The organism is Stenotrophomonas sp. CASM114 (assembly GCF_049384325.1).
In the GTDB taxonomy this organism is placed as follows: Bacteria; Pseudomonadota; Gammaproteobacteria; order Xanthomonadales; family Xanthomonadaceae; genus Stenotrophomonas; species Stenotrophomonas muris.
In genome coordinates this window covers 54,601-112,271 of the sequence record NZ_JBMRGJ010000010.1, presented here as the reverse complement: position 1 = coordinate 112,271, position 57,671 = coordinate 54,601, and the positions used below count along the sequence as shown (strand labels likewise).

Genomic DNA, 57,671 nt, shown 5'->3' with positions numbered 1-57,671 from the left:
CCGGCCAGATCGCCCAGCATGACAAGAGCGCCTACATCCAGCACCTGCTGAGCTACGTTGACACCAGCAAGCTCAAGCCACTGCAGATCGTTGTCAACGCCGGCAACGGCGGCGCCGGTGCCATCGTCGACCTGCTGGCATCGCACCTGCCGTTCGAGTTCATCCGCATCTGCCACGAACCGGACGGCAGCTTCCCCAACGGCATCCCCAATCCACTGTTGCCGGAAAACCGCGCCGCCACCGCCGACGCCGTGCGCGAACATGGCGCGGACTTCGGCATTGCGTGGGATGGCGATTTCGACCGCTGTTTCTTCTTCGACCACAACGGCCGCTTCATCGAGGGCTACTACCTGGTCGGCCTGCTGGCCAAGGCAATCCTCGCCCACCATCCGGGTGGCAAGGTCGTGCATGACCCCCGCCTGGTCTGGAACACCGTGGAGATGGTCGAACAGGCCGGTGGCGTGCCAGTGCTGTGCAAGAGTGGCCACGCCTTCATCAAGGAAAAGATGCGCGCGGAGGATGCCGTGTACGGCGGCGAGATGAGCGCCCACCACTACTTCCGCGAGTTCGCGTATGCCGACTCGGGCATGATTCCGTGGCTGCTGATCGCCCAGCTGGTCTCCGAAAGCGGCCGCTCGCTGGCCGACTGGGTTGAAGACCGCATGGCCGCCTACCCTTGCAGCGGTGAGATCAACTTCAAGGTTGCCGATGCCAAGGCTGCGGTCACACGCGTGATGGAACACTTCGCCGCGCAGTCGCCCGCGCTGGACTACACCGATGGCGTCAGCGCCGATTTCGGCGACTGGCGCTTCAACCTGCGCAGCTCCAACACTGAACCGCTGCTGCGCCTGAATGTGGAATCGCGGGGAGACGCTGCATTGATGCAGGCGCGTACCGACGAGATTTCCTCCCTGCTGCAGAAATAATCAAAGGAAGGCCATGAGCACTATCCAGCCTGTCATCCTGTCCGGTGGCTCCGGTACCCGTCTGTGGCCGCTTTCGCGCGAAGCCTATCCCAAGCAGTTCCTTCCGCTGGCCAGCGAACAGACGATGCTGCAGGCCACCTGGCAGCGGGTGGCGCCGATTGCCGCGCGCGGCCCGTTGGTGATTGCCAACGAGGAACACCGCTTTGTTGCCGCCGAGCAGCTGCAGCAGGTTGGCGCCGAGCCAGCCGCGATCATCCTTGAGCCGGTCGGCCGCAACACGGCACCGGCGATCGCGGTGGCCGCGCTGGAAGCCACCCGCGACGGCGGCGACGCGCTGCTGCTGGTGCTGCCCTCCGATCATGTGATCAACAACGAGACTGCATTCCGCAGCGCCGTCCAGGCCGCCGCCGCTGCTGCCGAAGCCGGAAAGCTGGTGACCTTCGGCATCGTGCCGACCGGCCCGGAAACCGGCTACGGCTATATCAAGGCCGCCGATGGCCAGGGCCTGCGCGCGGTCGAGCGCTTCGTCGAGAAGCCCGACCTGGGCACCGCCACCCGCTACGTCAGCAGCGGCCAGTACTACTGGAACAGCGGCATGTTCCTGTTCAAGGCCTCGCGCTACCTGCAGGAGCTGGAACGCTTCCAGCCCGCCATGCTCGCCGGCAGCCGCCAGGCCTGGCAGCAGGCGCGTCGCGATGCCGATTTCACCCGCCTGGACAAGGAGGCCTTCACCGCCGTTCCGTCCGATTCGATCGACTATGCGGTGATGGAGAAGACCGCCGATGCCGTGGTGATTCCACTGGATGCCGGCTGGAACGATGTCGGCTCGTGGACCGCGCTGCGCGATGTCTCGCAGCAGGACGGCGATGGCAACGCCCACCAGGGCGACGTGATCGCCATCGACTGCCGCAACACCTATGCCTACGCACAGCGCCTGGTGGCGCTGGTGGGGCTGGATGACGTGGTGGTGGTGGAAACCGACGACGCGGTGCTGGTCGGCAAGGCGGACCGCATGCAGGAGGTCAAGACCGTAGTGGCGCAGCTGAAGGCCGAAGGCCGCAGCGAGGCCACCTGGCACCGCAAGGTCTATCGCCCGTGGGGTGCCTACGATTCGATCGACAACGGCGAGCGCTTCCAGGTCAAGCGGATCACGGTCAAGCCCGGCGGCACGCTGAGCCTGCAGATGCATCACCATCGCGCCGAACACTGGATCGTGGTCAGCGGCACCGCTGAAGTGACCCGTGGTGACGAGGTGATCCTGCTCAGCGAGAACCAGAGCACCTATATTCCGCTGGGCGTGACCCACCGCCTGCGCAACCCGGGCAAGCTGCCGCTGGAACTGATCGAAGTGCAGTCCGGCAGCTACCTGGGCGAGGATGACATCGTGCGGTTCGAGGATACCTACGGGCGCAGCTGAGGTTTGCCCGGGGTCGGATCCCGTTGCTGCGCAACGGGCTCTGACCCGTTCCTGATCGGCCCGGCAGCGCTGCGTCGCCGGGCTTGGCCCGGCGCTACGGCCGTCAGGCCAGCTCCGCCATCACCCGCTTCAGGCCATCCTGCCAGCTCGGCAGCACGACGCCGAAATCCTGCTGCAGCTTGCGGTTGTCCAGCACCGACCAGGCCGGGCGCCTGGCCGGGGTCGGATACTCGGAACTGGGAATCGCCTCGACCGTCGGCACCTTGGCCAACACGCCGCTGGCCAACGCCTCGGCAAATATGGCCCCGGCAAAGCCATGCCAGCTGGTCTGGCCGCTGGCGGTCAGGTGCCAAGTACCCGACAACTGCCCAGGATGCTGCAGTGCCTGCGCGGTGACATCGGCGATCAACGCGGCCGGCGTCGGTGTACCGATCTGGTCGGCCACCACCCGCAACGCATCGCGCTCGGCGCCCACGCGCAGCATGGTGCGCAGGAAGTTCGCGCCGTGCGAGGCATACACCCACGCCGTGCGAAAGATCAGATGGCGGCCACCGGCCGCACGCACCGCGTCCTCGCCATCGCGCTTGCTCGTGCCATACACGCCGAGCGGTGCGGTCGGCTGGTCCTCGCGGTAGGGCGCGCTGCCCTGGCCGTCGAACACGTAGTCGGTGGAGTAATGCACGAACGGCACGCCATGCGCCGCACACCAGCGCGCGATCACGCCTGGTGCCTGCGCGTTGGCGGCGAAGGCCGCATCGACGTCCTGTTCGGCGTGATCAACAGCGGTGTAAGCCGCCGCATTGACCACTACCAATGGCTGCACGCGGTCCAGCAATGCCGGCAGGCTGTCGGGCTGGCCGAAATCGGCCGTTTCACAGGTACTTCCGTCGGGCAGTTGGCCGCTGCGCGCGGTTGCAATCACCTTCCCCAGCGGCGCCAGCGCGCGCAGCAACTCCTGGCCCACCTGCCCGTTGCCACCGAACACCAGCACGGTCATGGCACGTAGACCGGCAGGCGATCTTCAGCAATGTCCTTGAGGAACGGTGCGTTCTCGTCCTTGGCCGACAGGGTCGGTGCGCTGACCGGCCAGTCCACGGCGATGTCGGCGTCATTCCAGCGTACGCCGGCATCGAAGTCCTTGAGGTAGACCTCGGTGCACAGGTAACTGAACACCGCACGCTCGGACAGTACGGCGAAACCGTGCGCGAAGCCCTCTGGAATCCAGAACTGCTTCTTGTTCTCCGCGCTCAGTACCACCGCTTCCCACTGGCCGAAGGTCGGCGAACCGCGGCGGATATCCACGGCCACGTCGTAGACCTCGCCTTCCAGCACGCTGACCAGCTTGCCCTGCGGCCGCGGCCACTGGTAATGCAGGCCGCGCAGCACGCCCTGTGCGGACGTCGACACGTTGCTCTGCACGAAACGGTCCGGCAGGCCCAGCGCGGCGAAGCGCTCGGCATTCCAGGTTTCGAAGAAATAACCGCGGGCATCGCCGAACACCGCCGGCTCGATCACCACGCAGCCGGGCAACCGGGTTTCAATCACTTTCATGGAACGACTCCACGCACGGCGAGCTTATGCAGGTATTCACCGTAGCTGTTCTTGATCAACGGCGCGGCCAGCGCTTCCAATTGTCCAGCGTTGATCCAGCCCTTGCCGAACGCGATTTCCTCGGGACAGCAGACCTGCAGGCCCTGACGGGTCTGGATCGTCTCGATGAAGTTGGATGCTTCCAGCAGCGACTGGTGGGTACCGGTATCCAGCCACGCATAGCCACGGCCGAGCGCCTCCAGGTGCAGGTCGCCTTCGGCCAGGTACCGCTTGTTGAGATCGGTGATCTCCAGTTCGCCACGCGGTGACGGCTTCAATTCGGCCGCGTAATCGCAGGCCTTGCCGTCATAGAAGTACAGGCCGGTCACCGCATAGTTGGAGCGCGGCTTTTCCGGCTTCTCCACCAGATCGATCACCTTGCCGCCCTGGTCGAACTCGGCCACGCCATACCGTTCCGGGTCATTGACCCAATACCCGAACACGGTCGAGCCGTGCACGCGCTCGTCAGCACGCTTGAGCACCTCGCGCAGGCCGTGGCCGTGGAAGATGTTGTCGCCCAGCACCAGGCAGCTCGGCTTGCCAGCCACGAAGTCGCGGCCGATCAGGTAGGCCTGGGCCAGGCCATCCGGACTCGGCTGCACCGCGTACTGGATGTCCATTCCCCACTGCGAACCGTCGCCCAGCAGCTGCTGGAACAGCGCCTGCTCGTGCGGGGTGTTGATGATCAGCACTTCGCGGATGCCCGCCAGCATCAGTACGCTGAGCGGGTAGTAGATCATCGGCTTGTCGTACACCGGCAGCAGCTGCTTGCTGACACCCTTGGTGATTGGATATAGGCGGGTGCCGGAGCCACCGGCGAGGATGATGCCCTTGCGCTGGGTCATGGTGTCTCCTGGGTTCAGTCCGTGGTGCCGATGCGCTGCAGGCGGTAGCTGCCGTCGAGCACGCCGTTGACCCAGTCCTGGTTGTCCAAGTACCAGTCGACGGTGAAGGTGATGCCCTGCTCGAAGGTGTAGGCCGGTTCCCAGCCCAGCTCGTTCTTCAGCTTGGAAGCATCGATCGCATAGCGGCGGTCATGGCCAGGACGGTCGGTGACATAGGTGATCTGGCTGCTGCGCGGCTTGCCGTCCTCGCGCGGACGGCGCTGGTCCAGCAGTGCGCAGATCGCCTGCACCACTTCGATGTTCTGCTTTTCCGAGTTGCCGCCGACGTTGTAGGTCTCGCCGACCTGGCCCTTGGCCAGCACGGTGCGGATCGCTTCGCAGTGGTCGGACACGAACAGCCAGTCGCGCACCTGCTTGCCATCGCCGTACACCGGCAGCGGTTCGCCAGCCAGCGCCTTGGCGATCACCAGCGGGATCAGCTTCTCGGGGAAGTGATACGGGCCGTAGTTGTTGGAGCAGTTGGTGGTCAGCACCGGCAGCCCGTAGGTGTGGTGGAACGCACGCACCAGGTGGTCCGAAGCGGCCTTCGACGCCGAGTACGGCGAATTCGGGGCGTACGGGGTGGTTTCGCTGAACCTGCCGGTCTCGCCCAGGGTGCCATACACCTCATCGGTGGACACATGCAGGAAGCGGAAGGCCGCCCCTTGTCCGGCCGGCAGCGCCTTCCAGTAGTCGCGTACCGCTTCAAGCAAACCCAGGGTGCCCACCACATTGGTCTGGATGAAGGCGCCTGGGCCGTCGATGGAGCGGTCCACGTGGCTTTCGGCGGCGAAGTTCAGCACTGCATCGGGCTGGTGCTCGGTCAGCAGGCGGGCGACCAGCGCGCTGTCGCCGATATCGCCCTGCACGAACACATGCCGCGGGTTGCCGTCCAGGCTGGCCAGGGTCTTCAGGTTGCCGGCGTAGGTCAGTGCGTCGAGATTGACGACCTTGATGCCACGGGCGACCGCTTCGAGAACGAAGTTACCGCCAATGAATCCGGCACCGCCGGTGACAAGCCATGTGGGCACTACCTGTTCTCCTGATTGGTACGGGTTGGGACGTGTCTGCAGCGAAGGGTTCGGAGGACCACGGGATATCAAGCGTTGATCCGGCTGGGCAAGCGTAGCCTGCCCGCGGCGGCAATGATGAACAGCGCCCCTGGGACCAGTGGCAGGAGGTAGCGTCCCTGCCCCTCGAACAGCAGGATCGACACCATTCCCAGGCCAAGTGTGGCCACGGCAAGCCAATGAACGGGCTGCCAGCGGCGCAGGTGGAGGCAGATGCGCAGCAGCGCAACCATCGTCCAGGCCGTCAACGCAATGTTGAGTGCCAGCGTCAACCTACCCAGCCACACCGGAGCACCGCCTCTCTCCAGGAACGGCCAATGCAGGAGGCTGCCGACATCGAACGATCCGCGCACGCGCAGCAGCGCCAACTCCAGGAAGCGGCCGGGGTGTTCGGAAATCCAACGGCGGCCAATTGCTGAGCCAATCACGTCGGCCGCAGGCGTCCAGTGGCGGAGCTTCCAGTCCTCGCTTTCTCCGCTGAAGAACCCTTGGGGAAATCCAGCATCGGCGAACCGGGCCTTGTCGTCAGCCTGGAGGGGGACATCCTTCAAGGGCATCCACCCGCCATGCGTATTGGCATCGTTGTTGTTGACCATCAGCACATACCCGCTGTTTGCACTGACGGGCACAAACTGGCCGAAAAGAACTGCGTTGCGCAGGGTCCACGGCCCCAGTACCAGCAGAAAACCCAGCACCACCATGCTGATCCGCCGCCAGGTGGCGATGCGCATCCCATCACGCAGGAGCAACGCCAGTGCCACGGCTCCCGGCAACGGCAGCATCTGTGGCCGGTTCAACGCGGTAAGTGCCAGCACGGCTCCCAGCAGCAGCCATCGGCCCGGAAAACGCACGACCGCCACAAGCATGCCGAACACGGCAAGGAACAGTGACAGCGATTCGGTACCCAGTACATTGCTGTAGGCGACCAGCGCCGGATGGAATGCCAGCACTGCCAGAGAGGCAACCTGCCAGGCCGGGCGCAGCTGGAGGCGCACCCCCAGACCGACCCACGAAACCAGCGTGCCGGCCCAGAGCAGGACATTGAGAATCTTGCCCGCGCCCACGTTCACGCCGGTGAGCATGAACCAGGCGCCGAGCACTCCGGGGTACAACGGAGGCTGGGACACATAGGGAATGCCTGAAATCCGGAAGCCGCCACCGCTGGCAACGCTGCTGGCAACCTCCAGATAGCGGCCGAAATCGGCAACGGGCTGCAAGGGGATCCATTGCACGAACAGCAGGCGCATGGCCACACCAGCAACGGCAATCGCCAGCAGCAGGCGGTATGGAGGGGGCGAGGTCAATGAAGGCATGTGGCGGGGCAGCGGAACCGGCCGCTAGAGTAGCCATTCAGGCGACGTGGATACAGGACGCCGTTTCACCATACGCATTCGCATGGTCGACAAAGGCCAGTTAGAATCGGGGTCCCACCCCCGAACCGGTTGCTGTGCGAGGACCGGACGTTCTCTCCGTTATTGAAGGACCCCGTACCAGATGAAAATCCTCGTCGCGTACAAGCGCGTGGTGGACTACAACGTCCGCATTCAGGTCAAGCCGGACGGTTCCGGCGTGGTCACCGACGGCGTCAAGCTGTCCCCCAACCCCTTCGATGAAATCGCCCTGGAAGAGGCCCTGCGCCTGCGCGACAAGGGCATCGCCAGCGAAGTCGTGGTCGCCACCATCGCCCCGGCCGATGCCCAGGCGCACCTGCGCAACGGCCTGGCCATGGGCGCCAACCGCGCCGTCCATGTGGTCACCGACCAGGCCATCCAGCCGCTGACCGCCGCGCGCACCCTGCTCAAGCTGATCGAGAAGGAACAGCCGGATCTGGTGATCCTGGGCAAGCAGGCGATCGACGACGACGCCAACCAGACCGGCCAGATGCTGGCCACGCTGTGGGGCCGCCCGCAGGCGACCTTCGCCAGCAAGCTTGAGATCGCCAACGGCAAGGCCACGGTGACCCGCGAAGTCGACGCCGGCCTGGAAACGCTGGAAGTCGATCTGCCGGCCGTGGTCACCACCGACCTGCGCCTGAACGAGCCGCGCTTCATCAAGCTGCCGGACATCATGAAGGCCAAGGCCAAGCCGCTGGAGACCCTGCAGCTGGCCGACCTCGGCGTTGAAGCCGCCGACACCTTCAAGACCACCCAGTACGCCGCGCCGTCCAAGCGCAGCAAGGGTGTGATGGTCAAGGACGCGGCCGAACTGGTTGCCGCACTCAAGCAGAAGGGGTTGCTGTAATGAGCAGGATTCTCGTCATCGCCGAGCACCACGACGGCAAGCTCAACGCCGCTACCGCCAAGACCGTCAGCGCTGCCGCCGCCATCAGCGGTGCCAGCATCGACGTGCTGGTGCTGGCCGCCGATCCGGCTGCCGTGGCTGCGGAGGCCGCGAAGATCGCTGGCGTCGCCAAGGTCCTGACCGTGGCCAACGCTGCCAACGCGCAGGCCATCGCCCAGGTGCTGGCACCGCAGATCGCGCAGCTGGCCAAGGGTTACACCCACGTGTTCGGCCCGTCGACCACCTTCGGCAAGGACCTGATGCCGTGCGTGGCCGCCCTGCTGGGCGTCAACCAGGTTTCCGACCTGATGAGCGTTGAAGGCAGCCACACCTTCAAGCGCCCGATCTACGCCGGCAACGCGATCATCACCGTGGAAGCCCCGGCCGACCAGATCGTGGTCGCCACCGTGCGTGCCGCCTCGTGGCCGGAAGCCGCCCAGGGCGGCAGCGCGACCATCGAGGCGGCCAGCGTCGATGCTGCCCTGCCGACCCACACCCGCTTCGTCGGCCTCGCCGCTGGTGCCAGCGACCGCCCGGACCTGCAGAGCGCCAAGCGCGTGGTCTCCGGTGGCCGTGGTGTCGGTTCGGAAGAGAACTTCAAGGTCATCTTCCAGCTGGCCGACAAGCTCGGTGCCGCCGTCGGTGCCTCGCGCGCTGCGGTTGATGCCGGCTACGTGCCCAGCGACCTGCAGGTCGGCCAGACCGGCAAGATCATCGCCCCGGAACTTTACGTGGCCGTCGGCATCAGTGGCGCCATCCAGCACCTGACCGGCATCAAGGATGCCGGCACGATCGTCGCGATCAACAAGGATCCGGACTCGCCGATCTTCGAGATTGCCGATATCGGTCTGGTGGGCGATCTGTTTGTGATCCTGCCGGAGCTGGAAAAGGCGCTGTAGTCGAAACCTGCGTAGCAACTCGCAGGGTGGGCAGACATTGCCCACCCTGCCACTCGTCAAAACATGTCGGCATATTGCAACACGCCTTTTGCGCTGTCTTGATTCTGTAGCATTTCCCCTCCCATCGCTCCAACCGGAGGGAGAGAATGCAGATGGCGATGAAATGCCTGTTTTTTGCGGCATGGATCGGAATGCTCGCGTTGCTTGCGCGACATTGCACACATGGACAGCGATGGAAGCTGCTGGTCACTGCGCTCTGCGGAGCACTGCTGGCGATCTGGCTTTTCATTGATGCACTCAGTGGCAACGGCATCGATTACGCCGTGATCTATCATCTGCGCTCAGGCATGCGCGGCGCAGGCGCCGCTGATTTCAGCTTGCCCATCGGCCTGCTTTCGGCAGCACTGGTGGCATGCCTGGCCCTCGCTTTCATGCCCCGCCTGCATTCGGCACGGAGGTGGGCACCCGCCGGTCCCCTGTTCGCGGCTTCTCTGCTGGCGACGCTGGTTTTCAATCCGATCGTCTACGACGTCGCGACACTGGTACGCCAGGATCGGCAGGCACGTCTTGCACCGGCACAAGGGGACCAGTACGTACGTCCCGACGCCCCGCTCGGGAATCACCGCAACGTGGTGATTCTCTACGCCGAAAGCTTCGAGCGCACCTATCTCGATGAGTCGCGATTCCCTGGCCTTGCGCCAGAGTTGAACAAGCTGCGCAGCGAGGCCGTGGATTTCCGGCACGTGGACTCGCGCGAAGGCGGCACGTGGACGATCGCCGGCATGGTCAGTTCCCTGTGCGGCGTCCCCCTTTCCCTCAGCCAGGACGCCAATGGCTATGCAAGCATCGGCCGCTTCCTGCCTGGCGCGTACTGCCTGACCGATCACCTGCGCGAGCGCGGATACGACGTCGAGTTCATCGGTGGCGCCGCTTCTGATTTCGCTGGAAAGGGACAGTTCCTCGCCAGCCACGGCTTCGGCACGGTACGCGATCGCTCCTATTTCAAGAGCCTGAAGCTGGGCGACAACCGTTTCTCGCCATGGGGCGTCCACGATGATGTCCTGTTGGATGCGCTCTGGGACCGCTTCGCTGCGCTCTCGCAGCAGACCACGCCTTTCGCCCTCGTCGGCCTGACTCTGGATACACATCATCCAAGCGGACACATCCCCCATGCCTGCCTCGATGTCGCCTATGAGGGGCTTGGCCAGCGCAGGCCGATGCTCGACGCAATCCATTGCTCGGACCGACTGGTTGCTGATTTCGTACGCCGCATCCGCGCCAGTCCCTACGCTCGCAATACAATCATTGTTGTTGCATCGGACCATCTGGCCCTGCCCAACGACATTGCCGACCTGTTGCGAGATGCTGATCGCAGCAACCTTCTTCTCATGTTCGGCAGCGACCTGCGCGCGAGGCAGGTTGATCGACCCGCGACCACCCTCGATACCGGCGCCTCACTGCTTGATGCCCTGCAAGGGGGAGTGGCACTCGGCTTTGGCCGCTCACAGCTTTCCGTGAAGGGCGCAGGTACTTCATTGAGTGTCCGACCCGGTCGGGAACCAGATGCCAGCGAGGACCACCTGCCAGGTTTCATGGCCTATTCCAGCACGCTATGGGAGCTGGGCCGGATCGACGATCACCTGCAGTTAGTGGATGGCGTCATCCAGTTGGGTAAGCAGACGCTGACTCCGCCCTTGGCCATCGCTGCCGATGACCGCGGCCGAATTGCCCAGCTTGGCACGAACGGCATCCGCTCTGGCCACCTTCTGGCCGGCGGTGATTCCCAGCAGGTCCTCTACATTGATCGTTGCTTTGCGTTCGACGAACGACAGCCCGCCGATGAGTGGTGCCTGTGGGGGAGCGCTGACGGAACGGCTCGCGTGGTGTCACAACAATCGCTCAAGGCCGGCGCGTTGGTGCCGGAACTGCTGCAGGCTGCACGCGAAGCGCCCCCGGCATCCCAGCTGCGCAACGATTTCATCATCCGCACCCACTTCGATGCGAGCCATACGATCGTCGGTGAAGCGATGGATGGAAAGCTGTTCTCGCAGGGTGCGGAAGGGACCTTGGCCTATGGCGCCTACCAGGATCTGTGCGCAGGCAACTACACCCTCAGCCTGCAGGGCGTGGCCCACCCCGCCAACGGTGCCTGGGCCGACGTCGTTGCCAGTTACGGGGCACAGACCTACGACCGCCATGCGCTGCTGGACACGGCCGATGGACGTGACGGGACGATGCTGGAAGCCAGGTATGTATTCCCTGAAGACCTGCCCCTGGCTGAAGTCCGTGTCGGCGTATCGCCAGACGCTGCGGTGCGACTGGATGGCTATACCCTGCTGCCTGCCTACGAGGCACTGCCTGTGGGATCGTCGGTGGATTTCAGCGCCGATGCCAGCAATCGTTTCATTTCCTGTGGCTGGCACGGTCCCTCTCCCCAAGGGCGCAGCGTTCGTGGCGCGGCCGCCTCGCTACGACTGCGCCTGCCATCCGAGCCCGCCCGGCTGCAGGCAGTCCTTTCACTGTCGGCGCAGTCACCTCGCGAGCTCACGGTGCTGGCCAACGACGCCCCGCTCGGCTTGCTTCAGATCGAAGCAGGGACGCGTGAATACCCCATCGACCTGGCAGGCCTGTCCAGCGCCGCCGGCGGGCAGCTCACCTTGACGCTGGTGCCTGGACAAACGACCTGCGCTACGGAGGACTGCGAGCTGATTACCCTGCACCGTCTGCACTTGGCCCCGGCTGCGACGGCTCAACCGGCTGCTCCAGCCTGTCCCGGGATGCGCTGCCTTCACGCCCCCGCGCTGGTACCTGAATCTGTCGCAATGTAACTCCCCCTCGTATACTCCCCGCACTATTGGATGAGGGGAACTGCGGCATATGTCGCATCACAATGATGTACCGGCTGGATCCGGTGAGTTGACGCCGGGAGCAGCCCTGTGCGTCGATCTGGACGGGACGCTGCTGCGTAGCGACCTGCTGTACGAATCACTGCTGGCCCTGCTGGCGCGCAACCCGCTGTTTGCTTTGCTGGTACCGTTCTGGCTGCTGCGCGGCAAGGCCTATGTTAAGCGCCAGCTCGCTTCCCGGGTGGCCTTGCAGGTTGAAACCCTGCCATACGATGAGCGTGTCGTGGCCATGCTGCGCGCGACACCGCAGCGTCCGCGTGTCCTGTGCACCGCCTCGGACCGGCTGTTGGTCCAGCCGATCGCCGATCATCTCGGCGTTTTTGACGAGGTCATCGCCAGCGATGGGGCCCGCAATCTGGCCGGGCACGCCAAGGCTGAAGCCCTCGTCGAGCGCTATGGGGAACGGGGGTTCGACTATCTTGGCAACCACCGCGTTGACCTGCCGGTCTGGAAGCACGCCGCAGGTGCTGTCGTCGTCAACGCCACCGGATCGCTGGCAAACCAGGCCCGCGCGCAAACCCGGTTGATCGACCACCTGCCTGGACAGCCCGGAGGGCTCCGCACCTGGATCAAGGCCCTGCGGCTGTACCAGTGGCTGAAGAACCTTCTGGTACTGGTTCCACTGCTTACCGCGCACCGTCTGTTCGAACCAGAAGCCGTAGTAAACGCGGCGCTCGCCTTCCTTGCCTTCGGCCTGTGCGCATCCGGCGTTTACCTGCTGAACGACCTGCTGGATCTGGCGCCAGACCGGCAGCATCCACGGAAGCGTAAGCGACCATTCGCGGCCGGGACCTTGCCCCTGTTTCATGGCCTGGTCGCCACCCCCTTGTTGACACTGGCCGGTTTCGCTCTGGCGCTGTGGACAAGTCCTGCGTTTGCACTGGTCCTGCTGATCTACTTCATCACGACCCTGGCCTATTCGTTCACGCTCAAGCGCATCGTGATGATCGATGTCGTGGTGTTGGCGGCGCTTTACACCGTGCGGATCATCGGCGGCGCTTTTGCAATCGATTCGCCACGGTCATTCTGGCTGCTCGCGTTCTCGATGTTCATTTTCCTCAGCCTTGCCCTTCTCAAGCGCTATACCGAACTAACCGCGGCTGCAACGCAGGGAAAGCAGAAAGCCTCCGGTCGCGGATACTCCGTGGCCGATCTGCCGCTGGTGCAGTCATTCGGGACAGCTGCGGGCTACATCGGCGTTCTGGTCTTCGCCCTCTACATCAACAGCCCTGACAGCCTCAGACTGTACGCCACGCCCCAAGTGCTCTGGCTGCTCTGTCCTGTGCTGCTGTACTGGATCAGCCGTGCCTGGTTTGTCGCCCACCGGGGCGACATGCATGATGACCCCATCGTGTTCGCAGCGCGCGACCGCGTCAGCCAGGGCGTCGGCCTCGCCGGGCTGATCATCGTAATGGCGGCGACACGCCACTGGTAATGCCTCCTCATCATTCCAAAGTTGATCGCATGTATCTCAAATTCATCCCACTCATTCTGTTCTCCGTAGCCCTCAATGCGAGTGCGCAGCTTTTCCTTCGCAAAGGCATGCCGAATGTTTCGCTGGTGACCAACCAGGGCGTGCTTGAGCTCGCACAGGGCGCCATCCGCGTTGTCCTCAATCCGTGGGTCTTCAGCGGACTGTCGTGCTATGCGATCAGCATCGTGCTTTGGATGTACGTCCTCTCCAAGGTCCAGGTGAGTTTCGCTTATCCCTTCCTGAGCGTGGGATACGTGATTGTCGTTGGTGCTGCATATCTGTTCTTCCGTGAACCGGTCAGCGTAATGAAGCTCGCTGGAATCGCGCTGATCTGTGCTGGCGTCGTTCTCGTCGCGCGTGGGGGCTGAGCCGTGACCAAGCATATTGTCATTGGTGGCTCAGGCTTCACCGGATCGCATCTCGTCCGGACCCTCCTTGCACAGGGCCAGCAGGTTCAGACCGTTGACCTGCTGCCTCTGCCTGCAGAATTCTCCGGCAGGGTCGTCCATCACCAGCTGGATATTCTGGATACTGCGGCGCTGTCGCGCGTGCCATTGGATGAAGGTGATGTCGTCCACCATCTTGCGGCAAGGCAATTCCATAACGCCGTGCCGGCAAAAGAGCAGGACGCCTGGTTCGCCGAGGTCAACGTTACCGGTACAGCCAATGTACTGAAGTGGATGCGTAAACTGCGCCAGCCACGCTTGATCTATACCAGCACGGACATGGTGTACGGGCTGCCGGAATCGCTGCCTGTACCTCCAACGCACCGACGCAACCCGTTGGGGCCGTATGGACGCAGCAAAGCGGCGTCGGAACAACTGTGCGAACAAGCACGAACCGAGGGCTACCTGATTACCGTCCTGCGTCCACGCATGATTGTGGGCCCCGGACGCTTTGGCATCCTGATCAAGCTGTTCCGGCTGATGGACCTTGGCCTTCCCGTGCCAACCATCGGCAGCGGTCGGAACCGCTACCAGATGATCGCCGTGGAGGATGTCGTCAGCGCAATTCTTGCTGCGGTCGAGAAGGGATTCCCCGCCGTCGCACTGAGCTTGGGATCGGGCGATGCACCACCAGTTCGCCAGTTGCTGCGCAATACGATCAAGCGCATCGGCTCGCGCTCGATTGTAGTGCCGGTACCCGCCAAGCCGTTGAAGATGACCCTGTCGCTTCTGGAAAAGCTGGGCAAACCGCTGCTGCATCGGGAGCAGTATCAGATCGCCGACATCAACTACGTGGTCGACATTGCACCTACGCAGGAAGTTCTGGATTGGCATCCCACACGCAATGACGAGGACATGCTCGTTGCAGCGTACGCACATTACCGGAAGCAGATCTGAATGATCTGCATGGAGGGACCTGGATGGGGTCGCCTCCGTATCACTGGCCTCGCCGGAGAAAAGTCCGGCGAGGCGGGATAGAGATCAGCGCGGCAAACCACCACGATGCTGCCCCAGCAAGGAAATGGCGATGACCTCCTTGCACGGGAGCCGCTGCGATCTACGTCGGGCCGGACGCACTGGCGGCGCCTGATCAGTCATCGCTATAGACGATGACCGCGCCACCCTTTGCATCCTGGAAGAGCCTCAGTCGCCCTTCACCCAGCCCGGTTTCATTCACGGCGTCACCTTCCACCGCCATCGCGCACACTTCTGCCTCGTGCGTCCGGCAATCAACAAAACTCCTGACCCCGGTAGCCACCACCACCGAATTCATCAAGTATTCGTTGTTGAAAGTGGCAGCTGGCTCTTTGCCACCCGGCATGCGGCCGGAAACCGCCAGTACTGAATACCGGTCTGCCGGCAATGGCAATAGCGTGTGGATCTTCTCAAACAGGAAGGAGGTCGTTTCCACCTGGGTCTGGAGGAACGTACGGGCCTGTGCTTGGAATCCAATACCGCCCGCCAGCAGGAGGAGGAATACGACCGCCCGTGAGATACGATTCCCACCTCCAAGAAGGCCGAAAAACAGCGCCAGTCCAAGTACCAGCGCGATCAGGCTGCGCGTGGTAATTACTGGTGCCAACGGAATCGAGAATGCGTGGAACGCCGCAGCGACCATTGCGAGCGTCAACAGGATCTGGACTGAACCCTTCCGGCGAACGGCGAATGGAACGAGCAGCAGCACGGTTGCCAACAGCAACCAACCATCCAGGTTCGAGGCCTTGCCAATGGAAGCTACACACTTCCCGAATGATCCAATGACGTAGCTTACGTTCTGCCATAAAGAGGGAAGATCCTTGGCCGGATGTGGCGATCGCCAGTCATCCACCTGCGGACCGAAATGCCCTGCCAGCAGCAGCAGCATCATCGACATGACCAAAGCGCCGAGTACCGCCCCTCCCACCCAGCTGAGCGTGTGTTGCAACCACAACCTCCATCGATCTCGAGCACTCCGCTGTTCGGACGCGAATTCGCCGATGAACAGGAGCGGGACCAGGAAGTAGTAGCTCTGCATCGTCCCGAACAGAAGGATCCCGAGCGCCGCATAGACCGCAACCGGTGCTATCGCCACTCGCCGCGTGACCACCTCGGCCAGGATCAGGACTGCAACTGCCGAGAACGCAGTGGCCGGCCACATGCTTTGTTCCACGACTGGCGGAGAGATCGAAACGACGGCCGAAATGATCAGTGCCAGTGCAACCGACAGGCCTGCGCGGCGCGCAATGCGATAGACCAGCAAAAGATGTGCGGCGATATACGCGGCGAACCAAGCCGACGCGTCAATACTGACAAGCACATCCTTGAAGATGTAGTTCAGCCACCGGCCATCCTGCAACAGCTTCAGCTGGAAATAGTGGTTGTAGTGAACTTCATCGTGACCGAACACATGCAGATTCGATAGTTGGCTATAAGCGGATGCCACGAGCAGCATGGACAGAAGCGCAGCCACCATCTTGAATCCGCCATGGCTCGGGGCATCAGTGCACATCGAGTGCAGCTGCGACCGCGCCCGCCCAGCCAAGTTACTCCAATCCATATCTTCCCCTAACTCCAGATTCGCCCAACTGAATTTGACCGGCCTAGCATCATCCAGGCCGAGGTACCGATGGCGGTGAACGGGCCCAATCGGCTCTTTGACTGCCCTGAAGACGTCGTATCCCGTGCGGAATGCTACTCGACTGGATGATGGCCAAGCCAATCCTTTGTGAGCCAACGGCATGGTTGGGCAGGCCCGCGCGGCTACCTGCAGCCGATCCAGCGAGCGATAGGGCACATTGCCCCATGGACAGTCTCGTGCATCACAGGACTTCACTCCCGATCAGGAATGCAGCAGCAGGTGCCTGAGCCTTTGCACGAATTGACGATGGTCATAGTGTTCCGCCAGGAACAGGCGCGCCTTGGTAGACGCGGCTGACCAAGCCTGGTCGTCTTGATCCAGCGCCTGGATGGCAGCAGCAAACTTCGACGGGTCATCGGTAGTCGGCAGTATATCCTCGACTCCAGCCAGGCCCTGCGCGGCCGCACCGGTCAAGATGATTGGAACACCCTGCCCTATTGCCTCGATCACCTTCCCCTTGACCCCGCCGCCGAAACGCAACGGCGCGATGACCAGGCGCGTAGACGCGTAACAGCGCTCCAATGCAGCATCATCGATGCGACCGAGAATACGCACCGTGTCAGAGGCATGCTGGGGCACACGGTAGTTCTCCATACCGGAGCCTACCACGGTGAGGACCGGCGCCTGTCCCCCCCGCTGAAGCAAGGGCAGCACCTTGTGCAGAAACCAGTCCAGACCATCTGCGTTTGGTGCATGCGCCATGCTGCCAACGAACAGCAATCCCGATCTTTTGCCCGGGCCGGGCGTGTGCTGCATGGATCCTGCATCCACGGTCCACAGCGGGAACATCTCGCCGTTCCCGGCCAAGCCGCGATCAGCAAGGTAACGGTTCACTGTTCCAGCCTCATCTTTAGAGGGATACAGAACTACGTCGGCATTTCTCCACGCCCGCTGTTCCACCACTCTCATCAACAGACACTGCCAATGATCGGCAAGGGTGGCCTTGGACGTAGCACGCATCAACTGCAACCGCAGATAGTGGATGTCGTGCCCGTAATAGAGATGAGTACCGGCAATCGCCGCGCGCAGGACCGGTAGATACATAGCCGCGATCAGTGGGCGGCTTGACACCGACCCGATGAAACTTCCTCCGAACGTCGCCAACCATCCGTCCAGTGCCCCCGTTTCCCGTCGACTCAATGGGGTGATGCCTCTCCCTTCAAGGGCAGCTCTCCCAGCTGCGGAGGGCTCAATCGTTGCCGACCAGAAGACGACCTCCATGCCGGCATCGACCAACAGGTCAGCGAAGCATGAGATCGCGCGAGATCCCGCATCACGGTCAATCTCGGGAAAATCATGGTCCACGAGGAGCACACGCGGGCGTTCCGTCGACGGAACCTCCGCGGGTGTTCCTGTGGACCGTGACATCGACCAGCGACTGTACAACCCAGGGCCGAACATCAGCATGGCTTCCAGCAGCCGTCGCTTGACCTTGCCCCACCCCATTGCCGTCTCTGCCTCGCTCAATGCCAGGACTTGAGGTCCACGAAGAACTCCGGATACCCCTTCCACTTGTCGCGGAAGTAGGCTGCGTTGCGGTTGAACAGCCGCTTGTAGCGCTCGCTGCCCTCGCTGGCACCGGTAGTCTGGTGCGGCTGGTGACGGACACCGGCCAGGTCACGGAACGCCACCGAATAACCAGCCTTCTTCACCTGGAAGCAGATGTCCGTGTCTTCGAAGCACGTAGGGTCGTAGAACACATCGAAGCCTTCCAGACGCTCGAACAGGTCACGGGCAATGAACATGCAGCTGGTCCCCAGGAAACCCACGTCATCGCGGTATCCCTTGATGCGGGCCTCGTTGTTCATGCCGCGATTGGGAAGGTAGTCGGAGATGGGTCCACCCAGGTCATCACGCGTGGCGTCGAACCATCCTGCATTCCAGCCGATGGTGCCGACACCGGGGTTGGCCGCCAGGATGTTCACGGCTTCACTGAAGCAGGACGGAGAGGTCAACCACTGGTCGGAGTCGAAGAACGCAATATAACGGCCGGTGGAATGCTTGACGCCCAGGTTGCGACCCGAGGAGCATCCATTCTCACTGTTGCGCACAAGCTTCACCTTGGCATGCCCTGCGTACAGCGATTCAACCAGTTCGGCGCCGCCATCGCTGGACTGGTTATCGACAACCACGATTTCCTGCAGCCATTCCCCGGCGTGCTCCAGCAACGTGCTCACGCAGCGCTCAATGATGCGGCGGTTGTTGTGGATCAGCACAACCACGCTTACCGACAGCGGATACTCCGGTTGCATCAACTGCTCGACATGGCCCAGCCAGGCGTGGCGGGCGATGAATGCGTAGTCTTCCGATGCAGTGGCGCCGGCCAGCTGTGCGGAAAGCTGCACGGCATCCACCCGATGCAGGTTGGGCGACGGTGCGAATGACGGCAGCGCATCGACAAACACCGGCTTCTCCAGCAGCAGCGCCGCCATTGACAGGTCGGCAAGGCGCGTGCGGTCCCCGGCCCCGCCGACGATGACAACCGCATGCGCGCCGGCGATCAGCGGAGCCATCTGCTGCGGCTGCCACGACCAATCGAGGGCACGTACCTGGCGGCTGTCGCGGCCATCCACGTTCATTCCCGTGACATGGAAAACGAGATCGGGGGACGCCTTCAGCGCGGCATCAAGCCAGGCGTCGCCGGCTCCGCCGAGGACAACGAACAGGACATGTTGTCGCCCGTCCTCATATGCCTGCGGCAGCCCATGACTGCGGTAGGAGTCGAAGATTTCATTGTCTCCAGCCGCGCCCAGGAAGCGCGACGGCAGGCCATCGACCTTCTGCTCCGGGGTTCCGGTGACAACGCGATCAGTAAGGACGCGCAGTTCCGCAGAGAGAGAATCCGCACCGAGTGCAGCGAGGTCGACGATCACTTCGGCACCGCGTTCACGTGCCGACCGGGCCAGGCCCAGCGCCTCCGGCGATGCATCGGCAAGCAGAACGCGAGTACCCTCGGCGCGCACTTCCTGCAGCCAGGCGTGCGCATCGACAGCGAGACGCGCCGGCAGGCCGCTGCCGTCGTCCGGCCAGGCACTTCCATCCACCGCGGTGATGCGCACGAAGAAGCCGGCACGATCGCCCGCCTTCGCGAAGTGCATCGCCCGGTTGGGCCAGCCGTCGGTGGTCAACGTGTTGGCGATCACCAGCAGGCGTTCGCGGCGAACCGGTCGCACCATCGGCGGTGGCGGTTCCGCCATCTGTTGCGTGGCAGCGGTCTGAGGAACACCCAGCGTCTTCATGCGTCGCGGGATCTGTTGCAGTGCGACCTTCAACCCGTGCCGCCTCCAGACCGAAGCCAACTTGAAGGGGGCGGCCAGCAGGCGCACCAGGTCGCGGCGAAGCAACTGCAGGAACCTACGCAGGCGACGCCAGAGATTCAGCGCATCTGCGGTCTCCTGACGGCTGCGCGCCAGCTCGGCCTGCACCTGTTCGATTTGCTGCAGCAGGATCGCAATGTAGACCTCCTTGTCATCAATATAGGCCTGCTTGCCTGCCAACTGCTGCTGGATCTGCTGCAGCATCTGCGCACTTTCCTCCTTGACCTGCTGCAGTGCCTGCGCACTTTCCTCCTTGATCTGCTCCAGTGCCTGCGCACTTTCCTGCCTGATCTGCTGCAATGCCTGCGCATTCTCCTGCAGCTGGCCTTGAGCCGCATCCAGGCGGACCATGTCTTCATTCATCTTCTTTTGCTTCTCGACAAGTTGCTGCGTCAGGTTTGTGTTCTGCGTCGTCTGCTCGGCAAGCTGATGGTCCCGGAACAGCAGTAGATCGTGGGCGCGTTGGCTCTGCTGCCGGGTCTGTTCAAGCTCGACCAGTGCCTGTTGCAACCACAGTGACAACCAGTCTGTGGAGGTTGCGTCGAAGCGAAGGGGCACCGGCGGCAGGGAGGAGCAGCCGTCGAGCAGCTGCAGGTGCGCGCTGGCGGACACTTCCAGGCTGTCCACCACCTGCGGATCCGGCCGCCAGGCTTCGGTGACCAGCGATTCGATCGCCTGCACGAAGCGCTCCGGGCCATCGTCGGTCGACAGCCTCAGAATCGACGGCATTCCAGCCATCGCATGGGCATGCGACAGCTTGTCGTCGTACTCAAGGCCTGCGGTGGGCTTGCCCGCCAGCAGGGCAAGGATACTGGCATGCAGGCGCATGGACAGCACCGCGTCAGCGCTGGCGATTGTCTGCCAGGTCGCATCCGTTGTTGCCGGTGCGATCAGTTCATCATTGCTGCGCCCGGGTAGCTGCTGGCGCAGCGATTCGATCAAGGGCAGGTCGGACGTCGCGCCACTGCCTTCGGTATGGGCCTGGAACGCCACCCATTGGATCCGCCATCCTGCAGGAACTGCAGTGCGCAACGCCTCCACCAGGGACGTTTTCCACTGCCCCTTGTCCCATTCACGCACCACCACCGCCAGTACCTTGCTCTGCGGCTGGCCTGCATCATGCGCAGCCTGTTGCGCCGGCAATGGGTGATAGCGGCGGAACAACCATCCCGGATCGGCGGCAACGAGGATATCCCGATCCACGCCGATCTGGCGCAGCAGTGCCTTGGATGATTCATCCCGCACGGATACGGCGGCCGCATGCTGGAACAACTCGCGCACCAGGGTGCGTGCGCCCTCTGAACTCAGCGGCCCAACCCCCTGCCCCCATACGATTGTCGGCACTCCCAGTTGCCGCGCGAGCAGCATCGGCCGTGCATAGCCGGAAATGTCGTTCGCATAAGGGAGGTACACCGCATCGAGGTTGAAGGGATGATGGTCCTGGAAGATGCCGCCGCCCCCCATCACCAGTACGTCGCAATGCATCAATGCACGAGCGATGTCCCCGACATTGGCAAACTGCACGGCATCCACACCATGCATGCGGCGGGTCAACGAGGGATCGATGCTGGCAACCACCGGCTCGCCGCCCAGTTCGCGGATGCGACGGACCAGCAGGTCCAGCAGCACCTCGTCGCCCACGTTGGGTGCCCCATAGAAACCCACGACCAGGGCCCTGAATACTGGCTTGGAGTGCGTCATCATGCAGTTCTCACTGGTGCGGTGAAGCGAGGGGCGGGAGCAAGCCAGCCATGACCGGAATGGGGCTGAGGCAATACATCCACATGGCCCGCGTAGGGCACGCGTGAGTGACGGTGGTACTCGCCCGTGTCGAGGTCACCGATGCCCAGTGCCAGCACATAGCGGTTGCCGGTGACATTCAACGTCAACTGCCAGTCGAAAACATAATCGCCCGGTTCCGTCGGCAGCGGCGAAAGGCTCATGTTCTGGGTGGTGCCAGCCCACAGGGCGATGTCATCCACGCTCTTCAACTGAATTCCATAGCAGGGCTGCTCGATACGCCGGCGTACATGGATGGCGACCTTCACCAGTACTTGTTCGCCATGGCCGAACGTCGTCCTTGGCTGCCCCTGCAGGTCGAGAATCTCCACGCCGGTGATTTCGCTTGCCGGCAATGCCGCAGCGTCTGCAGGCAGGCCATCGTCCTGCAAGCTGGCAAGGGCCTCGTCCGCATAGATCACGGCTCCGCCTTCTTCGTCCACCAGGTCGTCGGCATACTTCTTGACAACCTCGCGGCACGGTCCGTCCAGCACGACCCGTCCGCGACGCAGGTAGATGCCCCGGTCGCAGTATTCCAGCAGGGTATTGGTGGAGTGGGTAACCAGGATGATGCTGACGCCTTCAGACTGCATCTTGCGAATGCGGGTAAGGCACTTGGTCTGGAAGGCGGTGTCGCCCACTGCCAACGCTTCATCCACAACCAGGATATCGGGTGACACGTGGATCGCCACGGCGAACGCGAGCCGTACGAACATGCCCGAAGAGTAGGTCTTGACAGGCTGGTCGATGAATTCACCGATATCGGCGAATTTTTCAATTTCAGGCATGAGGCGGGTCATGTCCGCCGAACCCAGGCCGATGATGGCACCTGCCAGGTAGACGTTGTCGCGCCCGCTGAATTCCGGGTTGAAACCAGCGCCCAGTTCCAGCAGCGCCGATACCCGCCCGTTGACGGTCACGCTGCCGGTATTGGCCTGCAACGTACCGACCAGGATCTGCAGCAGCGTCGACTTGCCGCTGCCATTGCGGCCGATGATTCCAACAGTTTCGCCCGGCGCGATGTCGAAGTTGATGTCGTCCAACGCATGGAACACGCGCGCCGGCTGCGGCTGCATGCCCACCAGGCGCCGGAGCCGGTTTGCTGCCGGCTGCAACAGGCGCTGCGCCGGACGGTCGAAAATGCGGAAGACCTTGCCGACACCACGTACCGAAACCACCGGCGCAGCCGTCAACGGCGTATCTGCTGCCTGCATCACATCACCCCCGCATGCCGATAGGCGGCTCGCTTGGCGTCCAGGCTTGCCTGCTGTGAATACTCGCGCGCCATGAGATCCTGCCCTGCCGCCGACAGAGCTGCCAGTCGCGCTCGGTCCTGCGCGCATTCCAGCAATGTACGGGCAAACCCTTCTGCGTCATCACGCACCAGGATGTCCACGCCGTCGGTCGCGCCGATGCCCTCACACCCCTTGCTGGTGCTGAGTACCGGGATGCCGGCAGACATCGCCTCGACGATCTTGACGCGGATGCCGCCGCCGGACAGCAGTGGCACCATCAGCAGATGCGCTTTGTCCAGCAGCGATTGCAGGTCGTCGACGAAGCCATGCACGAGAACGTTGCGGCCGTCATGCAATGCCTGCAGCGCCTCCGGAGGATTGCCGCCGCAGAAGTGCAGAACAATCTTCCGCTCCTGCAACTGGCCTGCCAGCAGCGGATGGATCTTCTCGGCAAACCAGGTCACCGCCTCCGCATTCGGGTACCAGCCAAAGCCTCCCATCCACAGTACGTGGAAGACATCATCCGGCTTGTCTTCAAAACGCGTGGTACCCAACGGAAAGTGCAGCGGCATGAGGTAGCGCGGGACCTTGTCGGTAACCCGCGACATGTCATGGCGAGAGATGAAGGTCATCGCCGAGAACCCGAAGGCATTGTCGATCTCGACAGCCTTCGCGGCTCGCCGGCTTCGGCTGGCAACCCATTCCATGAAACGCAGCTTCCATCCGGTCAGGCCTGCCGGCATCCAGAACGGAAAAATGTCAGCTTCGATGTTGTGGCTCAGCAGGATGCCCGGCACCTGTGGCAAGAATCGACGGAAGAACGCCAGATGGGTCGAGTTGACCTCGATCGCATCGATGCCCTGTTCCCGGACGATGCGACGTGCAGCCGCAACGGCACTGCGGCTGTAGTAGCTGGCATCGATGAAAGGCAGACCCTGCAGTGCCTGCCGCGCCATCGACAGGGCTCGCTGCACCTTGGGCAGCTCGAACGGCATTTTCGGACGAGGCTCGAGATGGACCGACCGGAACACTTTGTCGTAGAGCGCGCGATGCTGCTCGACTTTGCGTCGGTCGGCGTCGCCGCCGACGTAGCAGAACAGGTGGTAGTCGATCTCCTCGGCGAACGGCAGAACTGCGTTCACCGCATAGATGTCGCCCCCCGTCACCGCCGGCAGCGAAGGCGCCAGCATGAACACGAGGACTTGTTTCTTAACCTGCGGTTTCATCGAAGATATCCGAATCAAAATACGGTGAGAACCTGGTGAGGTACTGGATATCCCGGTTGCGTTCACCGATCTTTCGGGCGGGTACGCCACCCACCACCTCATACGGTGCCACGTCGCGTGCCACGACCGCACCCGCCGCAACCACGGCACCTTCGCCGATGGTCACGCCCGGCAACAAGGTGGCGCGGGCACCGATCCAGGCATGGTCCTGGATGGTGACCACGCCGCCAATCGCGGGAAAGGTCGGTGCGTTGTGGTCATGGTGCAGGCTGAGGATGCAGGTCTGGAAGGAAACATTGACGTTGTTTCCAACAACCACGCCTACCCGGCCATCCAGATACACCTCCCGGTTGATCACGCAGTTGTCACCGATGCTGACGTGCGCGCGCACCGGATAACCGGTGACGAACCAGCGCATGCTGACGTGCGTGTCCTTGCCGATCGCCACCTTGAGCACGCGGGTCAGATAGAACCGGCGAACACATTCGATCGGAAAGTGGGCAACGACATTGTTGCCGAGGTAGTACTTCAGCCCCATAAGCACATAGAAGAAACGCTGGCGAAGAAGCCATTGCTTCAGGCGACTCATCGTGCAAGCTCCTTCTTAAAGGACATCAGCGAATCCACACTTGGTGCGACGGAACCAGACCATTCCCAGCAGGCAGACCACAGACGCGGCAGCAAACTGCCCCGCCAGCTGCCACCAGTCCGGCAGCTGACCGAACACCGCGACGGCACGGGCCTGCTCGATGATCGTCGTAAGCGGATTGGCCAGGAAGAGCGGGCGGATGTACTCGGGAATCTTGGTGACCGGGAAGAACACTGGCGAAATGAACAGCAGGATCTGCGAGAAAACACCCACCACCTGGTTGACGTCCCTCAGGTAAACGCCCACAGACGCCAGTATCCAGCTGATGCCCAGCGCATACAGCACCAGGGGGACCATCACTACCAGAATCAACGGAAAAGTGACCGGAACACCGTTCCCAACGAACACCAGTGCAAGCGCCAGAACGCTCAGACTGATGAACCAATGGAACAGCGCCGATGAACAGGAAACGATCGGCAGAATGCCGATCGGGAACACGACCTTCTTGACGTAGTTGACGTTTCCCGTGATCAATCCCGGCGCGCGGTTGATGCATTCGGCGATGAATCCATGGAGGATCAGGCCGACGAACAACAGGATCGCAAAATCCGCCTGACGCTGTGGCTGATCGCCCCAGCGAACTTTCAGGATCACCGAGAAGAACAACGTGTATACGCTGAGCATCAACAGCGGATTGACGAAGGACCAGAACAAGCCGAGCACTGAGCCCTTGTAGCGGCCACTGACTTCACGCCGGGTGAGCTGGAAGATGAGACCAGCCAGATTCGAGGCACTCATGCGTCAGACACCATGGACAATCCGACGGTCACTGAAGTGCCCTCTCCAGATCCACCTGCAGATCCCCCAGCTCCTCCACGCCCACGCTCAGCCGCACCAGCGCATCGCTGATGCCCAGCTGTTCGCGGCGCGCGACCGGAATCGAGGCATGGGTCATCACCGCCGGATGGTTGACCAGGCTTTCAACACCGCCCAGCGACTCGGCCAGGGTGAACAGTTCGGTCTTCTCGCAGAAGCGCTTGGCCGCCTCGAACCCGCCCTTGAGCACGATCGAGACGATGCCGCCGTAGCCGGCCATCTGCTTGCCGGCCAGTTCATGCTGCGGGTGCGAGGCCAGGCCCGGGTAGATCACCTTCTCCACCGCCGGGTGCTTTTCCAGCCATTGGGCCAGCGCCAGCGCGTTGGCGCAGTGTGCCTTCATGCGCAGCGGCAGGGTCTTCAGGCCGCGCAAGGCCAGGAAGCTGTCAAATGGGCCCTGCACGCCCCCCACCGAGTTCTGCAGGAAGGCCATCTGCTCGGCCAGTTCGGCGTTGTCGCCGACCACGACCATGCCACCGACCATGTCCGAGTGGCCATTGAGATACTTGGTGGCCGAATGCAGGACCAGGTCCGCGCCCAGTTCCAGCGGACGCTGCAGCATCGGCGAGGCGAAGGTGTTGTCGACCACTACGATCAGGCCATGGCGCTTGGCGATGGCGGCGACCGCGGCGATGTCGACGATCTTCAGCATCGGGTTGGTCGGGGTCTCGATCCAGACCATCTTCGTCTTCGACGTGATGGAGGCTTCGAATGCGGCCAGATCGGTGAGGTCGACGAAGCTGAAGTCCAGCCCGGCGGTGCGGCGGCGCACGCGCTCGAACAGGCGGAAGCTGCCGCCGTAGATGTCGTCCATCGCCACCACGTGGCTGCCAGCGTCGAGCAGCTCGATCACGGTCGAGCTGGCCGCCATGCCCGAAGCGAAGGCAAAGCCGCGGGTACCGCCTTCCAGCGAGGCCACGCAGCGCTCATAGGCGAACCGGGTCGGGTTGTGGGTACGCGAGTACTCGAAGCCCTGATGCTCGCCCGGGCTGGACTGGGCATAGGTCGAAGTGGCGTAGATCGGCGGCATCACCGCGCCGGTGCTGGGGTCGGGCGACTGACCGCCGTGGATGGCCAGCGTGGCCAGGGCCAGCGCGCGGTCCGGGGAAGAAGCGTTGGACATGTCGTTTCCTGATTGGCGCCGATGACCGGCGCCGTCGAAGGAGCGGGAGTCTATCAGCGCGGCCTTAACGAGCTTTGACGCGGATAAACCGGGATTCAGCAGCGATCTGCGGCGATAAACGCCTTACTGAACGCGCCGACGCAGATAATTCAGCAGGTCGATGCGGGTGATCAGGCCGAGGAAGGCGTCGCCGTCCATCACGATCGCCACCTGGCCGCGGTCGAACACCGGCAGCAGGGCCTCGATCGGCGACTTCACGTCCAGCCGGTCCAGCTTGCTGACCATCGCGGTGGCCACGGTGTCGCGGAAGCGCGCCTCGTCGCCATAGACATGCAGCAGCACGTCGCTTTCGTCGACGATGCCGACCAGCTTCTCGCCGTCCATCACCGGCAGCTGCGAGACGTCGTACAGCTTCATGCGCTGGTAGGCGGTGGTCAGCAGGTCGTTCGGGCCGATCACCACGGTGTCGCGCTGGCCGTACGGGCGCAGGATCAGGTCGCGCAGGTCGCCGTGCTGCGGGCGCTGCAGGAAGCCGTTGTCCAGCATCCAGTAGTCGTTGTACATCTTCGACAGGTACTTGTTGCCGGTATCGCAGACCAGCACCAGCACCCTCTTCGGCGTGGTCTGCTCCTTGCAGTACTTCAGCGCCGCCGCCAGCAGGGTGCCGGTGGACGAACCGCCCAGGATGCCTTCCTTGCCCAGCAGCTCGCGCGCGGTGTGGAAGCTCTCGGCATCGCTGATCGCATAAGCCTTCTTGACGCGGCTGAAGTCGGAGATCGAGGGCAGGAAGTCCTCGCCGATGCCTTCCACCAGCCAGCTGCCCGACTTGTCGTTGAGCACGCCGTCGTTGATGTATTCGGCCAGGATCGAGCCGACCGGATCGGCCAGCACCAGCTCGGTCTTCGGCGACAGCTTGGCGAACGCGCGCGACAGGCCGGTCATGGTGCCGGAGCTGCCGCAGCCGAACACGATGGCGTCGAGGTCACCGCCCATCTGCTCGAGGATTTCCGGGCCGGTGCCGAACTCATGCGCGGCCGGGTTGTCCGGGTTGCCGAACTGGTTGATGAAGTAGGCGCCCGGGGTCTGCTCGGCGATGGTCTTGGCCAGGTCCTGGTAGTACTCCGGATGGCCCTTGGCGACGTCTGAACGGGTCAGGCGCACTTCAGCGCCCATCGCCTTCAGGTTGAAGATCTTCTCGCGGCTCATCTTATCGGGAACGACGAGGATCAGCTTGTAGCCCTTCTGCTGTGCCACCAGCGCCAGGCCCAGGCCGGTGTTGCCGGCGGTACCTTCAACCAGGGTCGCCCCCGGCTTCAGGTCACCACGCTGCTCCGCCGCCTCGATCATCGACAGGCCGATGCGATCCTTGATCGATCCGCCCGGGTTGGCGCTCTCCAGCTTCAGGTAGAGCTCGCAGACGCCGGTGTCCAGGCGCTGGGCCTTGACGATCGGGGTCTGGCCGATGAGTTCGAGGACGGAAGAATGGATGGGCATTCGGAGGACTTTCGGTTCGCGCCACGCAGGGCCGGACCGATGATTATCCGACGGATGGCGCTGAATGTCAGGTCGGTGCAGGCATGCCGCCCGCCTGCCCCATGAAGGGATGCGGGCGGCCCCGGATCGACGAGGAGACCGGTACCGCCCGCATCGGTGAGTTGTGCCTGCTGGCCAAGGCACCACCGCCTGTGATGCCTTGGCGCGGCCGCCTCATCGGCGGTGCCGCGATGCCGGGGGGGGTCGCCCGGCGGGACCATCGATGGCCGGGTCACGCCGTTCCGGGCGCGACGGGGTGCGTCAAAGCGTGGGGGACGTCGTTGGGAGCGGTGTTTCGTACATTCGCAGAAGGCGTTGCTTGGCCAGCAGCTTCTCACGCTTCATGCGACCCAGGGTGACATCATCGATCGGGAGTACACCCAACTCCGCGTCCATGCACTTCTTGTTCAATTTGCGGTGCTGGTCATGGAGTGCCCTGAACTCCGGATCACGCGCGCGACGGGCGTCGATCTCGCTCTGGGGCTGATCTTCAAACATGATGGACCTCCTTCGACAGATACACGAACGCCCCGGCCACAAGGCACGGGGCGTTGTTCATGGAGGAGCGCCGCCCGATGGCCACCTGGACGCCTGCAACGACCTGCGGCACTGGCCTGCGCACGTCGATCTGCTGCGGTTCGCGCCCTGCTTGCATCGGCCCGGCCCTCCCATCGTCCGGTCCGCGGCATTGCGTCCCGGACGATTGACCCTACGCCTGCTCAGGGCGGGGTACAAGACCCCTGCGTCAAAAAGACCGAACCCCGCCGGGGCGGGGTTCAGGCTGAATGCTCATTGCAACGAAAAACAAACAATATCAATGCATTACGGGGCGATGATGACCTCGGCCGAACGGGCCCGGGTGGAGGCTGCCTTCTTGCCGCTGACCTGGATCCGGTTGCTGGCGACACCAGCCGCGACCAGGGCGTCGCGCAGCGCTTCGGCCCGCTTCTGACCCACGCCGTTGGCATTGTCGTAGGCCTCGATGCGCAGGCGGCCCTTCTTGCCGATGTTCAGGTACTCGGCCAGCGCCTTGGCCTGGTTGCGGGCCCCACCGGACAGGCTGGAGGCACCTGCAGCGAACGCGTCGCCACTGAAGGTGAAGACTTCGCCTCGCCCATCGAACTTCGAACCCGGCAGTTTCTGCCCGGAGACGAGCTCGGCCTCCTCACGGGCCAGCTTGGCGGCGTTCTGCTGGGCAGCGCTGAGCCGCTGCTGCTGCTTGCCGGCCACGCTGGTCAGGGCGTTTTCGGCGTCCTGGCGGGCCAGGGTTTCGGCCTCGGCGGCCTGGCGCAGGCGTTCGGCCTCCTCGGCCTGCATCTGCGCCTGCATGCGCAGCTGCTCGGCTTCCTGACGGGCGCGGGCAGCGTCGCGGCGGCTGGCCTCGATCAGCAGGTCGCTGCGGGTGCGCTCCAGGCGGTCGACCTCGCGCGCGGCCATCGCCGTGCGCACGGCCGTCTCGGCAATCTCCACCCGGCGCTCGGCCAGGTAGGTGGCCAGCTCCTGGTCACGGCGCTTGGCCTTGTCCAGGGTCGCGATGGCCTGCTGGGCCTGCATGCGCTCGAAGGCGCCCAGCTCAGCGGTATCCGGGTTGGCCTGGATGGCCATCAGGCGCTGGCTCAGCTGCGCCACCATCGGGTTGTCGGCGGCCACGGCCAGGGTCGGCAGCGCCAGCAGCGCGGCCAGGGTTGCGGCGGTCATCGGCTTCACCGGCGGTCCTCCCCGGTCGACAGCTGGCGTTGCAGCTGGTTGACCTCGTTGCGGCGCAGCTGCAGCTGCGCGGTGACGGTGGCTTCCTCGCTGCGGACGCGTGCCAGGTCGGCATCGGCGGCGGCGCGCAGGGCCATCGCCGGGGCGTTCTTCCGTTCGCGGCGGTCGCCGGCGGCGCGCTGGGCCTGCTCCAGCCCCTGCCGGGCCAGACCGATCAGGTCCGGGGCGTACTGGTCGGCGTCGGCCTGGGTGGCCTTGTCGACCGCCTGCCGGGCCTGCGCCAGTTCCAGGGCGGCGTCCTGCGCCCAGGCGGGGGCAGACAGTGCGAATGCAAACGCCATCACATACAGGCCATGGCGCATTCGTGCGAAGCTAAGTCGTTTCATTGGGGAGGCCGTACCGGTTGTCGGTTCACGGCCATTGTCGTCAAGCCGACACCGTGCTGGCAACGGGCGTCGGCCGTTTCGTTGGGGAAAATTCGCAATGGATATCGGCTACTTCCTGAAGCTGATGACCGAAAAGAACGCTTCGGACATGTTTCTGACCACCGGGGCACCGGTCTACATCAAGATCGAGGGGAAGCTCTATCCGCTGGGCAACACCGGCCTGCCGCCGGGCATGGTCAAGAAAATCGCCTACTCGCTGATGGACGAAGGCCAGGTGCCGCAGTTCGAGCGCGAGCTGGAGCTCAACATGGCCATCGCCCTGCCCGATGCCGGGCGCTTCCGCGTCAACGTGTTCAAGCAGCGGGGCGAGGTCGGGATGGTCATCCGCGCCATCCGCAGCCGTATCCCGAGCATCGAGGAGCTGAACCTGCCGCAGGTGCTGAAGGACGTCATCATGACCCCGCGCGGGCTGGTGCTGGTGGTGGGGTCCACCGGTTCCGGCAAGTCCACCTCGCTGGCGTCGATGATCGACCACCGCAACAGCACCACCACCGGTCACATCCTCACCATCGAGGATCCGATCGAGTACCTGCACAAGCACAAGATGTCGATCGTCAACCAGCGCGAGGTCGGCCTGGACACCCACGCCTTCCACAACGCGCTGAAGAACGCGATGCGTGAAGCGCCGGACGTGATCCTGATCGGCGAAATCCTGGATGCGGAAACGATGGAGGCGGCGATCGCCTTCGCCGAGACCGGGCACCTGTGCCTGGCCACCCTGCACTCCAACAACGCCGACCAGACCATCGAGCGCATCCTCAACTTCTTCCCGGAAAGCGCGCACAAGAACGTGCTGATGAACCTGGCGCTGAACCTGCGTGCGGTGATCAGCCAGCGCCTGGTGAAGAACAAGGAGGGCCGTCGCCTGCCGGCCACCGAGGTGCTGATCAATACGCCGATGATCCGCGACCTGTTGCGTCGCGGCCAGGTGCACGAGATCAAGGCGGCGATGGAAGGCTCGCTGGAAGAAGGCATGGAGAGCTTCGACCAGTGCCTGTTCCGGCTGGCCAAGGCGGGCATCATCGAGCAGGAGGAAGCGCTGCGCGCGGCCGACTCGCGCGATGGCCTGGCCCTGAAGTTCCGTTTGTCCGAAGGCAGCAGCGGCGAGCACGACCCGTACGCCGATTTCTCGGCCGGCGCACCCAGCATCACCCACGGCTTCTGACCCCACGAAAAAGGGGACGGAGGGGATTAAGTCGTTTGTGCATTTGCGACTTAATCCCCTCCGTCCCCTTTTTTCTGAAGCGTTCATGGGCGGTCTCATCCAATGAGACCCCTCATCCGTAGGTTTCCTCAATGGAAACCATCCGCAAGCTGGCCATTCTGGCCGACGCCGCCAAATACGACGCGTCCTGCGCCTCCAGCGGCTCGGGCAAACGCGATTCGCGCGCCAGTGGCGGTATCGGCAGTACCGAGGGCATGGGCATCTGCCACAGCTACACGCCCGACGGCCGCTGCGTTTCATTGCTGAAGATCCTGCTGACCAACTTCTGCATTTACGACTGCGCCTATTGCGTGAACCGGGTCTCCAGCAACGTGGCCCGCGCGCGTTTCAGCGTGGACGAGGTGGTCACGCTCACCCTGGACTTCTACAAGCGCAACTACATCGAGGGCCTGTTCCTGTCCAGCGGCATCATCCGCAATGCGGACTACACCATGGAGCAGATGGTGGAAGTGGCCCGGCAGCTGCGCGAAGAACACCGCTACGCCGGCTACATCCACCTCAAGACCATTCCCGAGGCCTCGCCGGAACTGCTGGCCAGTGCCGGGCGCTATGCGGACCGCCTGTCCATCAACGTGGAACTGCCGACCGAAGCCGGCCTGAGCGCCTTGGCACCGGAGAAGACGGTGCACTCGATCCGTGGCGCGATGGGCGAACTGCGCTGGCGCATCGAGGAAGCCAAGGAGGCTCGCAAGTCCCCCGCAGCGGTGGCGCCGACGGCCAGCCGCAGCGCTCGCCCGCGCCCTCCCCGTTTCGCCCCGGCCGGGCAGAGCACCCAGATGATCGTCGGCGCGGACGGGGCAAACGACCAGCAGATCCTGGCCAGCGCCGACAGTCTGTACGGCAACTACCGCATGCGCCGGGTCTACTACTCCGCGTTCAGCCCGATTCCGGACGCCAGCCGGCAGCTGCCACTGCAGCCGCCACCGCTGCAGCGCGAACATCGCCTTTACCAGGCAGACTGGCTGCTGCGCTTCTACGGTTACGGTGTGGAGGAGATTACCGATACCACCCAGGACGGCATGCTCGACCTGGATATCGACCCCAAGATGGCCTGGGCGATCCGCCATCCCGAGCGCTTTCCGGTCGATCTGAACCGGGCACCGAAAGAAATGCTGCTGCGCGTGCCCGGCCTTGGCGTGCGCAACGTCAAGCGCGTGCTGATGGCACGCCGCCACGGGCGGCTGCGCGTGGCCGACATCGCGCGCCTGAAGGCACCGATGAGCAAGCTGCTGCCGTTCGTGCTGCTGGCCGACCATCACCCGCGCAAAGCACTGGATGATCCGGCGGCGCTGCGCGCGCAGCTGGCCCCGCCGCCGCGCCAGGGTTCGCTTTTCGATGCCCCGTCTGCGTCCTGACGCGCAGCGGTGGTCGCTGCGGGTGGATCCGCCGTGGTCGCTGCAGGCCTGGCGCGATGCTGCGCGCGAAGCGTTGCTGCGCGGCGTTGCCCCGCCGCAGCTGGACTGGCTGGAAGGGAGTGACACGTCACTGCTGGATGCGCCGGCCATGCAGCAGGCGCCGATGCTTGCCGAGGCCGGTGCACCCAACGTTCCACGTGACTTCCTGGAGCTGGCGGCCACCTGCCTGTGCCATCGCGATCCCCAGCGCCTGGCCGTGCTGTATCGCCTGCTGTGGCGCATCGCCCATGGCGAGCGATCAGTGCTGGGCAACCCCGCCGACGCCGATGTCCTGCGCGCGACAGCCCTCGCCCAGGCCGTCCGCCGTGACACGCACAAGATGAAGGCATTCGTGCGCTTCCGCGAGGTACCTGGCCAGCCTGATGCGTTCATCGCCTGGTTCGAGCCGCAGCACCACATCGTCGACCGGGTCGCGCCGTTCTTCGCGCGCCGCTTCACCGGCATGCGCTGGGCGATCCTGACCCCTTCGCGCAGCGTCGCCTGGGATGGGCAGGCGCTTGCCTTCGGCCCCGGTGCACGGCGCGAAGATGCCCCGGCCGAGGATGCACGCGAGTCGCTGTGGCAGACCTACTACGCCAGCATCTTCAATCCGGCGCGACTCAACACACGGATGATGATGCAGGAGATGCCGGCCAAGTACTGGCGCCACCTGCCTGAAGCACAGTTGCTGCCACGCCTGGTGCGCGACGCGGCCGACCGCGTGCAGGAAATGCATGACCGGCCGGCACAGGCACCGCAACGCAGGATTCCCCCGCGTGCGAACGCTGCGGCGCCGGCAGCCGATGCCAGCAGCCTGGACAATCTGCGCGGACAGGCCAGTGCCTGCCGCCAGTGCCCGCTATGGGAGCAGGCCACGCAGACCGTGTTCGGGCAGGGGCCTGCCGATGCGCGGGTGATGGTGATCGGCGAGCAGCCCGGTGATACCGAGGATCTGCGCGGGCAGCCGTTCGCAGGACCTGCCGGCCAGGTGCTGGACCGCGCACTGGCGGAACTGGGAATCGATCGCGCCCAGCTGTACCTCACCAACGCGGTGAAGCACTTCCACCATGAGCGGCGCGGCAAGGTGCGGCTGCACAAGCGGCCGGAAAGCCGCCACATCCAGGCCTGCCGCCCCTGGCTGATGGGTGAGATCGCACGTGTGCGGCCCCAGGTGATCGTGTGCCTGGGCGCGACAGCGGCAGCCTCGGTATTCGGTCGTGGTTTCGACCTCGCACGCGACCGCGGACGCTGGCACACCCTCGAGGACGGCACGCGCGGCTACGCCACGGTGCACCCGGCATGGGTGTTGCGGCAGACCGACGATGCGCGCCGCGAGGAAGCCTACCGGGTGTTCCGCGATGACCTGGCCCGCTTGCGGCAGAAAGGGGACGGAGGGGATTAAGTCGTAAGTGCATATACGACTTAATCCCCTCCGTCCCCTTTTTTTCAGGCGGCGTCGGGCTGGTTTTCCGGGCGTGCGCGGTCGAAGGCATCCACTGCGTGGCAGGCCGCTTCGATGCGGCGCAGGGTCGGGTACGGTGCCAGGTCCAGGCCGAAGCGGTGGGCGTTGTACAGCTGCGGCAGCAGGCAGATATCGGCCAGGCCGGGACGGTCACCATGGCAGAAGGCGCCGGTGTCACGGCTGTTGACCAGCAGGGCTTCCATCGCCGCGAAGCCCTCGGCGATCCAGTGCAGGGTCCACTGCGTGCGCGCATCGGCCGGCACCTGCAGATCGCGCTCCAGGTACTGCATCACCCGCAGGTTGTTGATCGGGTGGATGTCGCAGGCCACCAGCTGGGCCAGCGCCCGCACCCGCGCGCGGCCGGCGGCGTCGGCCGGCAGCAGCGGTACCTGCGGAAAGCGCTCGTCCAGGTATTCGAGGATCGCCAGCGACTGGGTCAGCACATGCCCCTCATGCAGCAGGGTTGGCACCTGCTGCTGCGGGTTGAGCGCCCGATAGGCATCCCGGTGCTGCTCGCCACCGTCGCGCACCAGATGCACCGGCCGGGCCTCCCAGGCCAGGCCCTTCAGCTCCAGACCGATGCGCACGCGGTAGGCGGCGCTGGATCGCCAGTAGGTGTACAGCACGATGCCGTCGTCGACCGGGATCTCCATGGCCGCCTCCATGCTCAGGGCCTGGCCGCCTGTTCGATGCGCTGCTCGATCGCACCGAAGATGCTGTTACCGGCGGCATCGAGCATCTCGATGCGGACCACGTCGCCGAACGACATGAACGGCGTGCTCGGCTTGCCGTCGCGCAGGGTTTCGACCACGCGCTGCTCGGCGAAGCACGACGCACCCTTGCTGGTGTCCTCGTTGGCGATGGTGCCCGAGCCGACGATGGTGCCGGCGACCAGCGGACGGGTCTTGGCCGCATGCGAAACCAGCTGGGCGAAATTGAACTGCATGTCCACGCCCGCTTCCGGCGCACCGAACCACTGGCCGTTGATGTGGGTCAGCAGCGGCAGGTGCACCTTGCTGTCCTGCCACGCGGCGCCCAGCTCGTCAGGGGTGACGAACACTGGCGACAGCGCCGAGCGCGGCTTGGACTGCAGGAAGCCGAAACCCTTGGCCAGCTCGCCCGGGATCAGGTTGCGCAGCGAGACATCGTTGACCAGGCCGACCAACTGGATATGACCGGCTGCCTGTTCCGGGGTCGCCGCCATCGGCACGTCGTCGGTGATCACCACGATCTCCGCTTCCAGGTCGATGCCGTAGTCCTCGCTGACCACCTTGACCGCATCGCGCGGGCCGTAGAAGCCGGCGCTGGTGGCCTGGTACATCAGTGGATCGGTGTAGAAGCTCTCCGGCACCTCGGCGCCACGGGCACGGCGCACGCGCTCGACGTGCGGCAGGTAGGCGCTGCCATCGACGAACTCATAGGCGCGCGGCATCGGCGCGGCCAGTGCCTGCGGGTCGAGGTCGAACACGCCATCGGCATCGCCAGCGTTGAGCGATTCGTACAGGGCGTTCAGGCGCGGGGCGATGTGGCTCCAGTCCTCCAGGGCCTGCTGCAGGGTGGCGGCAATGCCGGTGGCGCGCACGCCGTGGCGCAGGTCACGCGAGACGACGATCAGGGTGCCGTCGCGGCCGCCTTCCTTCAAAGAACCAAGCTTCATGGGTGGGTGTCCGGAGTCGTGGGCAAACAAGTTTCAAGTGTAATCAAATCTGCGGCGACGCCAAGCTGCAGCGCGGCATCGGCCCACCCTACCGTAGTGGGGGGTTCGGCAGGGCTTGCTGCCCTGCACCTGCTCAATGCAACAGCAACGGCAACGTCAAAAGCGGCTCTGGCTTTCTACTGGTTGGGCGGGGCGGTGTGGGCCGGCAGGACACGCCGTAAACCCGTCCATGGGGGCTCGATGGCGCCATCCATGGCGCCAACGGTCCTGCCCACCCACACCGCCCTACCCCCGACAGATCCCCGCGGCGGCTGTTGGTGGGTGCCGACCGTTGGTCGGCACATCTGTCAGATATCGAATGAAATTCCGGGGCCAGATCCGTTTTCCTCCGGAAAACGGATCTGGCCCCAAGAGCATTTCCGACAGACCGCAGCAAACTGTCGAAGGCGGGGTGGGTCCGGTTGAGGGGGTGTGAGCGGCATGGATGCCGCGACCAAGCCCCCATGGATGGGTTTACGGCGCCCCCCCTCAACCGGACCCACCCCGCCAACCCTCAGGAAGCCAGCTTTTGACGTTGACGTGGCTCTGGCCTCCGCGGGTGCAGGGCTGCAAGCCCTGCAGACACCCCCTACCTGAACAGGCCTTTTTGCGCGAAGTCTCGAACATCGTTTAGACTTGCAGGGTCTGCAGCGGCCGTCCGTTTCCCTCCGGGATCGCCGGCGACCAGGGTCCGCCCTCTTCGCCCGCCCCCACTCCGACGCCGTTCGTCACGCATTCCAGCCTGCGCTTCGTGCCGGCTGCACCCAATTCTCGCAGCGCGGTTCACGGGAACGCTCCGAGTCAGCCGATCAGTTTGATCTGCCCCCGTCTGTCCGCTCGGACAGGCGTTTCTTGTACTTGGAGCAAACTCAATGTCTTTTGAATCGCTGGGCCTGGCGCCCTTCCTGCTGCGCGCGCTCGCCGAGCAGGGCTACGAAAACCCGACCCCGATCCAGCAGCAGGCGATCCCGCTGGCGCTGGCCGGCCGCGACCTGCTGGCCGGCGCACAGACCGGCACCGGCAAGACCGCCGCGTTCGGCCTGCCGCTGCTGCAGCACCTGGGCACCGCCTCGCAGGAGGTACGTGCCGGCCCGCGCAAGCCACGCGCGCTGATCCTGGCCCCGACCCGCGAGCTGGCCACCCAGGTGCATGACAGCCTGCGTGGCTACAGCAAGTACCTGCGCATCCCCAGCGCCTGCATCTACGGCGGCGTCGGCATGGGCAACCAGCTGGACATCCTGCGCCGTGGCGTGGACCTGCTGGTGGCCTGCCCGGGCCGCCTGATCGACCACCTTGAGCGTCGCAGCGTCGACCTGTCCGGCATTGAAGTGCTGATCCTGGACGAAGCCGACCGCATGCTCGACATGGGCTTCCTGCCGTCGATCAAGCGCATCCTGGCCAAGCTGCCGAAGCAGAACCGCCAGACCCTGCTGTTCTCGGCCACCTTCGAGGACAACATCCGCCAGTTGGCGCTGGAGTTCATGCGCAACCCGGAACAGATCCAGGTGACGCCGAAGAATACTGTGGCCGAAACCATCACCCACCGCGTGCATCCGGTCGACGCCGGCCGCAAGCGCGACCTGCTGCTGCACCTGCTGGCGCAGGACAGCCGCGAGCAGACCCTGGTGTTCGCCCGCACCAAGCATGGCAGCGACAAGCTGGCCACCTTCCTGGAAAAGTCGGGCATCAAGACGGCGGCGATCCACGGCAACAAGAGCCAGGGCCAGCGCCTGCGTGCGCTGGGCGACTTCAAGGCCGGCCGCGTGACCGTGCTGGTGGCCACCGACATCGCCGCGCGCGGCATCGACATCAACGAGCTGCCGAAGGTGATCAACTTCGACCTGCCGATGGTGGCCGAGGACTACGTGCACCGCATCGGCCGCACCGGCCGCAACGGCGCGACCGGCCAGGCGATTTCGCTGGTGGCGCAGGATGAAGTGAAGCTGCTGCGCGCGATTGTGCGCCTGCTGGGCCGCGACATGGACATCCGCGATGTGCCGGGCTTCGAGCTGCAGACGCCGATCCGCTGGGGCAACAGTGCGCCGGGCAAGGCCGAGCACGATACCGGTGAGCGCGCACCGCGCAAGAGCCACGCGCGCCGTCCGCACGGCGATGCGCCGCGCCATGCGCATGCTGGCCCGAAGAAGGCCGGTGGTGGCCGCCGCGAGGGCGGTGGCAATGGCCAGCAGCGTGCCGGTGCGGGCGCGGGTCAGGGCCAGCGTCGTGGCGGTGGCGGCAATGGTGGCGGCCGTGGCCGCGGCCAGGGTGGCAACGGCGGCGGTCGCGCCGGCTGATCCCAGCTGACAGGGAGTGTGCTTCCCGCTGCGCGGGGGCTTCTTACCGAGGGACGGCGCTGACGCGCCGTCCTTTTTTTGTTGCTGGCTACCGTGAGTAGAAGCTGGCGGTGTGTTGCGCTGAGGGCGGATGGGCATGGGGCCAGCGCAAAACACGCCGTAAACCCATCCATGGGGGCTCGGTCGGCGCATCCATGCGCCTCACGGTTTTGCGCTGGCCCCATGCCCATCCGCTTCAAGCATTGCCTGCGCCTTCTTGTCCCGCCGGGTAGCCGGGAGAAGAAAGATCAAATTCAAATTCAAATTCAAATTCAAATTCAAATTCAAATTCAAAGGCAAAAGCCGAAGTCGCAATTCCTGGCTTTGCTTTTGCTTTTGCCCTCGCTCCCGCCTTGGGGTCTGACGCGTCCGCGCCCGCTGGAAACTGTCTTGGGGAGGCCGGGCGGGCTGCGCAGGACCGTTGGCGCCAAGGATGGCGCCATCGAGCCCCCAAGGACGGGTTTACGGCGTGTCCTGCGCAGCCCGCCCGGCCTCCCCCACACGCATCAATCAAGGCGCGCAAACCCTCAACCCCGCGCTTTACTCGGATTCACCAGATTCCCGAAGAAGATCGCGTTGATCAGCAGCCGGTCCGTGCCATGCCAGTACTTGCGATGCGCCGGATCATCGGCGAACAGCACCACGTTACCCTGCCCCTGCGCCGACACCAGCAGCCACGCGCTGCCCGCCACCCGCGTGCGGTTGCGCTCGGACAAGTAACCGTTCACCCGCGGCGGCGCGTCGATGCGTACCACCGTCGAGAACGGGTTCGCACTCGGCTGCAGCGTCACCGTGTTTTCCTTGTTGATCGCCAGTTGCCGGCGCGGCACGCCGAACGCCAACGGATGGCTGGTATCCACGTCGGCACTGAGGATGTTGCCGCTGACCCGCTCGATCGCGGCGATGTCGCGCTGGTCGCCGAACGCACGGCGGCTCTCGTCGGCAGTCTCTTCTTCCTTGCCGAGCTTCTCGCCGTCGGCCAGCTTCTGTTCGATCGCCCACTTCGAGGCGCTGCCGTAGGTCACCAGTGAACCTCCGGCCTGCACCCAGCGCTTCAGTGCGGCCACCGCCGTGGCATCGATGCCGGTGTAGGTGCCGCCGGACAGCACGATCGTGGTGTAGCGGTCCAGCGGTACCTTGCCCAGCTGCTGCGGGTCCAGCTTGCTGGCAGGCAGGTGCAGCTGCTGGTCGAGCAGGAACCACGCCGAACCGATCTCGGTGGCGGCCACGCCCTCGCCCATCACCAGCGCGACCGTGGGCTTGCGCAGCGCCTTGACGCCGTCACTGCCGAGGTCGATGCCTTCGCGGCTGCGGCCGCTGGGCAATGCGTGCACCTGCACACCCGCCTCGCGCGCGGCCGACGTCACTGCCTCAAGCAGCGCTGCGCCCTGCAGCGATTGCCCGGCCACCGGAATCACCAGGCTGCCGGCGGCGAAGCTGACCTCGCCCTGCGCGGTCGCGGTGGTGAACGGCTGGAATGCCGCACGTGCGCTCACGCCCTTGCCCTGCAGTGCAGCCAGCGCGCGCCCGGCGTTGTAGTCGCGCCAGTCGATCGCGTAGGCAAATCCGGCCTGGCTACCCAGCACCGCGCCCTGCGCCGCCGGCAGCGCGGTCACGCGTGCACCGCCTTCGATACGGCTGCGGCTACCGGCGAAGGCCGCGCCGTAGGCCGGTGCGATTGCATAGCTGGTGCTGCCGTAGAACACATCACCCTTGATCGGCGGCGTCTCGGCAAAGATCGAATGCACCAGGCGGAACTGCGCCTGTTGGACCGGCACAACGTAGGCGCTGCCGGCATCGAAGCGCTGGCCATCGACGGTGACGGCACGATCCAGCGCGCGCACCTCGACGCGATGCAGCAGCAACAGTTCCAGCAGGCGATGGGTCAGGGCCGGGTCATGCGCATCACCGAACACGAAGCTCTTCACCGGCTGCTGTGCGGCCTGCTTCAGCGCGCTCTGGAAGAACTGCTTCTGCAGGTCGAACAGGCCGCTGCGCTCGGTCACTGCGCCACGCACCGTGCCCAGCCCGGTGGCGACCTGGTTGCGGATGGTGAACGGGAACGTCAGCAGGCCATTCACCGATTCCTGCACGCGGCCGCGCGAGCTGGCCTGTTCGACGGTCACGCCGACGGCACCATGGAAGTCCGGGTAGGTCGAGCCGTATACCGGCGAGAAGTTGTCGAAGTTCTCGCCGGTGTAGTACAGAGAGCCCAGCGCATCCAGCGCCTGCGCGTGGTACTTGGCCAGGGTCTTGTTGAATTCGTACGACGCCGCGGGAATCAGCGGACTGTGCATGCTCTTCGGCGAGGGCTCGAAGTAATAGGTGCTGTCCTTGCCCATTTCGTGGAAGTCGATCTGCACGTTCGGGTACCACTGGTGGAACACCTCCACCTTCGGCCGCGAGTCCTGCTGGGTCAGGGCCAGCCAGTCGCGGTTGAGATCGGTGAAGTAGTGGTTGGTGCGCCCTTGCGGGAACGGTTCGACGTGCTCCTTGTCGGCCGGGTCGGCCGAGGCCGGATCGGAGGCCCACGCGTTGTGCCAGTTGGCGGCACGATCGCGACCGTCCGGATTCTGCGCCGGGTCGAACAGCACCACCGCCTGCTGCAGCCACTGCTGGGTTTCGGCGCTGCGGTTGGCCACCAGGTAGTAAGCCGTCAGCATCGCCGCCTCGGCACTGGAGGTCTCGTTGCCATGCACGCTGTATCCCAGCCACACCACCACCGGGCTGTCGCCCGCCGCACTGCGCGGCTGCGCCGGATCTGCCAGGGTCGCGTGCTGCTGGCGGATCTGTTCCAACCGCGCGTGGTTGCCTGCGGCAGTGACAGTGGCGATCAACAGCGGGCGGCCCTCATAGCTGCGGCCGATCTCGCGCACGCTGATCCTGTCCGAGCGCCGGGCCAGTTCCTGGAAGTACGCCACCAGCTGGTCGTGCCGGGTGTAACGGCTGCCGATCGGATAGCCGAGGAACTGCTCCGGCGTGGGCACGGCGGTATCGAACGCCGCTGCATCGGCAGCCTGCGGAAAGAAGTAGGTGCTCTGTGCCTGTACCGGCTGCGGTTGGAACAGTGCGGTGGCGGCGGCAAGCAGCAACGGAAGAACGGCACGACGATGCAAGGACACGGTGACTCCCCTGGAACACAACGGCAGGCGGTCGCGCGACCGGTCCCTTGGGGAGACCGGTCGCAGCGGGTGGATCAGAAGCGGTAGTCGAAGCCCAGCGTGAAGTAGCGGCCGCGCAGGTCGTACTGGCTGAAGTCGTACGGCGCGCGGATGCCCGGGAACGAGGCATCGTACGGCGGCGTCTTGTCGGCCAGGTTCTGCACCTTGGCGTACACCGTCAGCTTGTCGATACCGGTGTAGGCCAGGTACAGGTCGTACTGGCTGTAGCTGCCGACGCGCTGCTGCACGGCCTTGGCGGCGGTGCTGGCCTCCTGGCGGTAGCTGCTGGTGTAGTACCAGGTCACCGCGGCGTTGAAGTCGCCGTATTTCCAGTCCAGGGTGGTGGTGGCCTTGTCCTTGGGCAGGGTCGCGCCGAGGTTGCTGCCGGCGTAGTCGAACAGCGGGCCGCCGACCACGGTCGGGCGACGGTAGTCACGCACGTGGGTGTAGGCGGAGGACACGGTGAAGTCGCCGAGCGCAGCGGTCGGGATGCGCTGGCGCAGCTCGACGTCGATGCCCGAGGTCTTCAGCTCGCTCAGGTTCTGGTAGCGGTTGTAGACGGCCTGCAGCTTGCCGCGCTCGTCGCGCTGCACGGCGCCGGCCACGTTGTCGTTGACCAGGGTCTGGGTGTTGTTGGTGCCGACCAGGTTGTCCAGCTGGATGCGGTAGTAGTCCACGCTCAGGTTGGTGTTGGCCCATGGCGACAGCACCACGCCGAAGTTCACGCTCTTGGTGCGCTCGGGCTTCAGTGCGTTGTTACCAACGGTGAAGAAGGTCGGATTCTGGCGCGAGCCCGGCACGTCCGGATCACGCGGGTCGGCCACGCTGCCGTAGGCGATGCTGGTGCTGTTGGAGTTCTCCGACAGCGACGGTGCACGGAAGCCCTTCGACGCCGAGGCACGCACCAGCAGGAAATCGAGCGGCTGCCAGCGCAGGCCGATCTTCGGCGAGAACGCATCGCCGAAATCATCGTAGTGATCGGCACGCGCGGCGGCGGACAGTTCCAGGGTCGAGGCCAGCGGCACGTTCACTTCGGCGTAGGCGGCACTGACCTGGCGCTGGCCATGTACTTCGGCGATGGCCGGGCGCACCTGCAGGCCGGCATCGATCTGCCACGGGTTGTTGGAATCGAGCTTCTCGCGGCGCCACTCGACACCGGCGGCGAAGCCGATCTCGCCAGCCCAGGTGTGGCCCAGGCTGCCGGAAATCTTGGCGTCGACGCCCTGCAGCTTGGACTCGGCCGGACGCAGCGTGGCGATGTTGATCGAATCACGTACCGACTGCGGCGTGGCCGCCGGATTCAGCAGGTTGTAGCTGCCGGTGGCCAGCGCACCGGCCAGCGCCCAGCGATTGGCGAAGCCGCCGGACACGCTCTCACGCTCGCTGCTGCGTGCGCCGAATGCAGCCACTTCCCAGTCCCAGTTCGCAGTGGTGCCACGCAAGCCGAACACGCCGCGATAGGCGGTGGAACGGTTGGTCTTGATCGTGCCGCCGAGGTCGAAGAAGGTGTATTCGATCGGGATCGCACGGCCGTACGGGTTGTACGGATTGTTGGCCGGCAGCAGCGACGACACCGGTTCGGCCAGGCCACTGTTGGCGTTCAATGCGAAGCGGCCGCTCTCCAGGGTGAAGAACGGGCTGCTGCCGAACCACGCGGCACTCTTGATCTGGCTGTACAGCACTTCGCCGAAGGCTTCGACGTTGTCGTTCAGGCGGAAGGTACCGTTGGCATAGGCCTGGTAGCGCTTGGTCGAGGGGATCAGCGTGGTGAACGGGGCCTGGTTGAAGCCGCAGGTGTCGCCGGCCAGGCCGTCGATCGGCGCGCTGGCGACGCGGGTGGTACCGACTGGGCAGTTGCCGTTGGCGTCGAGCATCGGCACCGACACGCCGTTGACCAGGTAGCGCGCGCCCTTGGCCGACCAGCCGTTCCAGCGGCCGCCGGGCTTGTCGGTGTAGATGCCGCTCCTGGTCAGGTTGCGTTCGTCCTGGTCCAGACGTTCGCGGTTGTAACCCTGCAGGCTGAAGAGGATGTTGTAGCCATCGGTGTCGAGATCACCAAGGCCGCCGACGAACTTCAGGTTCTGCTCGTGCAGGCCGCCCTGGTCGGCACCACCGAAGCTGCCGCCGATCTCGGCGCCTTCGAAGTTCTGCCGGGTGATGATGTTGACCACGCCGGCCACGGCGTCGGAACCGTACACCGCCGAGGCGCCGTCCTTGAGCACTTCGATGCGCTCGACCGCGACCAGCGGCAGCGCGTTGAGATCAACGAACGTATCGGACAGGCCACCGGCCGGGAAGCCGTAGTTGGCCAGGCGGCGGCCGTTGAGCAGCACCAGCGTGTTCTTCTGCGACAGGCCGCGCAGGCCGATGCCGGCCGAGCCGGAGGCCCAGCCGTTGTTGGTGGTTTCGTTGCTGGCGTTGCCGGTGTTGGCCGAGATCGAACGCAGCACATCTGCCACGGTGGCCTTGCCGGTCTGTTCCAGCTGCTGGCGGCCGATCACCTGCACCGGGTTGGAGGCCTCGGTATCGGTGCGCTTGATGTTGGAACCGGTGACACGCACGGCGGCCAGGGTGCTGGCTTCGCCACTGGCGTCGGCGGAGGTTTCGGCGGCGGCAGACAAAGGCGCGGCCAGAGCGACGGCCAGGGCCGCCACGAGCAGGGTGTGCTTGGGCATGACGATGTGGGGGAGGTGGTAAGGGCGATGAAGTTCCGCAGTAGTCCATGCCTGGCCCGGGTCCGGCCAATAACATCTCTTCATACGGATATAAGAGAAACTATCATCTCTTCATCCGGATGGAAAGAGTTACTTCACGAGAGCCCGGCATCCGCTCAGGATGGCCGGCCACCTGCGGCGTACAATTGCGCCATGGAAATCTTCAAAGTCTTCATGCTCGAGGCGGCGCACCGCCTCCCCAACGTACCGCCGGGGCACAAGTGCGCGCGCCTGCACGGCCACTCGTTCCGGGTGGAACTGAAGGTCGAGGGCGAGCCGGGTGCGCAGACCGGCTGGATCATGGATTTCGGTGACGTGAAGGCGGCCTTCCAGCCGATCTACGATCGCCTGGACCATCACTACCTCAACGACATCCCCGGCCTGGAGAACCCGACCAGCGAGAACCTGGCGGTGTGGATCTGGAACGAGCTCAAGCCCGGCCTGCCGGCGCTGAGCGAGATCACCGTGCACGAAACCTGCACGTCGGGGTGCCGTTACCGCGGCCCCACTGCCTGATCAACCCATTGATCTGAAAGGTGTTTCAAAGGCGCCTTGGGGCGCCTTTGTTATTTTTGTTGCATTGCCGCATCAAGGGCGTATGCTGCAATGCATCAAGCCACTCCCTGACGCCCTCATGGCCGCCGCCTTCAGCGATCGCTTCAGTGATGCCACCCGCCAGCTCGCCGCCGCGGCAACGCGCGCGAACCGGTTGGCGTTGGAGAACGCGGAAAGCATGTTCGGCGTGCAGCTGAAGGTGATGGAGCGCAACCTGACTGCGACCGGCGGCTGGCTGGGTGAACTGGCCCGCGGCGAGGATGCGGCCGGGACGCTCTCCAAGGGCGCGCAGCTGTGGCAGGACAACCTGCAGCGGCTGGGCCAGGCCCAGCAGGACGTGGTCGGTCTCGGCCTGCAGGCCAGCAAGGCTTGGTCCGAGCTGGTGCAGGGCTACAACGAATCAACGGCGGACGCGAACAACCACTGACGCGACGCAACACTCATTGCGTGGGTCCCTCCCCCCACGCAATCCGGACCCGGCAGATCCCTCCCTCTGCCGGGTCTTTTTTTGCTTGTCGTTTCGATACCGAAGCGCGTCTTCGTGCGACGTCTCTGCAGGCTGAAGGGCCCCGCCGGGGGACATTCGTACGCAAGGGTCTCCGCCCTGCGCCGCGCAGAATGCATCCGCCACACGCATGTCTTCGTCCTGATCCGCCGCGAACCGATGGGCCCTGCTCGCCCCGACGAGGCTCGGCTTCCGGCGAGGAGATCACAGCGCTCGCGGCCGCCTTTCAAGGAGGCGCCGGCGAACTCCGAACGCCGGGCGGAGGCCCTTGCGTACGAAGTAAAGGGGGAGGTGACGGCCAACGGCCGGCGCCGGAGGACATTCGTACGCAAGGGCCTCCGCCCGGCGCCACGCAGAATGAACCCGCCGCACGCGATGCAGGAAGGGCTCAGCGCCCGCGACCACCATGCCAATGCTGGTGCCACGCCTGGAACATCAGCACGTTCCACAGGTGCGTGTGCCACTTGCGCTCGCCCCGCAGGAACGCCTCCCAGATACCACGCACGCGTGCCACATCGAAGCAGCCCTGGTTGCGCAGCAGCTGCGGATCCAGCAGCGCCTCCGCCCAGTCGCGCAACGGACCGGCCAGCCAGCGGGCCATCGGCGGGCCGAAGCCGCGCTTGGGGCGATACACCAGCGGTTCCGGCAGGTAGCGCGCCAGCAGGTGCTTGAGGATCAGCTTGTGCTCGCCATCGTGGTACTTCAGGTGCTGCGGCAGCCGCCAGGCCAGGCGCACCACCTCCATGTCCAGCAGCGGTGCACGGGTTTCAACACCCGCCGCCATGCCCGCGCGATCAACCTTGGCCAGGATGCCCTCGGCCAGGTCCATGCGGAAATCCAGCAGCTGGATGCGCGCCTCGGCCGGCAGCGCCGTGTCCTGCTGCTGGAAGATCGTCACCGGTTCGCGCGCACCCAGCACCACCTGCGCCGGCTGCCGCCAGCGGGTCACGCGCTGCAGGTAGTGGCCTTCCACATCATTGGCAGCCACCTCGGCCACCAGGGCGCGCCAACCACCGAGGCGGCCGCGCTCGACGTTCATGCGGTTGCCGCTGCGCCGCGCCAGGTCGCGTACCCAGTCCGGCAGGCCACCACACAGGCGCGCATTGCGCAGCGCGCGGCCATAGCTGGGATGCCCGAAGAACAGTTCATCGCCACCGTCACCGGTCAGTGCCACCGGCTTGCGCGCCCCCAGCAGTTCACTGGCCAGCAACGTCGGCAGCTGTGAAGCGTCGGCAAAGGGTTCGCACCAGACCTGCGGCAGGCGCTGCAGCAGGTCCAGGCCCTGGCGCGCGTCCATGCGATGCAGGTGGTGCTGCACGCCCAGATGGCGCGCGACCTGCGACGCCCAGTCGCTCTCGTCATGCCCCGGATCATCGAAGCCGACCGTCCACGCTTCGATCGGCAGAGTCGATTGTGCCTGCATCATCGCCGTCACCAGCGAGGAGTCGGTACCGCCGGACAGGAACGCGCCGCACGCCAAGGGCGAGTGCATGCGTGAGGCGATGGCCTTCTGCAGTACCGCTTCAAGCTGGTCGGTGGCCTGTTCCAGGCTCGGCGCCGGCTGCAGCGGCTCCTGCAGTGCACTCTGCATCGCGTCGCGTGCGCACCAGTAACGCGCGCCGCCCTGCGCGGCCTGGCTGGAGCAACCCGCGGCATGGTCGCTGAGATCGATACGCAGCATCGCGCCCGCCACCAGTTTGTGGATGCCACGGTAGATGGTGTGCGGCGCCGGCACATAGTCGTGGCGCAGCAGCAGGCTCAGGGCATCCTGGTCGATGCTCGGCGCGAAGCCGGCGAAGGCCTGCAGCGCCTTCAACTCCGAGGCGAACAGGAACTGGCCCTGGTACCAGCCGTAATACAGCGGCCGCTCGCCCACCGGATCACGGGCCAGCCACAGCACGCGCGACTCCCGGTCCCAGACGCTGAAACCGAAGGCGCCTTCGATGCGCGACAGCGCCCGCTGCACGCCCCATTCGACGATCGCCTGCAGCAGCAGCCGCGCATCGCTGCAACTGCGGGGCAGATCGCGCAGCTGCGCCTGCAGGTCGCCGCGGTTGTACAGGCGGCCGTCCAGGCACAGCACGTAGCGACCGCAGTCCGAGCTCAGCGGCTGCAACGGCGTATCGGTCGGCGCCCGGCAATGGCCCAGCGCGAGGCCGGCCTCGGCGTCGGTCCAGTAGCCGATGCGGCCACGCCCACGCTGCTGCAGCGCGCGCAGCATCGGGGCCAGCTGCTGCAGCAGCTGCTCATCCTCGGCGGGCGGCAGCCAGGCCCCGACCACGCCGCTCATCGGAAGCCTCCGCACTGGCAGCGGCGGGACGGGTTCGGCAGGCAGGGGGCGGCGGGCGACATGGGGACGGCACGCGGAGCGGAGGAGACTCCATGCTCGGCGCGGGGGCGCGCGGCGTCAGTCGCTTTGCTGTCAGCGATCGTCACCAGCCGTATCACGAAGGTAACGTTTTGTAACAGCAACAGGCTATGCTGGCCGCCAAGTTGTTGCCGGGACTGAGACCCGGCCCGCGCGCCAGCAACCCCGGCTGAATGGCGCCCGCCCCCGGGACCCGGGCGGCCCGAAGCCTGGGATAGCATCGCCGCGCTCGTGCCGTGGCGGTACGTTTGCGCCCACGGAGGCCTTGGAAATGCTGGATATCGTACTGGTCGAAGACGATGCCCGCCTGGGAACGATGGTCAGCGACTACCTGCAACGGCATGGCTACCAGGTGGCCCACGAGCGCAGCGGCGAGCGCGCCGTAGCCCGGATCCTGGCGGAGAAGCCGGCCCTGGTGCTGCTCGATGTGGGCCTGCCCGACCAGGATGGTTTCGAAGTGTGTCGGCAGATCCGGCCCCACTATGACGGCATCATCTGCGTGCTGACCGCCCGTACCGACAACATCGACCAGGTGCTGGGCCTGGAACTGGGGGCCGACGATTACATCGGCAAACCCATCGAACCGCGGGTGCTGCTGGCCCGCCTGCGCGCCCACCTGCGCCGCCACCGCCGGGTCGAACCGCGTGACGGCAGCCTGCGCTTCGGCGAGCTGAGCATCGACCCGTCCACCCGCAACGTGCACCTGCAGGGCAGCCTGCTGGAGCTGACCACCGCCGAGTTCGACCTGCTGTTCCTGCTGGCCAGCAATGCCGGCCAGATCCTGGACCGCGACGCGCTGCTGCGCGGCCTGCGTGGCATCGCCTTCGATGGCCTGGACCGCTCAATCGATGCCCGCATCTCGCGCCTGCGCCGCAAGCTGGGCGACAACCCGGAGCAGCCGGAACGGATCAAGACCGTCCGTGGCCGCGGCTACCTGTTCAGCCGCTCGGCATGGGGATGAAACGCACACCGTCGGCGATGCGCGGCCACGCCTTCCATTTCCTGCGCTACGGCATCGGTTTCCTGGTCGCCCACCTGTTGTTGATCGTGCTGGGCCTGTGGGCCTGGGACGCCCTGCTGGAAGACCGCACCGAAGCCGGCCTGCAGGCCGAGATGCGCGGCACGCACGCGCTGCTGCAGCATCGCTTCGCCGAAACCCCGCGCGAGCAGTGGCCGGCACTGGCGCGCGAACTCGACGCCGATTTCGCCTACGCGCTGCGCATGGTGCCGCTGGCCGAGGCGGTGAAGGCGCTGCCGGCCAGCCAGCGCCCGCCGTTCAACAACGGCCGCGTACAGATCGATCTGGAGCACATGCGCAGCCTGCAGCGGATCGGCGACAGCGACTACGCCGTGATGCTGGGCCCGTTGGACGAGGCGCTGCCGGACGAAGGCTGGCAGGACAGCGAAGTATCCGGTGTGGCGATCCTGCTGCTGATCCTGATGGTGGCGGTGGCACTGCCGATGTACGTGATGGTGTACCGGCTGTGGCGCGACGTCTCGCAGTTGGCCCAGGCGGCCCGCCGCATGCGCGACGGCCAGCTGGACACGCGTGCGCCGCGCGCCGGCACCGCGCTGGTGCGGCCGCTGGCCAACGCCTTCAACCACATGGCCGAGCAGCTGCAGCAGCTGCTGGAAAGCCAGCGCGTGCTGGCCCAGGCGGTCGCGCACGAGGTGCGCACGCCGTTGGCACGGATGCGTTTCGGCCTGGCCGACCTGGAAGACACTGCGCTCGACGATGTGCAGCGCGATGCGCTGGGCGGGCTGCGCACCGACGTCGATCGGCTGCAGCACCTCACCGATGCCGGCGTCGAATACGCCGCACTGGGCCGCTGCCATCAGCTGACCCGCCAGCGCCTGCAGCTGGCGGCGCTGGTGCGCGGCGTGGTGGCCCAGTTCGCACCGTTGCCGATGCCGGTGCAGCAGGCGTTGTCGCCGGTGGGCCTGGTCAACGTCAACCGGCACATGCTGGAACTGGCGCTGCGCAACCTGCTCGGCAATGCGCTGCGTTACGCGCGTCGGCAGATCCGCATCGCCAGCACGGTCAATGACGGCTGGCTGTGCCTGCAGGTGGAGGACGACGGCCCCGGCATCGCACCGGAACTGCGCGGCCAGGTGCTGCAACCCTATGTGCGGCTGGACCCGGGCAGCCCCGGCTTCGGCCTCGGGCTGGCGCTGGTGCAGGTGGTGGCCGACAAGCATGGCGGCCAGGTCGAGGTGACCGATTCGGCGCTGGGCGGCGCCTGCATCCGCCTGCACCTGCCGCTGGAAACCGGCGGTGTCGTGGAGGCCGAGGCAGCCTGCTAGACCGCCGTTTCCGCGCGCGGCAAGGCAAACACAAACAGCGCGCCCCGTTCGCTGTCGCGCAGTTCGATGCGGCGGCCATGCAACTGCACGATGCGCTGCACGATCAACAGGCCCAATCCGCCGTTGTCGCCACGCCGCGCGCCGAGCGCGGCCGGTGCCTGGAACAGCTGGGTACGCAGCGCCGGGGCTACCCCGGGGCCATCATCGGCGACGCAGACCTCCACGCTGTCGGCGGTCGCGCGCAGGCGCACCTCGATCTGGCCACCCTCGGGTGCATGGCGCAGCGCGTTGTCGAGCAGGTTGGTCAGCACCCGCTCGACCAGGCCCAGGTCCGCACGGACCAGCGGCAGGCCGGGCGGAAACGCCGCGTGCAGCTGCTGGCCACGCGCCTGTGCCGCCAGTTCGAACTTCTGCAGCACGTCCTGCAGCAGCTCCGGCAGCGCGAACACTTCCCACTCCAGCCGCACTTCGCCGTGCTCCAGCCGCGCCAGTTCGAACAGCGCGCGCGCCAGCCGGCCGACCTTGGCGCTCTGAGCCAGCGCAATGCCGAGATAGCGGCGGCGCTCATCCGGTGACAGCGTGGCGTCCTTCAACGCCAGCGTTTCCAGGTAGCCGTGCAGCGACGACAACGGCGTGCGCAGGTCGTGCGAGATGTTGGCGACCAGTTCACGGCGCTGCAGATCCTGCTGGCGCAGCTGCTGCCACTGCTCGCCCAGCCGCTGCGCCATCTGCGCGTGCGCATGTTCCAGGATCACCAGTTCGTCGCGCTCACCAGCGCGCAGCGGCTCCGGCGGCGGCAGCGGCGTCGGCGCATCGATGTCAAAGGCCTGGATCCGCCGGGTCAGCCGCCGCAACGGACGCGTCACCCAGTAGAACGCGACCAGCCCGGCCAACAGGCCGAGGCTGCCGACCAGCACCACCGACCACAGCGTGGTGTTCCACTGGCTGCCGGCGGCAAGATCGTCGGCGAGCATCTGCCGGTGCTCGCCGACCAGCACCACGTACACATAGCCGGCCGGCCGGCCCTGCACGATCAATGGTGCGGCACTGAACACCTTGCGGCCATCGGCGCTGCGCGGGTCATCGCCGAGGATCGGCAACGGTGCACCGGCCAGCAGGCGACGCAACGGCGCCACATCCACCCGGTTGCGCACCAGATGTCCACTGGGTGCATCGTGACCGAGGATGCGGCCCTGGTCGTCCAGCAGGTAGACCTCGACGCTGGGGTTGACCGCCATCAGCTGGCCGAACAGCGCGCGCACCGCGGCATCGCGCATGCCGCTGGTGTCCATCAGCTCGCTGCGCTGGGCGATATGTTCGGCCAGGCCCAGCGACAGCCGCTGCACGACTTCCTGCTCGTGGCGGGTGTTGGCACGCATCTGCAGTGCCAGCAGCGCCATGCAGCACATCAGCATCAGCGCGGCGGTCACCACCGCCAGCTTCTGCCACAGGTTCGGCTTGATCATGCCGCCGCCCCGGCCGGGTCGACCAGCTTGTAACCGCGGCCCCACACCGTCAGCAACCGCCGTGGGTTGGCCGGGTCGGGTTCGATCTTGCTGCGCAGGCGGTTGATGTGGGTGTTGACCGTGTGCTCATAGCCATCGTGCTGGTAGCCCCAGACCTGGTTGAGCAGTTCCATGCGTGCGAACACCTGGTCCGGATGACGGGCGAAGAACAGCAGCAGGTCGAACTCGCGCGGGGTCAGTTCCAGCGTGTTGCCATCCACCGAAGCGGTGCGCGCGACCGGATCGAGCTGCAGCCCACCCAGCTCGATCGCGCCGGCATCGATGCGCGCGCTCTGCGCCATCGCCTCGGCGCGGCGCAGCAGCGCACGTACCCGTGCCACCAGTTCCGGCATCGAAAAGGGTTTTGCCAGGTAATCGTCCGCGCCCAGTTCCAGGCCGACGATGCGCTGCGTTTCACTGCCGCGCGCGCTGATGATGATGATCGGGACATACCGCGCCATCGCGCGCGCGCGCTGGCACACCTGCAGCCCGTCCACGCCGGGCAGCATCACGTCCAGCACCAGCGCATCCCACGGGCCGTCCTGCTCGAGCAGGCGCAGGCCGGCATCGCCGCTGGCGGCATGGGCGACGTCGTAGCCCTCATCACCCAGGTGCATGCGCAGCAGGTCGGCGATGTGGGCATCGTCTTCAACGATCAGCACGCGTTTGGTCGACATCGGCAGCTCGGGGCCAGTGGGGAGGCTGGCTGCATTGTGGCGCGGGACGGCCGCCGATACCTCACGAAAAATTGAATCCTGCGTGAGGATTCGTTGACCCGGGCGGGCGCAGCATGGCCCCGTCGCCCCTTCCCGGAGTCCGCCATGTCCCTCTCCCGCCGCCATCTGCTGGGCCTGGGCGGTGTCGCCACCGCCGCCGGCCTGTTCGGCCTGGGGGCCTGCAGCCGCGCCGCCCCGGCCGCCGCCGAAGCGCGCCCGTCGCGACAGTTCGAGGTCATGCACAGCGATGCCGAGTGGCGCCAGCGACTGACGCCGGCGCAGTACGCGGTGCTGCGCCAGCAGGCCACCGAGCGCCCCTGGAGCAGCCCGCTCAACAAGGAACACCGGCAGGGCACCTTCGCCTGCGCCGGGTGCGCACTGCCGCTGTTCTCCTCGTCCACCAAGTTCGAGAGCGGTACCGGCTGGCCCAGCTTCTGGGCGCCGCTGCACAACGCCATCGGCGAAGACCGCGACGTCACCTTCGGGATGCTGCGGGTGGAGGTGCATTGCCGCCGCTGCGGCGGCCATCTCGGCCATGTGTTCAACGATGGGCCACGCCCCACCGGGCTGCGCTACTGCATGAACGGTGCGGCGATGGTGTTCGCTCCCGGCGCCACGGATGGCACTGCCGACGGCTGGCGGGTGCCGGTCGGTTCTTCCCCTGCTTCCGGAGCCTGACGATGCTGCTGTTGCTGCTTGCCTATCTGGGGGGCGCGCTGACCCTGCTCAGCCCCTGCATCCTGCCGGTGCTGCCGTTCGTGTTCGCGCGTGCCGATCGCCCGTTCCTGCGCAGCACGCTGCCGCTGCTGCTGGGCATGGCGCTCACCTTCACCGTGGTCGCCAGCCTGGCCGCGGTGGGCAGCCAATGGGTGGCGCAGGCCAACCAGGTCGGACGTTGGGTCGCCCTGCTGCTGATGGCGTTGTTCGCGGTCGCCCTGCTCTGGCCACGACTGGCCGACCACCTGCTGGCGCCGTTCCAGCGCATGGGTGCCCGCCTGAGTGCGCGCGCCGATGCGGCGGATGCCGCGGGGCACGGCGGCGCGTGGACCTCGCTGCTGATCGGCATCGCCACTGGCCTGCTGTGGGCACCGTGTGCCGGGCCGATCCTCGGTCTGGTGCTGACCGGCGCCGCCCTGCATGGCGCCAGCGTCGGTACCACTGCGCTGCTGCTGGCCTACGCACTGGGTGCGATCACCGCATTGGCGCTGGCGGTGTGGATCGGCGGCCGGGTGTTCCGCGCGATGCAGGCGCGGCTCGGCCTCGGCGATGCACTTCGCAAGGTGCTGGGTGTGGCCGCGCTGCTGGCCGTCGTGGCGATCGGCCTCGGCTGGGATACCGGCCTGCTGACCCGCTTGTCCACGGTCAGCACCGCCCGTATCGAGCAACGCCTGCTGGATGCAGTGCCCGGCGCGCAGCCGGCGGCACCGCCGATGATGATGGCCGGCGCCAATGCCGGTGCCGATGCAGCGCTGCCGGTGGAGGGCACGCTGCCCGCGCTGGACGGTGCCACTGGCTGGCTCAACAGCCCGCCGCTGAGTGCACAGCAGCTGCGCGGCAAGGTGGTTCTGGTCGATTTCTGGACCTATTCCTGCATCAACTGCCTGCGCGCGATGCCGTTCGTGCACGAATGGGAGCGACGCTACCGCGACCACGGCCTGGTGGTGGTCGGCGTGCACACGCCGGAGTTCGCCTTCGAGCGTGACCCACGCAACGTGATGAAAGCGGTGCAGCAGCTGAAGGTCGAGTACCCGGTGGCGCTGGACAACCAGTACACGATCTGGCGCGCCTTCAACAACCGCTACTGGCCGGCGCAGTACTTCGTCGACGCGCAGGGCAATATCCGCGGCCACCAGTTCGGCGAGGGCAACTATGCGCGCTCGGAACAGATGATCCGTCGCCTGCTGACCGAAGCCGGGCAGACCAATCTGCCGCCACCGGCCGATCCCGCTGCCGCCGGCCTGAAGGGCGTGGCCGTGCAGGCCGACATGGGCAACCTGCGTTCGCCGGAAACCTACCTGGGCCACGCCCGCGCCGAGCAGTTCGCCTCGCCCGGCGGGCAGCGCAGCGACGCCGCGTTCGACTACACGCTGCCGGCCACCCTGGCGTTGAACCAGTGGGGGCTGTCCGGGCGCTGGACCGTCACCGATGAGGCCGCACAGCTGCAGCAGGCCGGCGGCCGCATCGCCTTCCAGTTCCATGCGCGCGACCTGCACCTGGTGCTGGCACCGAGCGAGGACGGCAGGCCGGCGCGCTTCCGCGTCTGGCTGGACGGCAAAGCGCTGCCCGCCGCCGATGCCGGCAGTGATGTTGGTGCCGATGGCAGTGGCGTGGTCGACGAGCACCGCCTGTACCAGCTGGTGCGCCAGCGCGGCGCAGTCGGTCCGCATCGCTTCGAGATCGAGTTCCTCGATGCGGGCGTGCAGGCCTATGCCTTCACCTTCGGTTGAACCGGGAGGACATGATGAAACTCTCCTTTGAACAGGGCATCGCCGCCGGTGTGGCCGGCCTGGTGGCCACGGCCTTGATTGCCGGTGTGCTGCTGGTTGACCACGGCGCGATTGCGGCGCCGGTCGAGGCCAGCGCGCAGATCCAGGCACTGCCGGCCCCCACCGGCGATGCGGCGTTCCGCGATGACGCCAGCCACGCCAGCGTGGTGTTCGCCGGTGGTTGCTTCTGGGGTGTGCAGGGCGTGTTCCAGCACGTCAAGGGCGTGAGCAATGCCGTGTCCGGCTACATCGGTGGCAGTGCGGCCAATGCGCGTTATGAGCGCGTCAGCGGTGGCCAGACCGGCCATGCCGAAGCAGTGAAGATCGACTACGACCCGCGCCAGGTCAGCTACGGGCAGCTGATGCAGGTGTTCTTCTCGGTGGTGCACGACCCGACCCAGCTCAATCGGCAGGGGCCGGACCACGGCAGCCAATACCGCTCGGCGATCTTCAGTGACGACGCACGCCAGCAGGCTGCCAGCCGCGCCTACATCGCCCAGCTCGGCCAGGCCGGCAGCTACCGCGCGCCGATCGTCACCCAGCTGGTCAGCGGCCAACGCTTCTACCCGGCCGAGAGCTACCACCAGAACTACATGACCAACTACCCGCAGGCGGCCTACATCCGCTACTACGACGCACCGAAGCTGGCCGCGCTGGGCAGGCAGTTCCCGGCGCTGTACCGGCGCGAGGCGGTGCTGGTGCCGATGCGGTAGCCGGCATTCCCCCTTGGGCTGACCGACGCTCGGCGGTGCTCTCTGTAGAGCCGAGCCCACGCTCGGCTGCTGTTGGCGGGAGTGCAGCCGAGCATGGGCTCGGCTCTACACACAGAAAAAGACGCACGGCCATCCAGCCGTGCGTTTGGGAAGTATCGGCCGTGCCCCGATCAGGCCCGGCCGACAACGACATGCTAGGCTCGCCATCATCATGGGTACAGCACCAGATGGTGGGAAATTCGATGGATACAGATGACCAGAGCGCGATGATCCCACCCCGCTACCAACGGCTGTCCGATGAGCTGGCCGAGGCCATCCACGGCGGACGCCTTCCGGTTGGCAGCCGCCTGCCTTCGCTGCGGCAGATGGCCCTGCAGCGCAGGCTCAGCCTGAACACGGTGATTGCCGCCTATCGCCAGCTGGAGGACGCCGGCCTGGTCATTCCGCGGCCCAAAGCCGGCTTCGAGGTGGCGCCGCGCTTGTCGGTGCCAGAGCGTTCGCTGCGTGATACCCCGTCCGCACCCACCGCACCACTGCAGCAGGTGCTGATGGCCCGCGTGCTGGAAGCACAGCGCCGCCCCGGTGTGATCGACCTGGCCTTTGCCGGTCCGCGCGGGCGCCAGTTCTATCCGGGCGCGCAGCTGGCCCGGCATACCGCACAGGTGCTGCGCCACGGCCAGCAGACGGTGGAGACCTACGCGCGCCCCAACGGCTCGCCACGGCTGCTGGCGCAGATCGTGCGGCGTGGCCCGCGCATGGGGCTGCACACCCACAGCGAACGCCTGCTGCTGACCCATGGTGCGATGGAGGGCCTGCAGCTGGCGCTGCGCGCGGTCACCCAGCCCGGTGATGCGGTCGGCATCGAGGCACCGTCCTACTTCAACCTGTATCCGTTGCTGGCCAACCTCGGCCTGCAGGCCATCGAGCTGCCCACCCATCCGCAGCACGGACTGGATGTGGATGCGCTGGACGCGCTGCTGCAGCACACACCGCTGGCCGCACTGGTGGTGATGCCGACCGTGCACAACCCGCTCGGCTGCACCATGCCGACCGCCGCCAAGCAGCGCCTGGCCGAGCTGGTCAACGCACGGCAGCTGCCGCTGATCGAGGACGCGGTGTACGCCGAGCTGCAGTTCTGCGAACCGCCGGCGCCCCTGCTGAAGGCCTTCGATCGCGACGGCTGGGTGATGGTGGTCGGAGGTTTCTCCAAGACACTGGCGCCGGATTACCGCATCGGCTGGCTGGATGGCGGCCGCTTCGCCGAGCGCATCGCGCTGCTGAAATTCCAGTCCACCGGCGGCGAGCCGCAGCTGCTCGGTGACGCGGTCGCGGCGTATCTGGAAGCGGGCAGCTACGAGCACCACCTGCATCGCATGCGCCGGCTGTACCGCGAACAGGTGGGACGGCTGCGCCAGCTGGTGGCCGAGCACTTCCCAGCCGGCACCCGCGCCACCGAACCGCAGGGCGGATTCCTGCTGTGGCTGGAACTGCCGGGCGTGGATACGCGCGAGCTGTTCGAGCGAGCGCTGCAGGAGGACATCGTGTTCATGCCCGGCCAGGTCTATTCACGTGGCGCGCGATACCGCCACTGCCTGCGGCTGTCGTGCTGCCAGACCCTGGATGCGCGCTTCATCGGCGCGGTGGAACGACTGGGCGCGATCGCGCGGGAGCTGGCGCCCGCAGCACGGTAGTGCCGGCCGCTGGCCGGCAACATCGGGATCACCGGGTGGACGCGGTTGCCGGCCAGCGGCCGGCACTACCCAGGATCACTCGAGCAGGTGCGCGCTCAGCGCTTCGCCATCCGCTCCCGGCAGATGCGGCAGCCGTCCCCAGCACGGCATCGGCAGGCGCTGCTGCAACGTGGCGATGTTCTCATCCTGGCGCTGCATCGCAGGGTCAATGTGGTTGCCGATCCAGCCCAGGCACTGCACGCCGCTGGCCTGCAGCGACTGCGCAGTCAGCCGCGCATGGTTGACGCAGCCCAGCCGCATGCCCACCACCAGCAGCACCGGCAACTGCAGTGCTCGCACCAGGTCCAGCTGGTCCAGCGTGGCCGAGACCGGCGCCAGCCACCCACCGACGCCTTCCACCACCACGATGTCGGCCTGTGCGCGCAGTCGCGCGAACGCAGCGACGATCGGCGCCAGTTCCACCTGCACGCCGTCCTCGGCAGCGGCCAGCTCCGGTGCCAGCG

At 65.6% G+C, this 57,671-nt stretch carries 45 protein-coding genes (2 of these 45 only partly in view); 20 read left to right on the top strand and 25 right to left on the bottom strand.

Annotated features, from left to right (window positions below):
- Both VG566_RS12055 and VG566_RS12050 read left to right on the top strand, forming a co-directional pair.
- Window positions 1–926, top strand: the 3' portion of a protein-coding gene (locus VG566_RS12055) for a phosphomannomutase (RefSeq protein ID WP_164110892.1). 421 nt of this gene lie to the left of the window's left edge; the window shows 926 of its 1,347 coding nt (coding positions 422–1,347); the start codon falls outside the window, past its left edge; it ends in the stop codon at window positions 924–926.
- Between the two features lie 13 nt (window positions 927–939).
- On the top strand, window positions 940–2,343 hold the full coding sequence (locus VG566_RS12050; RefSeq protein ID WP_053494806.1) for a mannose-1-phosphate guanylyltransferase/mannose-6-phosphate isomerase: 1,404 nt from the start codon (window positions 940–942) through the stop codon (window positions 2,341–2,343).
- Between the two features lie 103 nt (window positions 2,344–2,446).
- Here VG566_RS12050 and rfbD read toward each other — a convergent pair whose 3' ends face one another.
- From rfbD to VG566_RS12025, 5 genes are all read right to left on the bottom strand, one after another.
- A complete protein-coding gene (gene rfbD, locus VG566_RS12045) occupies window positions 2,447–3,340 on the bottom strand; it encodes a dTDP-4-dehydrorhamnose reductase (RefSeq protein ID WP_241884622.1) in 894 nt (297 codons plus the stop codon).
- Window positions 3,337–3,894, bottom strand: a complete 558-nt coding sequence (gene rfbC, locus VG566_RS12040; RefSeq protein WP_059036223.1) for a dTDP-4-dehydrorhamnose 3,5-epimerase — start codon at window positions 3,892–3,894, stop codon at window positions 3,337–3,339. Before rfbC ends, rfbD begins: the two co-directional genes overlap by 4 nt.
- The gene (gene rfbA, locus VG566_RS12035) at window positions 3,891–4,778 is read right to left on the bottom strand and encodes a glucose-1-phosphate thymidylyltransferase RfbA (protein WP_053494803.1); all 888 of its coding nucleotides are present in this window, start codon (window positions 4,776–4,778) and stop codon (window positions 3,891–3,893) included. Before rfbA ends, rfbC begins: the two co-directional genes overlap by 4 nt.
- Before the next feature lie 14 nt (window positions 4,779–4,792).
- Window positions 4,793–5,848 (bottom strand): dTDP-glucose 4,6-dehydratase, encoded by a 1,056-nt coding sequence (rfbB, locus tag VG566_RS12030; protein ID WP_069118021.1) that lies wholly within the window; start codon window positions 5,846–5,848, stop codon window positions 4,793–4,795.
- Between the two features lie 68 nt (window positions 5,849–5,916).
- A complete protein-coding gene (locus VG566_RS12025; RefSeq protein ID WP_164110890.1) occupies window positions 5,917–7,134 on the bottom strand; it encodes an ArnT family glycosyltransferase in 1,218 nt (405 codons plus the stop codon).
- Between the two features lie 247 nt (window positions 7,135–7,381).
- On the opposite strand from VG566_RS12025, the gene VG566_RS12020 reads away from it, so the two are divergent.
- From VG566_RS12020 to VG566_RS11995, 6 genes are all read left to right on the top strand, one after another.
- Window positions 7,382–8,128, top strand: a complete 747-nt coding sequence (locus tag VG566_RS12020) for an electron transfer flavoprotein subunit beta/FixA family protein (protein ID WP_164110888.1) — start codon at window positions 7,382–7,384, stop codon at window positions 8,126–8,128.
- Window positions 8,128–9,066 carry an electron transfer flavoprotein subunit alpha/FixB family protein gene (locus VG566_RS12015; protein WP_423172679.1) on the top strand — a complete coding sequence of 313 codons (939 nt, stop codon included), beginning with the start codon at window positions 8,128–8,130 and terminating at the stop codon, window positions 9,064–9,066. Before VG566_RS12020 ends, VG566_RS12015 begins: the two co-directional genes overlap by 1 nt.
- Window positions 9,067–9,212: 146 nt before the next feature.
- Window positions 9,213–11,894, top strand: a complete 2,682-nt coding sequence (locus VG566_RS12010; protein ID WP_241884621.1) for a sulfatase-like hydrolase/transferase — start codon at window positions 9,213–9,215, stop codon at window positions 11,892–11,894.
- A 106-nt stretch (window positions 11,895–12,000) separates the two neighbouring features.
- Window positions 12,001–13,407 carry a UbiA family prenyltransferase gene (locus VG566_RS12005; RefSeq protein ID WP_053494813.1) on the top strand — a complete coding sequence of 469 codons (1,407 nt, stop codon included), beginning with the start codon at window positions 12,001–12,003 and terminating at the stop codon, window positions 13,405–13,407.
- Window positions 13,408–13,436: 29 nt separating this feature from the next.
- Complete coding sequence (locus VG566_RS12000) at window positions 13,437–13,814, top strand: SMR family transporter (RefSeq protein ID WP_053494798.1); 378 nt, start codon at window positions 13,437–13,439, stop codon at window positions 13,812–13,814.
- 3 nt (window positions 13,815–13,817) lie between these two features.
- Window positions 13,818–14,789, top strand: coding sequence for an NAD-dependent epimerase/dehydratase family protein (locus tag VG566_RS11995; RefSeq protein ID WP_069118022.1), 972 nt, complete (start codon window positions 13,818–13,820; stop codon window positions 14,787–14,789).
- A gap of 193 nt (window positions 14,790–14,982) precedes the next feature.
- Here VG566_RS11995 and VG566_RS11990 read toward each other — a convergent pair whose 3' ends face one another.
- The 12 genes from VG566_RS11990 to VG566_RS11935 all read right to left on the bottom strand — a co-directional run bounded on the left by VG566_RS11990 (window position 14,983) and on the right by VG566_RS11935 (window position 30,256).
- Window positions 14,983–16,344 (bottom strand): glucosyltransferase domain-containing protein, encoded by a 1,362-nt coding sequence (locus tag VG566_RS11990; RefSeq protein WP_164110884.1) that lies wholly within the window; start codon window positions 16,342–16,344, stop codon window positions 14,983–14,985.
- A 366-nt stretch (window positions 16,345–16,710) separates the two neighbouring features.
- The gene (locus VG566_RS11985) at window positions 16,711–17,976 is read right to left on the bottom strand and encodes a glycosyltransferase family 4 protein (RefSeq protein ID WP_241884620.1); all 1,266 of its coding nucleotides are present in this window, start codon (window positions 17,974–17,976) and stop codon (window positions 16,711–16,713) included.
- Window positions 17,973–21,527, bottom strand: coding sequence for a polysaccharide pyruvyl transferase family protein (locus tag VG566_RS11980; protein ID WP_241884639.1), 3,555 nt, complete (start codon window positions 21,525–21,527; stop codon window positions 17,973–17,975). The genes VG566_RS11985 and VG566_RS11980 overlap by 4 nt, the downstream gene beginning before the upstream one ends.
- Window positions 21,527–22,819: an ABC transporter ATP-binding protein gene (locus tag VG566_RS11975; protein WP_053494792.1), complete on the bottom strand. Its 1,293-nt coding sequence runs from the start codon at window positions 22,817–22,819 to the stop codon at window positions 21,527–21,529. Before VG566_RS11975 ends, VG566_RS11980 begins: the two co-directional genes overlap by 1 nt.
- Window positions 22,819–24,066, bottom strand: coding sequence for a glycosyltransferase (locus tag VG566_RS11970; protein WP_053494791.1), 1,248 nt, complete (start codon window positions 24,064–24,066; stop codon window positions 22,819–22,821). The genes VG566_RS11975 and VG566_RS11970 overlap by 1 nt, the downstream gene beginning before the upstream one ends.
- Window positions 24,050–24,655 carry a DapH/DapD/GlmU-related protein gene (locus VG566_RS11965; protein WP_277877733.1) on the bottom strand — a complete coding sequence of 202 codons (606 nt, stop codon included), beginning with the start codon at window positions 24,653–24,655 and terminating at the stop codon, window positions 24,050–24,052. The genes VG566_RS11970 and VG566_RS11965 overlap by 17 nt, the downstream gene beginning before the upstream one ends.
- A 15-nt stretch (window positions 24,656–24,670) precedes the next feature.
- The gene (locus VG566_RS11960) at window positions 24,671–25,453 is read right to left on the bottom strand and encodes an ABC transporter permease (protein WP_053494789.1); all 783 of its coding nucleotides are present in this window, start codon (window positions 25,451–25,453) and stop codon (window positions 24,671–24,673) included.
- A 28-nt stretch (window positions 25,454–25,481) separates the two neighbouring features.
- The gene (locus tag VG566_RS11955) at window positions 25,482–26,654 is read right to left on the bottom strand and encodes a cystathionine gamma-synthase (RefSeq protein WP_053494788.1); all 1,173 of its coding nucleotides are present in this window, start codon (window positions 26,652–26,654) and stop codon (window positions 25,482–25,484) included.
- 123 nt (window positions 26,655–26,777) lie between these two features.
- The gene (locus tag VG566_RS11950) at window positions 26,778–28,148 is read right to left on the bottom strand and encodes a pyridoxal-phosphate dependent enzyme (RefSeq protein ID WP_014645842.1); all 1,371 of its coding nucleotides are present in this window, start codon (window positions 28,146–28,148) and stop codon (window positions 26,778–26,780) included.
- Between the two features lie 300 nt (window positions 28,149–28,448).
- Window positions 28,449–28,685, bottom strand: a complete 237-nt coding sequence (locus tag VG566_RS11945) for a YdcH family protein (protein ID WP_005407964.1) — start codon at window positions 28,683–28,685, stop codon at window positions 28,449–28,451.
- A gap of 324 nt (window positions 28,686–29,009) precedes the next feature.
- The gene (locus tag VG566_RS11940) at window positions 29,010–29,894 is read right to left on the bottom strand and encodes a hypothetical protein (RefSeq protein WP_197557137.1); all 885 of its coding nucleotides are present in this window, start codon (window positions 29,892–29,894) and stop codon (window positions 29,010–29,012) included.
- Window positions 29,891–30,256, bottom strand: coding sequence for a DUF4398 domain-containing protein (locus VG566_RS11935; RefSeq protein ID WP_005415160.1), 366 nt, complete (start codon window positions 30,254–30,256; stop codon window positions 29,891–29,893). The genes VG566_RS11940 and VG566_RS11935 overlap by 4 nt, the downstream gene beginning before the upstream one ends.
- 121 nt (window positions 30,257–30,377) lie before the next feature.
- On the opposite strand from VG566_RS11935, the gene VG566_RS11930 reads away from it, so the two are divergent.
- The 3 genes from VG566_RS11930 (at window position 30,378) to VG566_RS11920 (ending at window position 34,361) form a co-directional block, all read left to right on the top strand.
- Window positions 30,378–31,505: a PilT/PilU family type 4a pilus ATPase gene (locus VG566_RS11930; protein WP_014645840.1), complete on the top strand. Its 1,128-nt coding sequence runs from the start codon at window positions 30,378–30,380 to the stop codon at window positions 31,503–31,505.
- Window positions 31,506–31,636: 131 nt separating this feature from the next.
- The gene (locus VG566_RS11925) at window positions 31,637–32,920 is read left to right on the top strand and encodes a putative DNA modification/repair radical SAM protein (RefSeq protein WP_032957890.1); all 1,284 of its coding nucleotides are present in this window, start codon (window positions 31,637–31,639) and stop codon (window positions 32,918–32,920) included.
- Window positions 32,901–34,361, top strand: coding sequence for a UdgX family uracil-DNA binding protein (locus tag VG566_RS11920; protein WP_423172681.1), 1,461 nt, complete (start codon window positions 32,901–32,903; stop codon window positions 34,359–34,361). Before VG566_RS11925 ends, VG566_RS11920 begins: the two co-directional genes overlap by 20 nt.
- 44 nt (window positions 34,362–34,405) lie before the next feature.
- Here VG566_RS11920 and maiA read toward each other — a convergent pair whose 3' ends face one another.
- Together maiA and VG566_RS11910 are read right to left on the bottom strand one after the other, a co-directional pair.
- Window positions 34,406–35,074: a maleylacetoacetate isomerase gene (gene maiA, locus VG566_RS11915; protein ID WP_241884618.1), complete on the bottom strand. Its 669-nt coding sequence runs from the start codon at window positions 35,072–35,074 to the stop codon at window positions 34,406–34,408.
- Window positions 35,075–35,088: 14 nt separating this feature from the next.
- Entirely contained in the window at window positions 35,089–36,078 is a 990-nt protein-coding gene (locus VG566_RS11910) for a fumarylacetoacetate hydrolase family protein (RefSeq protein WP_014645836.1), read from the bottom strand.
- A 911-nt stretch (window positions 36,079–36,989) separates the two neighbouring features.
- Between VG566_RS11910 and VG566_RS11905 the strand changes: the two genes are divergently transcribed.
- A complete protein-coding gene (locus tag VG566_RS11905) occupies window positions 36,990–38,411 on the top strand; it encodes a DEAD/DEAH box helicase (RefSeq protein WP_014035874.1) in 1,422 nt (473 codons plus the stop codon).
- 566 nt (window positions 38,412–38,977) lie between these two features.
- Here VG566_RS11905 and VG566_RS11900 read toward each other — a convergent pair.
- Both VG566_RS11900 and VG566_RS11895 read right to left on the bottom strand, forming a co-directional pair.
- Window positions 38,978–41,572, bottom strand: coding sequence for a M14 family zinc carboxypeptidase (locus VG566_RS11900; RefSeq protein WP_241884617.1), 2,595 nt, complete (start codon window positions 41,570–41,572; stop codon window positions 38,978–38,980).
- 74 nt (window positions 41,573–41,646) lie between these two features.
- Window positions 41,647–44,286, bottom strand: coding sequence for a TonB-dependent receptor (locus VG566_RS11895; RefSeq protein ID WP_241884616.1), 2,640 nt, complete (start codon window positions 44,284–44,286; stop codon window positions 41,647–41,649).
- A gap of 192 nt (window positions 44,287–44,478) precedes the next feature.
- Here VG566_RS11895 and queD point away from each other — a divergent pair, with 192 nt between their 5' ends.
- Both queD and VG566_RS11885 read left to right on the top strand, forming a co-directional pair.
- A complete protein-coding gene (gene queD, locus VG566_RS11890; RefSeq protein WP_014645831.1) occupies window positions 44,479–44,841 on the top strand; it encodes a 6-carboxytetrahydropterin synthase QueD in 363 nt (120 codons plus the stop codon).
- A gap of 118 nt (window positions 44,842–44,959) precedes the next feature.
- On the top strand, window positions 44,960–45,307 hold the full coding sequence (locus tag VG566_RS11885) for a phasin family protein (RefSeq protein WP_014035870.1): 348 nt from the start codon (window positions 44,960–44,962) through the stop codon (window positions 45,305–45,307).
- Window positions 45,308–45,773: 466 nt separating this feature from the next.
- Here the strand turns inward: VG566_RS11885 and asnB are convergent, their stop codons facing one another.
- Window positions 45,774–47,675: an asparagine synthase (glutamine-hydrolyzing) gene (gene asnB / locus VG566_RS11880; RefSeq protein ID WP_053496209.1), complete on the bottom strand. Its 1,902-nt coding sequence runs from the start codon at window positions 47,673–47,675 to the stop codon at window positions 45,774–45,776.
- Window positions 47,676–48,024: 349 nt separating this feature from the next.
- On the opposite strand from asnB, the gene VG566_RS11875 reads away from it, so the two are divergent.
- Both VG566_RS11875 and VG566_RS11870 read left to right on the top strand, forming a co-directional pair.
- Window positions 48,025–48,714 carry a winged helix-turn-helix domain-containing protein gene (locus VG566_RS11875; protein ID WP_014645829.1) on the top strand — a complete coding sequence of 230 codons (690 nt, stop codon included), beginning with the start codon at window positions 48,025–48,027 and terminating at the stop codon, window positions 48,712–48,714.
- Window positions 48,711–50,057: an ATP-binding protein gene (locus tag VG566_RS11870; protein WP_032959211.1), complete on the top strand. Its 1,347-nt coding sequence runs from the start codon at window positions 48,711–48,713 to the stop codon at window positions 50,055–50,057. The genes VG566_RS11875 and VG566_RS11870 overlap by 4 nt, the downstream gene beginning before the upstream one ends.
- On the opposite strand, the gene VG566_RS11865 is transcribed toward VG566_RS11870, so the two are convergent.
- The gene (locus tag VG566_RS11865) at window positions 50,054–51,523 is read right to left on the bottom strand and encodes a sensor histidine kinase (protein WP_032959213.1); all 1,470 of its coding nucleotides are present in this window, start codon (window positions 51,521–51,523) and stop codon (window positions 50,054–50,056) included. The genes VG566_RS11870 and VG566_RS11865 overlap by 4 nt on opposite strands.
- Window positions 51,520–52,239 (bottom strand): response regulator transcription factor, encoded by a 720-nt coding sequence (locus tag VG566_RS11860; RefSeq protein ID WP_014645826.1) that lies wholly within the window; start codon window positions 52,237–52,239, stop codon window positions 51,520–51,522. The genes VG566_RS11865 and VG566_RS11860 overlap by 4 nt, the downstream gene beginning before the upstream one ends.
- A gap of 144 nt (window positions 52,240–52,383) precedes the next feature.
- Between VG566_RS11860 and msrB the strand changes: the two genes are divergently transcribed.
- The 4 genes from msrB to VG566_RS11840 all read left to right on the top strand — a co-directional run bounded on the left by msrB (window position 52,384) and on the right by VG566_RS11840 (window position 57,168).
- Window positions 52,384–52,956 (top strand): peptide-methionine (R)-S-oxide reductase MsrB, encoded by a 573-nt coding sequence (gene msrB, locus VG566_RS11855; RefSeq protein ID WP_032959218.1) that lies wholly within the window; start codon window positions 52,384–52,386, stop codon window positions 52,954–52,956.
- Between the two features lie 2 nt (window positions 52,957–52,958).
- Complete coding sequence (locus tag VG566_RS11850; protein ID WP_241884615.1) at window positions 52,959–54,725, top strand: cytochrome c biogenesis protein CcdA; 1,767 nt, start codon at window positions 52,959–52,961, stop codon at window positions 54,723–54,725.
- Between the two features lie 14 nt (window positions 54,726–54,739).
- Complete coding sequence (gene msrA, locus VG566_RS11845) at window positions 54,740–55,477, top strand: peptide-methionine (S)-S-oxide reductase MsrA (RefSeq protein WP_032959274.1); 738 nt, start codon at window positions 54,740–54,742, stop codon at window positions 55,475–55,477.
- A gap of 242 nt (window positions 55,478–55,719) precedes the next feature.
- Complete coding sequence (locus VG566_RS11840) at window positions 55,720–57,168, top strand: PLP-dependent aminotransferase family protein (RefSeq protein WP_241884614.1); 1,449 nt, start codon at window positions 55,720–55,722, stop codon at window positions 57,166–57,168.
- A 75-nt stretch (window positions 57,169–57,243) separates the two neighbouring features.
- Here VG566_RS11840 and bioD read toward each other — a convergent pair whose 3' ends face one another.
- Window positions 57,244–57,671 carry the 3' portion of a dethiobiotin synthase gene (gene bioD / locus VG566_RS11835; RefSeq protein ID WP_241884934.1) on the bottom strand. Its footprint extends 256 nt past the window's final position, so only the last 428 of its 684 coding nucleotides appear in the window; its start codon lies beyond the right edge, outside the window; it ends in the stop codon at window positions 57,244–57,246.

What these genes read in the sequence shown, in the direction of transcription:
- VG566_RS12050 (WP_053494806.1), top strand. Translation starts at nt 940, where the DNA reads ATGAGCACTATCCAGCCTGTCATCCTGTCCGGTGGCTCCGGTACCCGT.
- rfbD (WP_241884622.1), bottom strand. Translation starts at nt 3,340, where the DNA reads ATGACCGTGCTGGTGTTCGGTGGCAACGGGCAGGTGGGCCAGGAGTTG.
- rfbC (WP_059036223.1), bottom strand. Translation starts at nt 3,894, where the DNA reads ATGAAAGTGATTGAAACCCGGTTGCCCGGCTGCGTGGTGATCGAGCCG.
- rfbA (WP_053494803.1), bottom strand. Translation starts at nt 4,778, where the DNA reads ATGACCCAGCGCAAGGGCATCATCCTCGCCGGTGGCTCCGGCACCCGC.
- VG566_RS12025 (WP_164110890.1), bottom strand. Translation starts at nt 7,134, where the DNA reads ATGCGCCTGCTGTTCGTGCAATGGATCCCCTTGCAGCCCGTTGCCGAT.
- VG566_RS12020 (WP_164110888.1), top strand. Translation starts at nt 7,382, where the DNA reads ATGAAAATCCTCGTCGCGTACAAGCGCGTGGTGGACTACAACGTCCGC.
- VG566_RS12015 (WP_423172679.1), top strand. Translation starts at nt 8,128, where the DNA reads ATGAGCAGGATTCTCGTCATCGCCGAGCACCACGACGGCAAGCTCAAC.
- VG566_RS12010 (WP_241884621.1), top strand. Translation starts at nt 9,213, where the DNA reads ATGCAGATGGCGATGAAATGCCTGTTTTTTGCGGCATGGATCGGAATG.
- VG566_RS12000 (WP_053494798.1), top strand. Translation starts at nt 13,437, where the DNA reads ATGTATCTCAAATTCATCCCACTCATTCTGTTCTCCGTAGCCCTCAAT.
- VG566_RS11990 (WP_164110884.1), bottom strand. Translation starts at nt 16,344, where the DNA reads ATGGTGGCTGCGCTTCTGTCCATGCTGCTCGTGGCATCCGCTTATAGC.
- VG566_RS11980 (WP_241884639.1), bottom strand. Translation starts at nt 21,527, where the DNA reads ATGACGCACTCCAAGCCAGTATTCAGGGCCCTGGTCGTGGGTTTCTAT.
- VG566_RS11975 (WP_053494792.1), bottom strand. Translation starts at nt 22,819, where the DNA reads ATGCAGGCAGCAGATACGCCGTTGACGGCTGCGCCGGTGGTTTCGGTA.
- VG566_RS11970 (WP_053494791.1), bottom strand. Translation starts at nt 24,066, where the DNA reads ATGAAACCGCAGGTTAAGAAACAAGTCCTCGTGTTCATGCTGGCGCCT.
- VG566_RS11965 (WP_277877733.1), bottom strand. Translation starts at nt 24,655, where the DNA reads ATGAGTCGCCTGAAGCAATGGCTTCTTCGCCAGCGTTTCTTCTATGTG.
- VG566_RS11960 (WP_053494789.1), bottom strand. Translation starts at nt 25,453, where the DNA reads ATGAGTGCCTCGAATCTGGCTGGTCTCATCTTCCAGCTCACCCGGCGT.
- VG566_RS11955 (WP_053494788.1), bottom strand. Translation starts at nt 26,654, where the DNA reads ATGTCCAACGCTTCTTCCCCGGACCGCGCGCTGGCCCTGGCCACGCTG.
- VG566_RS11950 (WP_014645842.1), bottom strand. Translation starts at nt 28,148, where the DNA reads ATGCCCATCCATTCTTCCGTCCTCGAACTCATCGGCCAGACCCCGATC.
- VG566_RS11945 (WP_005407964.1), bottom strand. Translation starts at nt 28,685, where the DNA reads ATGTTTGAAGATCAGCCCCAGAGCGAGATCGACGCCCGTCGCGCGCGT.
- VG566_RS11935 (WP_005415160.1), bottom strand. Translation starts at nt 30,256, where the DNA reads ATGCGCCATGGCCTGTATGTGATGGCGTTTGCATTCGCACTGTCTGCC.
- VG566_RS11930 (WP_014645840.1), top strand. Translation starts at nt 30,378, where the DNA reads ATGGATATCGGCTACTTCCTGAAGCTGATGACCGAAAAGAACGCTTCG.
- VG566_RS11925 (WP_032957890.1), top strand. Translation starts at nt 31,637, where the DNA reads ATGGAAACCATCCGCAAGCTGGCCATTCTGGCCGACGCCGCCAAATAC.
- VG566_RS11920 (WP_423172681.1), top strand. Translation starts at nt 32,901, where the DNA reads ATGCCCCGTCTGCGTCCTGACGCGCAGCGGTGGTCGCTGCGGGTGGAT.
- maiA (WP_241884618.1), bottom strand. Translation starts at nt 35,074, where the DNA reads ATGGAGATCCCGGTCGACGACGGCATCGTGCTGTACACCTACTGGCGA.
- VG566_RS11910 (WP_014645836.1), bottom strand. Translation starts at nt 36,078, where the DNA reads ATGAAGCTTGGTTCTTTGAAGGAAGGCGGCCGCGACGGCACCCTGATC.
- VG566_RS11905 (WP_014035874.1), top strand. Translation starts at nt 36,990, where the DNA reads ATGTCTTTTGAATCGCTGGGCCTGGCGCCCTTCCTGCTGCGCGCGCTC.
- VG566_RS11895 (WP_241884616.1), bottom strand. Translation starts at nt 44,286, where the DNA reads ATGCCCAAGCACACCCTGCTCGTGGCGGCCCTGGCCGTCGCTCTGGCC.
- queD (WP_014645831.1), top strand. Translation starts at nt 44,479, where the DNA reads ATGGAAATCTTCAAAGTCTTCATGCTCGAGGCGGCGCACCGCCTCCCC.
- VG566_RS11885 (WP_014035870.1), top strand. Translation starts at nt 44,960, where the DNA reads ATGGCCGCCGCCTTCAGCGATCGCTTCAGTGATGCCACCCGCCAGCTC.
- asnB (WP_053496209.1), bottom strand. Translation starts at nt 47,675, where the DNA reads ATGAGCGGCGTGGTCGGGGCCTGGCTGCCGCCCGCCGAGGATGAGCAG.
- VG566_RS11875 (WP_014645829.1), top strand. Translation starts at nt 48,025, where the DNA reads ATGCTGGATATCGTACTGGTCGAAGACGATGCCCGCCTGGGAACGATG.
- VG566_RS11870 (WP_032959211.1), top strand. Translation starts at nt 48,711, where the DNA reads ATGAAACGCACACCGTCGGCGATGCGCGGCCACGCCTTCCATTTCCTG.
- VG566_RS11865 (WP_032959213.1), bottom strand. Translation starts at nt 51,523, where the DNA reads ATGATCAAGCCGAACCTGTGGCAGAAGCTGGCGGTGGTGACCGCCGCG.
- VG566_RS11860 (WP_014645826.1), bottom strand. Translation starts at nt 52,239, where the DNA reads ATGTCGACCAAACGCGTGCTGATCGTTGAAGACGATGCCCACATCGCC.
- msrB (WP_032959218.1), top strand. Translation starts at nt 52,384, where the DNA reads ATGTCCCTCTCCCGCCGCCATCTGCTGGGCCTGGGCGGTGTCGCCACC.
- VG566_RS11850 (WP_241884615.1), top strand. Translation starts at nt 52,959, where the DNA reads ATGCTGCTGTTGCTGCTTGCCTATCTGGGGGGCGCGCTGACCCTGCTC.
- msrA (WP_032959274.1), top strand. Translation starts at nt 54,740, where the DNA reads ATGAAACTCTCCTTTGAACAGGGCATCGCCGCCGGTGTGGCCGGCCTG.
- VG566_RS11840 (WP_241884614.1), top strand. Translation starts at nt 55,720, where the DNA reads ATGGATACAGATGACCAGAGCGCGATGATCCCACCCCGCTACCAACGG.